General features: G+C 72.4%; 42 protein-coding genes. 25 read left to right on the plus strand and 17 right to left on the minus strand.

The features are described from left to right. Together ACPYN7_RS16240 and ACPYN7_RS16245 are read right to left on the minus strand one after the other, a co-directional pair. Positions 1-2,880, minus strand: a 2,880-nt coding sequence (locus tag ACPYN7_RS16240) for a cation-translocating P-type ATPase (protein ID WP_424348334.1), incomplete at its 3' end; no start/stop codon positions are given. A 106-nt stretch (positions 2,881-2,986) separates the two neighbouring features. Further along, positions 2,987-3,274 carry a hypothetical protein gene (locus ACPYN7_RS16245; protein ID WP_424348335.1) on the minus strand — a complete coding sequence of 96 codons (288 nt, stop codon included), beginning with the start codon at positions 3,272-3,274 and terminating at the stop codon, positions 2,987-2,989. 214 nt (positions 3,275-3,488) lie between these two features. On the opposite strand from ACPYN7_RS16245, the gene holA reads away from it, so the two are divergent. After that, positions 3,489-4,490, plus strand: a complete 1,002-nt coding sequence (holA, locus tag ACPYN7_RS16250; RefSeq protein WP_424348336.1) for a DNA polymerase III subunit delta — start codon at positions 3,489-3,491, stop codon at positions 4,488-4,490. Between the two features lie 97 nt (positions 4,491-4,587). Here the strand turns inward: holA and rpsT are convergent, their stop codons facing one another. Together rpsT and ACPYN7_RS16260 are read right to left on the minus strand one after the other, a co-directional pair. Continuing rightward, positions 4,588-4,848, minus strand: coding sequence for a 30S ribosomal protein S20 (gene rpsT, locus ACPYN7_RS16255; protein WP_058873591.1), 261 nt, complete (start codon positions 4,846-4,848; stop codon positions 4,588-4,590). A 203-nt stretch (positions 4,849-5,051) separates the two neighbouring features. After that, positions 5,052-5,621 carry a type II toxin-antitoxin system PemK/MazF family toxin gene (locus ACPYN7_RS16260; protein WP_424348337.1) on the minus strand — a complete coding sequence of 190 codons (570 nt, stop codon included), beginning with the start codon at positions 5,619-5,621 and terminating at the stop codon, positions 5,052-5,054. Between the two features lie 168 nt (positions 5,622-5,789). Between ACPYN7_RS16260 and lepA the strand changes: the two genes are divergently transcribed. Both lepA and hemW read left to right on the plus strand, forming a co-directional pair. After that, positions 5,790-7,646, plus strand: coding sequence for a translation elongation factor 4 (gene lepA / locus ACPYN7_RS16265; protein ID WP_058873593.1), 1,857 nt, complete (start codon positions 5,790-5,792; stop codon positions 7,644-7,646). After that, positions 7,646-8,890: a radical SAM family heme chaperone HemW gene (gene hemW / locus ACPYN7_RS16270; RefSeq protein ID WP_058873594.1), complete on the plus strand. Its 1,245-nt coding sequence runs from the start codon at positions 7,646-7,648 to the stop codon at positions 8,888-8,890. The genes lepA and hemW overlap by 1 nt, the downstream gene beginning before the upstream one ends. A 72-nt stretch (positions 8,891-8,962) precedes the next feature. On the opposite strand, the gene ACPYN7_RS16275 is transcribed toward hemW, so the two are convergent. Together ACPYN7_RS16275 and ACPYN7_RS16280 are read right to left on the minus strand one after the other, a co-directional pair. Further along, positions 8,963-9,427, minus strand: coding sequence for a DUF4870 domain-containing protein (locus tag ACPYN7_RS16275; RefSeq protein WP_058873595.1), 465 nt, complete (start codon positions 9,425-9,427; stop codon positions 8,963-8,965). 178 nt (positions 9,428-9,605) lie between these two features. Then, on the minus strand, positions 9,606-10,469 hold the full coding sequence (locus ACPYN7_RS16280; RefSeq protein ID WP_424348338.1) for a DUF3097 domain-containing protein: 864 nt from the start codon (positions 10,467-10,469) through the stop codon (positions 9,606-9,608). A 175-nt stretch (positions 10,470-10,644) separates the two neighbouring features. On the opposite strand from ACPYN7_RS16280, the gene hrcA reads away from it, so the two are divergent. The 3 genes from hrcA (at position 10,645) to ACPYN7_RS16295 (ending at position 13,651) form a co-directional block, all read left to right on the plus strand. Further along, entirely contained in the window at positions 10,645-11,652 is a 1,008-nt protein-coding gene (hrcA, locus tag ACPYN7_RS16285; protein ID WP_424348339.1) for a heat-inducible transcriptional repressor HrcA, read from the plus strand. A gap of 71 nt (positions 11,653-11,723) precedes the next feature. After that, positions 11,724-12,875 carry a molecular chaperone DnaJ gene (gene dnaJ / locus ACPYN7_RS16290; protein WP_424348340.1) on the plus strand — a complete coding sequence of 384 codons (1,152 nt, stop codon included), beginning with the start codon at positions 11,724-11,726 and terminating at the stop codon, positions 12,873-12,875. Continuing rightward, positions 12,872-13,651, plus strand: coding sequence for a 16S rRNA (uracil(1498)-N(3))-methyltransferase (locus ACPYN7_RS16295; protein WP_424348341.1), 780 nt, complete (start codon positions 12,872-12,874; stop codon positions 13,649-13,651). Before dnaJ ends, ACPYN7_RS16295 begins: the two co-directional genes overlap by 4 nt. Before the next feature lie 16 nt (positions 13,652-13,667). On the opposite strand, the gene ACPYN7_RS16300 is transcribed toward ACPYN7_RS16295, so the two are convergent. Beyond that, positions 13,668-14,594, minus strand: a complete 927-nt coding sequence (locus tag ACPYN7_RS16300) for a GerMN domain-containing protein (RefSeq protein ID WP_058873600.1) — start codon at positions 14,592-14,594, stop codon at positions 13,668-13,670. Between the two features lie 306 nt (positions 14,595-14,900). Here ACPYN7_RS16300 and ACPYN7_RS16305 point away from each other — a divergent pair, with 306 nt between their 5' ends. The 8 genes from ACPYN7_RS16305 to ACPYN7_RS16340 all read left to right on the plus strand — a co-directional run bounded on the left by ACPYN7_RS16305 (position 14,901) and on the right by ACPYN7_RS16340 (position 24,079). Then, positions 14,901-15,977, plus strand: coding sequence for a PhoH family protein (locus ACPYN7_RS16305; RefSeq protein ID WP_058873601.1), 1,077 nt, complete (start codon positions 14,901-14,903; stop codon positions 15,975-15,977). Further along, positions 15,977-16,483: an rRNA maturation RNase YbeY gene (ybeY, locus tag ACPYN7_RS16310; RefSeq protein WP_058873602.1), complete on the plus strand. Its 507-nt coding sequence runs from the start codon at positions 15,977-15,979 to the stop codon at positions 16,481-16,483. Before ACPYN7_RS16305 ends, ybeY begins: the two co-directional genes overlap by 1 nt. 9 nt (positions 16,484-16,492) lie before the next feature. Beyond that, positions 16,493-17,821 carry a hemolysin family protein gene (locus ACPYN7_RS16315; RefSeq protein ID WP_424348356.1) on the plus strand — a complete coding sequence of 443 codons (1,329 nt, stop codon included), beginning with the start codon at positions 16,493-16,495 and terminating at the stop codon, positions 17,819-17,821. After that, complete coding sequence (locus ACPYN7_RS16320; RefSeq protein WP_058873604.1) at positions 17,814-18,884, plus strand: GTPase Era; 1,071 nt, start codon at positions 17,814-17,816, stop codon at positions 18,882-18,884. The genes ACPYN7_RS16315 and ACPYN7_RS16320 overlap by 8 nt, the downstream gene beginning before the upstream one ends. A 139-nt stretch (positions 18,885-19,023) precedes the next feature. Continuing rightward, complete coding sequence (locus tag ACPYN7_RS16325; protein WP_424348342.1) at positions 19,024-20,493, plus strand: LCP family protein; 1,470 nt, start codon at positions 19,024-19,026, stop codon at positions 20,491-20,493. A gap of 175 nt (positions 20,494-20,668) precedes the next feature. Beyond that, positions 20,669-22,414 (plus strand): 2-isopropylmalate synthase, encoded by a 1,746-nt coding sequence (gene leuA, locus ACPYN7_RS16330; protein WP_058873606.1) that lies wholly within the window; start codon positions 20,669-20,671, stop codon positions 22,412-22,414. A gap of 115 nt (positions 22,415-22,529) precedes the next feature. After that, positions 22,530-23,282, plus strand: a complete 753-nt coding sequence (gene recO / locus ACPYN7_RS16335; protein ID WP_424348343.1) for a DNA repair protein RecO — start codon at positions 22,530-22,532, stop codon at positions 23,280-23,282. Between the two features lie 2 nt (positions 23,283-23,284). Further along, on the plus strand, positions 23,285-24,079 hold the full coding sequence (locus tag ACPYN7_RS16340; RefSeq protein ID WP_058873608.1) for an isoprenyl transferase: 795 nt from the start codon (positions 23,285-23,287) through the stop codon (positions 24,077-24,079). Here ACPYN7_RS16340 and ACPYN7_RS16345 read toward each other — a convergent pair. Then, positions 24,031-25,089 (minus strand): alpha/beta hydrolase, encoded by a 1,059-nt coding sequence (locus tag ACPYN7_RS16345; protein ID WP_424348344.1) that lies wholly within the window; start codon positions 25,087-25,089, stop codon positions 24,031-24,033. The two genes, ACPYN7_RS16340 and ACPYN7_RS16345, sit on opposite strands and share 49 nt — an antisense overlap. Positions 25,090-25,183: 94 nt before the next feature. On the opposite strand from ACPYN7_RS16345, the gene ACPYN7_RS16350 reads away from it, so the two are divergent. Further along, positions 25,184-26,269, plus strand: a complete 1,086-nt coding sequence (locus ACPYN7_RS16350) for a quinone-dependent dihydroorotate dehydrogenase (protein WP_424348345.1) — start codon at positions 25,184-25,186, stop codon at positions 26,267-26,269. 105 nt (positions 26,270-26,374) lie between these two features. On the opposite strand, the gene ACPYN7_RS16355 is transcribed toward ACPYN7_RS16350, so the two are convergent. Then, positions 26,375-26,935, minus strand: a complete 561-nt coding sequence (locus ACPYN7_RS16355; RefSeq protein WP_157571322.1) for a DUF3043 domain-containing protein — start codon at positions 26,933-26,935, stop codon at positions 26,375-26,377. A gap of 107 nt (positions 26,936-27,042) precedes the next feature. Here ACPYN7_RS16355 and ACPYN7_RS16360 point away from each other — a divergent pair, with 107 nt between their 5' ends. The 5 genes from ACPYN7_RS16360 to ACPYN7_RS16380 all read left to right on the plus strand — a co-directional run bounded on the left by ACPYN7_RS16360 (position 27,043) and on the right by ACPYN7_RS16380 (position 32,177). After that, positions 27,043-28,458: a dipeptidase gene (locus ACPYN7_RS16360; protein ID WP_424348346.1), complete on the plus strand. Its 1,416-nt coding sequence runs from the start codon at positions 27,043-27,045 to the stop codon at positions 28,456-28,458. Between the two features lie 84 nt (positions 28,459-28,542). After that, positions 28,543-28,914, plus strand: coding sequence for a HesB/IscA family protein (locus tag ACPYN7_RS16365; protein ID WP_368825321.1), 372 nt, complete (start codon positions 28,543-28,545; stop codon positions 28,912-28,914). 249 nt (positions 28,915-29,163) lie between these two features. Further along, positions 29,164-30,048, plus strand: a complete 885-nt coding sequence (gene coxB, locus ACPYN7_RS16370) for a cytochrome c oxidase subunit II (RefSeq protein ID WP_058873613.1) — start codon at positions 29,164-29,166, stop codon at positions 30,046-30,048. A gap of 9 nt (positions 30,049-30,057) precedes the next feature. Then, positions 30,058-31,770, plus strand: coding sequence for a cytochrome c oxidase subunit I (gene ctaD / locus ACPYN7_RS16375; RefSeq protein WP_424348347.1), 1,713 nt, complete (start codon positions 30,058-30,060; stop codon positions 31,768-31,770). Between the two features lie 2 nt (positions 31,771-31,772). Next, entirely contained in the window at positions 31,773-32,177 is a 405-nt protein-coding gene (locus ACPYN7_RS16380; RefSeq protein ID WP_424348348.1) for a cytochrome c oxidase subunit 4, read from the plus strand. A 286-nt stretch (positions 32,178-32,463) separates the two neighbouring features. Here ACPYN7_RS16380 and ACPYN7_RS16385 read toward each other — a convergent pair whose 3' ends face one another. The 5 genes from ACPYN7_RS16385 to ACPYN7_RS16405 all read right to left on the minus strand — a co-directional run bounded on the left by ACPYN7_RS16385 (position 32,464) and on the right by ACPYN7_RS16405 (position 38,062). Continuing rightward, complete coding sequence (locus ACPYN7_RS16385) at positions 32,464-32,808, minus strand: hypothetical protein (RefSeq protein WP_424348349.1); 345 nt, start codon at positions 32,806-32,808, stop codon at positions 32,464-32,466. A 935-nt stretch (positions 32,809-33,743) separates the two neighbouring features. Beyond that, the gene (locus ACPYN7_RS16390; protein WP_058874906.1) at positions 33,744-35,405 is read right to left on the minus strand and encodes a cytochrome b; all 1,662 of its coding nucleotides are present in this window, start codon (positions 35,403-35,405) and stop codon (positions 33,744-33,746) included. Continuing rightward, positions 35,405-36,499, minus strand: a complete 1,095-nt coding sequence (locus ACPYN7_RS16395; RefSeq protein ID WP_058874907.1) for a ubiquinol-cytochrome c reductase iron-sulfur subunit — start codon at positions 36,497-36,499, stop codon at positions 35,405-35,407. The genes ACPYN7_RS16390 and ACPYN7_RS16395 overlap by 1 nt, the downstream gene beginning before the upstream one ends. Positions 36,500-36,572: 73 nt before the next feature. Then, positions 36,573-37,364 carry a c-type cytochrome gene (locus ACPYN7_RS16400; RefSeq protein ID WP_058874908.1) on the minus strand — a complete coding sequence of 264 codons (792 nt, stop codon included), beginning with the start codon at positions 37,362-37,364 and terminating at the stop codon, positions 36,573-36,575. Between the two features lie 59 nt (positions 37,365-37,423). Beyond that, positions 37,424-38,062, minus strand: a complete 639-nt coding sequence (locus ACPYN7_RS16405; RefSeq protein ID WP_082697175.1) for a cytochrome c oxidase subunit 3 — start codon at positions 38,060-38,062, stop codon at positions 37,424-37,426. 250 nt (positions 38,063-38,312) lie between these two features. On the opposite strand from ACPYN7_RS16405, the gene trpD reads away from it, so the two are divergent. Beyond that, positions 38,313-39,371, plus strand: a complete 1,059-nt coding sequence (gene trpD, locus ACPYN7_RS16410) for an anthranilate phosphoribosyltransferase (RefSeq protein WP_424348350.1) — start codon at positions 38,313-38,315, stop codon at positions 39,369-39,371. Positions 39,372-39,473: 102 nt separating this feature from the next. Here trpD and ACPYN7_RS16415 read toward each other — a convergent pair whose 3' ends face one another. Together ACPYN7_RS16415 and ACPYN7_RS16420 are read right to left on the minus strand one after the other, a co-directional pair. Further along, positions 39,474-39,752: an Lrp/AsnC family transcriptional regulator gene (locus ACPYN7_RS16415; RefSeq protein WP_017833527.1), complete on the minus strand. Its 279-nt coding sequence runs from the start codon at positions 39,750-39,752 to the stop codon at positions 39,474-39,476. A gap of 51 nt (positions 39,753-39,803) precedes the next feature. Beyond that, positions 39,804-40,220 carry a DUF3054 domain-containing protein gene (locus ACPYN7_RS16420; RefSeq protein ID WP_424348351.1) on the minus strand — a complete coding sequence of 139 codons (417 nt, stop codon included), beginning with the start codon at positions 40,218-40,220 and terminating at the stop codon, positions 39,804-39,806. Positions 40,221-41,036: 816 nt separating this feature from the next. On the opposite strand from ACPYN7_RS16420, the gene ACPYN7_RS16425 reads away from it, so the two are divergent. After that, a complete protein-coding gene (locus ACPYN7_RS16425) occupies positions 41,037-42,482 on the plus strand; it encodes an alanine racemase (protein ID WP_424348352.1) in 1,446 nt (481 codons plus the stop codon). 10 nt (positions 42,483-42,492) lie between these two features. Here ACPYN7_RS16425 and ACPYN7_RS16430 read toward each other — a convergent pair whose 3' ends face one another. Next, positions 42,493-42,867 (minus strand): hypothetical protein, encoded by a 375-nt coding sequence (locus ACPYN7_RS16430; protein WP_424348353.1) that lies wholly within the window; start codon positions 42,865-42,867, stop codon positions 42,493-42,495. A gap of 258 nt (positions 42,868-43,125) precedes the next feature. Between ACPYN7_RS16430 and ACPYN7_RS16435 the strand changes: the two genes are divergently transcribed. From ACPYN7_RS16435 to ACPYN7_RS16445, 3 genes are all read left to right on the plus strand, one after another. Next, positions 43,126-43,617 carry an NfeD family protein gene (locus ACPYN7_RS16435; protein WP_424348354.1) on the plus strand — a complete coding sequence of 164 codons (492 nt, stop codon included), beginning with the start codon at positions 43,126-43,128 and terminating at the stop codon, positions 43,615-43,617. 65 nt (positions 43,618-43,682) lie between these two features. Further along, positions 43,683-44,807: an SPFH domain-containing protein gene (locus tag ACPYN7_RS16440; RefSeq protein ID WP_424348355.1), complete on the plus strand. Its 1,125-nt coding sequence runs from the start codon at positions 43,683-43,685 to the stop codon at positions 44,805-44,807. Positions 44,808-45,068: 261 nt separating this feature from the next. Beyond that, a complete protein-coding gene (locus ACPYN7_RS16445; RefSeq protein WP_058874915.1) occupies positions 45,069-45,404 on the plus strand; it encodes an RNA polymerase-binding protein RbpA in 336 nt (111 codons plus the stop codon). Positions 45,405-45,563 lie beyond the last annotated feature (159 nt).

The following is a 45,563-nucleotide window of genomic DNA, read 5'->3' on the forward strand; positions in this document are numbered from 1 at the left end:
CGCGCCCGCGGTGGGGGCCGCCGCGGGCGCGCCCCCCCCGGGCGGCCCGGCCCTGCTGGTGCGCGGCGGCCCCCCGGGGGGAGACGACGGGCGCCCCCCCCCCCCCGCCCGCCGCCGGGGGGGCGGCGGGCCGGGGGGGGGGGGCGCCCGGGGGGGCCCGGGCGTCCCGCGCGGGGGCCCCCCGGCGAGCTTGCGCAGCTCCTCGGCCCACAGGACCGTGGAACCGATCGTCACGGCCACGAGCCACTGGGCGCCGGTCAGCGCGGCGGTGTCGAACACGCCCTGCAGCACCGGGACCTGCACCACCGCGGCCTGCAGGACCACGACCGCGACGAGGGCCACCCAGACGGCCCGGTTGGTGAACGTGCGCCGGCTGAACACGGTGCGGGTCTCCGAGCGGACGTTGAGCAGGTTGAAGACCTGGAAGAAGACGAAGGTCGTGAACGCCAGGGCCGTGGCCGCGGCCGCGGAGATGCCGGGGAACCACGTGTCGACCAGCAGCAGCACGGACAGGGTGCCCGCGGTCATCACGGTCGCGGCCAGGAGGATGCGCGCCACCCGTCCCCGGTTCAGCAGGGCCTCCCCGGGCGGGCGCGGGGGCCGGCGCATCACCTCGGGATCAGCGGGGTCCACCCCCAGGGCCAGGGCGGGGGGACCGTCCATGATGATGTTCACCCACAGGATCTGCAGGGCCGTGAACGGCGCCCCGCCGGCGAGCCCGGTCACCCCGCAGATCAGGAAGATCATGACGAACCCCCAGGTCGTGGAGAGCTGGAAGCGCACGAACTTGAGGATGTTGTCGTAGATGCCGCGTCCGCCCTCGACAGCGGCCACGATGGTGGCGAAGTTGTCGTCGGTGAGGATCATCCGGGCGGCGCCCTTGGCCACGTCGGTGCCGGTGACGCCCATGGCGATGCCGATGTCGGCCTGCTTCAGGGCCGGGGCGTCGTTGACCCCGTCGCCGGTCATCGCCACCACCTGACCGCTCCGCTGCAGGGCCTTCACGAAGCGGATCTTGTGCTCGGGGGCGACCCGGGCCAGCACCCCGTAGCCGGACGCGCGGTCGGCCAGCTCGGAGTCGTCCATCGCGTCGAGGTCCGCTCCGGAGACGGCCCGTGCCGGGATCCCGAGGGACCGGGCGATGGCCGAGGCGGTGCGGAGGTGGTCGCCGGTGATCATGTGCACGGCGATGCCCGCACCGTGGGCCGCGGCGATGGCGTCGGCGGCCTCCGGCCGCGGCGGGTCCATGATGCCCACGAGACCGTACAGGGTCAGGCCCGCCACGAGGCCCCGCAGCTGCGCCCCGTCGTCGGGCAGCGGACCCGCGCCCGGTCCGACGGTGTCCAGGCGGCCGCCGGCGATCAGCAGGGTGCGCAGCCCCTGCCCGGCCAGCTCGTCGACGCCGGCCAGAATGCGGGCGGGGTCCTCGGCTGTGAGGGGCCGGGGGCCGTCGGCGGTGAGCACGGAGTCGGCCAGCTCCAGCAGCACGCCCGGAGCGCCCTTGACGAACATCTGGTACCCGGCGGCCGCGGTGGTCCCGGGGACGGCGGTCCGCTCGTGGAAGGTGGCGTGGAACTTGTAGGCGGAGTCGAAGGGCACCTCCGCCACGCGCGGGTGCTCCTGGCGTGCCCCCTCCACGTCCACGCCGCCCTTGCGGGCCAGCACGGCCAGCGCGCCCTCCGTGGGATCGCCCATCGCCTGCCCGTCGCGCACGGTGGCGTTGTTGCACAGCGCCATGGCGAGGTAGATCTCGGACGAGGGCCGGGCCCGGACGTCGTCGGGACCGACGATGCGCCCCTCCGTGGAGTAGCCCTCACCGGTGACGCGGTACGCGGAGCCGTCCAGGACCAGCCTCCGCACCGTCATCTCGTTGAGGGTGAGGGTCCCGGTCTTGTCCGTGGCGATGTGCGTGGTGGAGCCGAGGGTCTCCACCGCCGACAGCTGCTTGACGATCACCCCGCGCCGGGCCAGCCGGTGGGCGCCCATCGCGAGGGTGAAGGCGACGACCGCGGGAAGCCCCTCGGGCATGGTGGCCACGGCCAGGGACACGGCCGTCAGCATGAGCTCCGTCCAGGGCTGCCCGCGGACCAGGCCGAGGACGACGACGACGCCGACGACCACGAAGGCGACAAGCGTCAGCAGCCGGGCCAGCCGGTCGATCCGGCGCTGCAGCGGGGTCCGGGCCTCGCCGGCGGTCTCGAGCATCCCGGCGATCGATCCCATCTGCGTGGTCGTGCCGGTGCCGGTGACCACGGCGACGCCGCGCCCGCGGGTGACCTCGGTGCCCATGAAGACCAGGTTGGACCGGTCTCCGAGCGGCACGTCCGGATCAGGGACCACGGCGGGGTTCTTGTCCACCGGCTGGGACTCTCCGGTCAGAGCCGCCTCGGCGACCTGCAGCTGGGCCGCCTCGAGCACCCGGGCGTCGGCGGGGACCAGGTCCCCGGCCTCCAGCAGCACGATGTCCCCGGGCACCAGCTCGGCCTGGTCCACCTCCACCTCGTGCCCGTCCCGGCGCACCCGCGCGGTGACCACGGACATCGTGCGCAGAGCCGCCAGGGAGGACTCGGCCCGCGCCTGCTGGACGTAGTTGAGCACCGTGTTGAAGGCGACCACGAGCAGGATCACCACCGGCGTCTTCCACTCCTGGGACACCAGCGCGGAGACGAGCGCCGCGACCAGCAGCACGATGGTCATCCGGTCCGAGAGGAGGCCCAGGACCTTGCGCCAGACCGGCACCCCGGCGGCCTCGGCCAGCACGTTGGGGCCGTGCCGCCGGGCTCGCTCGGCGACGTGCTCGTTCGACAGTCCCTGCGCCGGGTCGACGTCGAGATGTGCCGTGACGGCCGCTGCGGGACGGGTGTGCCAGGAAGAACTCACGGAGGCCTCGATCGCTCGACAGTGCCCCCAGACTAGCGCCGGCGACCGGGCGCCCGAGCCGTCCTCCTCCGGGGCCCGGGCCGCGAGGACCCGCCGGTGCGGGGTGTCAGGGGAGGCCGCCGACGCGGCGCCGGGCGACGATGCCGGAGCCGATCACGGCCAGCACGCCCGCTCCGGCCACGGCGTAGCCCGGAGCGCCGGACGCGGCGGCGGGCGCGCCCTCGGCGACGGACCCGCCGACGGACACCATGTCGGACTCGGCGACGGACACGGCGTCGGACCCAGTGACGGACACCGCACCGGGGCCGGTCCCGTCGGCCGCCGCGGGGGAGGCGGTCATGCCCAGGACGCCCAGGACGAGGGCCGGGACGGCGAAGCGGGGGAGCACGGTCATGGGTCGTCCTTCGAGGGGTGACGGGGATCACGCATGCCGTTGCCGACGGTACAGGAGGCCGGCGGCCGGTTCCACCGTCCTCCGACGCCGGCGAGTCCCCGAACCGCCCCGCCGGGACCACCGCGCCACCGGATGTCGCCCGGACGTGGGAAGCTGGGACCCACCCCACCCCAGCACGCGGCCCGGACCGGCCGCCACACAGGAGGACGCGGCCATGACCCCACCGAGGCGCCCCGCACCCACCGCCGGACCCACCTGGCGCGACGTCGAGCCCACCCCGCTCATCCTGCTCACCGGCCCCGAGGACTACCTCGCCGCCCGCGCCCGCGACCGGGTCCGCACCGTCCTCAAGGAACAGCGCGGACCCGTCGAGCTCTCCACCGTCGACGCCGCCGCCTACGCCCCCGGGCAGCTCGCCGCGCTCGCCAGCCCCTCCCTGTTCGACGACGCCAAGCTCATCCACGTCAGCAACCTCGCGGCCATGAACGACGACTGCCTCGCCGACGGCCTCGCCTACGTCCAGGCACCCGACCCGGACGTCGTCGTGCTGTGGGAGCACAGCGGCGGCAACCGCGGCAAGAAGCTCCTCGACGCCCTCAAGGCCGCCGGCGCCGCCGTCGTGGAGTGCAAGCCCCTCAAGAACGACCGCGACAAGACCGACTTCATCGTCACCGAGTTCCGCACCCACCGGCGCCGCATCGACCCGGACGCCGCCCGTGCCCTGGCCGCGGCCGTGGGCAGCAGCACGGCGGAGCTGGCCGCCGCGTGCGCCCAGCTGCTCTCCGACGGGCCCGAGAGCATCAGCTTCGACGACGTCGAGAAGTACTACGGCGGGCGCGTGGAGGCCACCGCGTTCAAGGTCGCGGACGCCGCCCTCGCCGGACGCGCCGAGAGCGCCCTCAAGCTGTGGCGCCAGGCTCTCGACACCGGGGTGGACCCCGTTCCGATGGTCGGGGCGCTGGCGGCCAAGCTGCGCACGATCGCCCAGGTGCACGGGACCCGCGGCGGCGCGGGACAGCTCGCCCAGCGCATCGGGGCGGCCCCGTGGCAGGTGGAGCGGGCGCAGGAGGAGTCCCGGCGCTTCTCCGAGGAGGACCTCGTGCGGGCGCTGCGGGCGCTGGCCGAGGCCGACGCGCAGGTCAAGGGCGAGGGCCGGGACCCGGCCTACGCGGTGGAGCGGGCCATCACGACGATCGCCCTGTCCGGGCGGCGCTGAGCCGCGGAGCGCGCACGACGGAGGCCCCGTCCCTGAGCGGGACGGGGCCTCCGTGCGGACCGCCGGCGCGGCGGTCGCGGCTCGCGGGGAACCGGGATCAGATCTTGGCGACCAGCTTGGCCAGACCGGACTTCTTGTTGGCCGCGTTGTTCTTGTGCAGGACGCCCTTGCTGACGGCCTTGTCGAGCTTGCGGGAGACGACGCGCAGGGCGTCCTGGGCGGTCTCCTTGTCGGAGGCGCCGACGGCCTCGTCGACGCGGCGGACCAGCGTCTTCAGCTCGGACTTGTACGCGTTGTTGCGCAGACGCGCCTTCTCGTTGGTGAGGTTGCGCTTCTTCTGGGACTTGATGTTGGCCACGTATAACTCCTTGGCGATGGGTGCGGAATTCGGTCAGTGAGGGCAAACAGGACCGTCATGTGACTGAGTGGGAGTGGGGACGCCCGTGTGGCGACCGCCCTGCAGTGCCCGACGACCAGCGCGGACACACAGCAGAAAAGTCTAGCAGACGGCGCCCCGCCGCCGGGCGGCGGCGACACGCGGCACTCCGCGGAACGGCGCGCTCAGCCGCGCAGGCGGTGCAGCCGTCCGGCCACCCGGTCGAAGAGGTGCTCGGGCAGGACCGCGCCCTCCCGCCGGACGTCCGCGGGCAGCACCTGGACCACGCGGTCGAGCTTGACCTCGGACGGCCGGCCCCGGGGGTCCCACGGGCCCGTCCCCACGTCCACGTAGGCGGGGTCCTGCTCCAGCCCGTTGTTGCGGTCCCGGGAGGTGAGCATCAGGCACAGCAGGTGGTCCCCGGCCCGGTCCACGACGAGCACCGGGCGGTCCTTGCCGCGGCGGTGGTCCTCCTCGAAGGGCACCCAGGTCCACACGATCTCCCCGGGATCGGCCTCGCCGTCGGACAGCGGGCGGTAGACGGGCCGGACGGGGCCGGTCCAGTCCCCGGGGTAGGGGCGGGAGAGCCCCTCGGTGCGGGCCTCGCCAGCCCGGGACGGCACGGTGGGCCGCGGCGAGGTGGAGGCGGCGCGCCCGCCGGGCCGGCGGCGCTCCGGACCGCGACCGCCGGAGCGCCGGTAGGCGTCCACAGCGCGGGCGGCGAGCCGGGCCAGGGTGCCGAGGTTCAGCTTCATGCGCCCACTCTAGCCAGCGGGCGCCCGGCGTCGTCGGGCTCCCACGGGGCGAAATGGCTCTCCATGACCGAACGTGGGAAACTGGACAGTTGAATCCCCGGCGCGATCCACCCGCCGGTAGCCCCAGGACCTGCCGGAAGCGACGATCTCCCGGAGAAAGGACCGCCCGTGTCACCGCTGGCCGTCAATGCCCCGGTTCCCGCCTCGACCGACCCGTCGATCCTCCGCAACTTCTGCATCATCGCCCACATCGACCACGGGAAGTCCACGCTCGCGGACCGGATGCTGCAGGCCACCGGCGTGGTGACGCCCCGGGAGATGAAGGCCCAGTACCTGGACCGGATGGACATCGAGCGCGAGCGCGGGATCACCATCAAGTCCCAGGCCGTGCGGATGCCGTGGAACGTGGCGGGCACGGACTACGCCCTGAACATGATCGACACCCCGGGCCACGTGGACTTCACCTATGAGGTCTCCCGGTCCCTGGCCGCGTGCGAGGGGGCCCTGCTGCTGGTGGACGCCGCCCAGGGCATCGAGGCGCAGACCCTGGCCAACCTCTACCTGGCCATGGAGAACGACCTCACGATCATCCCGGTGCTGAACAAGATCGACCTGCCCGCGGCCCAGCCGGAGAAGTACGCCCAGGAGCTGGGCAACCTCATCGGCGTGGACCCGGACGACGTGCTGCGGGTCTCGGGGAAGACCGGCGAGGGCGTGGAGGCGCTGCTGGACCGGATCGTCCGGGAGGTCCCGCCCCCGGAGGGCCGGGCCGACGCGCCGTCGCGGGCCATGATCTTCGACTCCGTCTACGACACCTACCGCGGCGTGGTCACCTACATCCGCGTGGTCGACGGCAAGCTGACCCCGCGCGAGCGGATCCGGATGATGTCCACCGGCGCCCAGCACGAGCTGCTGGAGATCGGCGTCATCTCGCCCGAGCCGAAGCCCACCGAGGGGCTCGGCGTGGGCGAGGTGGGCTATCTCATCACCGGGGTCAAGGACGTCCGCCAGTCCCGGGTGGGCGACACCGTGACCAACCACCAGCGGCCGGCGGCCGAGAACCTGGGCGGCTACGAGGACCCCAAGCCGATGGTCTTCTCCGGGCTCTTCCCCATCGACGGCTCCGACTACCCGGTGCTGCGCGACGCCCTCGACAAGCTCCAGCTCAACGACGCCGCCCTGGTCTACGAGCCCGAGAACTCCGCGGCGCTGGGCTTCGGGTTCCGCTGCGGGTTCCTGGGCCTGCTCCACCTGGAGATCACCCGGGACCGACTGGAGCGGGAGTTCGACCTCGACCTGATCTCCACGGCGCCCTCCGTGAGCTACAACGTCACCCTCGAGGACCGCTCCGAGCGCGTGGTCACGAACCCGTCCGAGTTCCCCGAGGGGAAGATCGCCGAGATCCGCGAGCCCATGGTCGCCGCGACGGTGCTGGCGCCCTCCGAGTTCATCGGCGCGATCATGGAGCTGTGCCAGTCCAAGCGCGGCCAGCTCAAGGGCATGGACTACCTCTCCGAGGACCGGGTGGAGCTGCGCTACCGGCTGCCCCTCGCCGAGATCGTCTTCGACTTCTTCGACCAGCTGAAGTCGCGCACCAAGGGCTACGCGTCCCTGGACTGGAAGGCCGAGGGCGAGGAGGCCGCCGACCTCGTCAAGGTGGACATCCTCCTGCAGGGCGAGCCGGTGGACGCCTTCAGCGCCATCACCCACCGGGACAAGGCGTACGCCTACGGGGTGATGATGACCGGCAAGCTGCGCGAGCTCATCCCGCGCCAGCAGTTCGAGGTCCCCATCCAGGCGGCCATCGGCTCCCGGGTGATCGCCCGCGAGAACATCCGCGCGATCCGCAAGGACGTGCTCTCCAAGTGCTACGGCGGCGACATCTCGCGCAAGCGCAAGCTGCTCGAGAAGCAGAAGGAGGGCAAGAAGCGGATGAAGATGGTGGGCCGTGTGGAGGTCCCCCAGGAGGCGTTCGTCGCGGCGCTGTCCTCCGACGAGGCCGGGGCGAAGGACAAGAAGAAGTAGTGGCCCCCGCACAGCCGGAGGGCCTGCCCGGCCCGCTCGACGGTCTGCTGCCGGCCTCCGCCGCGGAGGGCTCCGCCGAGCGCACGCTCAGCCTCTACGTGCACGTGCCGTTCTGCGCGGTCCGGTGCGGGTACTGCGACTTCAACACCTACACGGCCGTGGAGCTCGGCGCCGGGGTGTCCCAGGACGCCTACGCCGGCGACGCCGCGGCGGAGGTCCGCTGGGCGCGCCGGGTGCTGGCGGACTCCGGGGCCGCCCCCCGCCCGCTGCACAGCGTGTTCTTCGGCGGCGGGACCCCCACGCTGCTGCCCGCCGAGGACCTCGCGGCGGTCCTGGCGCAGGCCCGGGAGAGCTTCGGGCTCGCCGAGGGCGCGGAGGTGACCACCGAGGCCAACCCGGACTCCGTGACGCCGGAGTCCCTCGCGGTGCTCGCGGCGGCCGGGGTGACCCGGGTGTCCTTCGGGATGCAGTCGGCCGTTCCCCACGTGCTCGCCGTCCTGGACCGCACGCACGACCCGGAGAACGTGCCCCGCGCCGTCCGCTGGGCACGCGAGGCGGGCCTGGGCGTCAGCGTGGACCTCATCTACGGCACCCCCGGGGAGTCCCTGGCCGACTGGGAGCACTCGGTGCGCACGGCGGTGGGCTATGAGCCGGACCACGTCTCCGCGTACTCGCTGATCATCGAGGACGGCACGAAGCTCGCGGCGCGGATGCGGCGCGGGGAGGTCCCGCCCATCGACGAGGACGACCAGGCCGACAAGTACGAGCTCGCGGACCGGATCCTCGGGGACGCCGGCTTCGAGTGGTACGAGGTGAGCAACTGGGCCCGCCCCGCCGGCGGCGCGGACCCCGGGGCCCACCGCAGCCGGCACAACCTCGCGTACTGGCGCAACCAGGACTGGTGGGGCATCGGCCCCGGTGCGCACTCGCACGTGGGCGGGACGCGCTGGTGGAACCTCAAGCACCCCGTGCCCTACACCAACCGGGTGCGCGCGCGGCAGTCGCCCGCGGCCGGGCGCGAGATCCTCGACGCCGGGACCCGGCACCTCGAGCGCGTGATGCTGGAGGCCCGGATCCGCGACGGTCTGCCCACGGCCGCCCTGACCGGGAGCGGGCGCGGCGCGGTCGCCGGGCTGATCGCCGACGGTCTCGTGGAGCCCGCGGCGGCGCTGCGCGGCTCGGTGGTGCTGACCCTGCGGGGCCGGCTCCTGGGCGACGCCGTGGTGCGGCGGCTGCTCGCCTGAGCGGCGCGGCTCCCTTTCGCCGCCGGAGAGGGCGGACCCGGCGCGGGACGTCCCCGCGTGCGAGAAGCGGCGTCAGCCGCGCTCGGCGCGCTCCCGGGACCGTTCGCGCAGCTTCTCGACGAGCCGGTCGTAGAGCCGGGTGTTGAAGCGGTACTGGTGCGGCTCGCCCTGGTTGACGCGGACCCCACCGATCAAGGACCCGACGGCCAGCAGCAGCCACGCGGCGGCGGCGGCGAGCGCGAAGAACCAGCCGATGAACGGCACCGGGGCCAGCAGGATGCCCGCCACCACCACGAGGGTCGGCAGCAGGGTGAAGTTCATGGCCTCCATGGACTCCTGCTCGGTGAACGGCCCCCGGCCGCGGAAGACGCGGTGGAGCAGGAACGAGGGGAGGAAGCCGATGACGCCGCCGAAGTGCGCCAGGGTCGCCCACTGGTGGTCCTCGGTGACGGTCAGTGGCTGGGCCACGGGGGAGAGGCCCTCGAACGGGGCCCCGGCGTTCTCGCGGCTCGATCGGGGGTCGGTCTGCACGGGCACGGAAGTCCTTCGGCGGTGGGACCGCGGCGGAACCGCGGCCGGTGGGTGGGACTCCACCATCCTACCGACCGGTCCGGACGGCGGCGGATCGCGGCCTCGCACGTGTGCCTTTGTGACGTCACGACCGGCTCGTCCCGGCCGCCGGAGGGTGCGGGGGCGCGCCGGATCACGCCTCGGATCAGGCCGCGGGCGCGGTGAGGAAGTCGATCAGCTCCTCGACGCGGCCCAGCAGGGACGGCTCCAGGTCGGCGTAGCTGTCCACGCGGGCGAGGATGTGCTGCCAGGCCCGTCCCAGGTCCCCGGGGGTCCGGTGCGGCCAGCCGAGGGCGGCGGCGGCGCCGGTCTTCCAGTCGGTGCCGCGGGGCACCACGGGCCAGGCGTCGACGCCGAGCGCGCGCGGCTTGACCGCCTGCCAGATGTCGACGTACGGGTGGCCCAGCACCAGGACGTTGCCCGGGGCGCCGGGCAGGCGCATGGTCTCGGCCGCGATCCGGGACTCCTTGGAGCCCGTCACGAGGTGGTCCACGAGGATCCCGAGCCGCCGCCCGGGGCCGGGCCCGAACTCCCGCACGGCGGCGGGCAGGTCGTCGATGCCGTGCAGCGGCTCCACCACGATGCCCTCGACGGCCAGGTCGTGGCCCCACACCTTCGCCACCAGCTCGGCGTCGTGGTAGCCCTCGACCCACACCCGGGAGGCCTTCGCGGTGCTCGCGCGCAGCCCCTCGACGGCCACGGACCCCGACCGCGTGCGGGCGGGCGTCCTCGCCGCCGGGGTCCGGCGGGGCTCGACGACGACCACGGGCTCGCCCTCGAGCAGGAACCCCGGTCCCAGCGGGAACGCCTTGACCCGGCCCCGGCGGTCCTCCAGCCCCATCACGCGCATGCCGCCGATGGTCTCCAGGGACACGACGGCGCCGACCCAGCCGGTCGTCACGTCCTCCAGGAGCAGCCCCGGCGCCACCGGAACCTCCGCGGACGCGGGCCGGCGGCGGGCGAGGGCGTCGTCGTCGAGGCTGCGCGGCCCCCAGCCGTGGTCGCTCATGGTCGTCCTCCCGGGTCGCGGTGCCGCGCGTCCGGCGCGGATCAGCCGGAAGCGTACCAAACCGGGGGCGGCGGCCCGGTGGTCGGACACGGGGGCTACACTGGACGGCGTTAGCACTGTGGCCACCCGAGTGCCAGGGCGGCCGGAGCACGAGCACGGACCGGGGAGGAGCGGCGTGAACCATCCGAGACGACTGCAGATCCTGCAGGCCATCGTGGAGGACTACGTGCACTTCCGCGAGCCCGTGGGCTCCAAGGCGCTCGTGGACCGGCACCGGCTCGGCGTCTCCTCGGCCACCGTGCGCAACGACATGGCCGCGCTCGAGGAGGAGGGTCTGATCACGGCCCCCCACACGAGCTCCGGCCGGATCCCCACCGACAAGGGCTACCGCACGTTCGTGGACCAGATCGCGGCCGTCAAGCCGCTGTCCGGGCCGGAGCGGCGGGCCATCCAGCGCCTGCTCGACGACGCCGCGGACATCGACGACGTCATGGAGCGCACCGTGCGGCTGCTCGCCCAGCTGACCCAGCAGGTCGCGGTCGTGCAGTACCCGCACGCCTCCGGCGTGACCGTGCGCCACGTCGAGGTCGTGGACCTCGGGGCCGGGCGGGTGCTCGTGGTGCTCATCCCGACCAACGGCCGGGTGGCCCAGCGCGTGGCCGTGCTGCGGGCGCCCCTCGAGGAGTCCCAGCTGCTCGAGCTGCGCGCCCGGGTGCTGGCCGCCGTGGTGGGGCGCTCCCTGACCGCGGTGCCGGACGCCCTCGCGGTGATGGCCGCGGGCACCGCCCCGCCGCTCCAGCCGGCCGCCGCGGCGGTGGGGGAGGCCGTGGCCGCCCTCGCGGCGGGCGGTGCCGAGCACCGCATGGTCATGGCCGGCACCGCCAACCTCGCCCGTGCCACGGGGGACTTCCACCTGAGCATCGGCCCGGTCCTCGAGGCCCTCGAGGAGCAGGTGGTGATGCTCCGGCTGCTCTCGGAGATGGAGCAGGACGCCCGCGGGGTCGCCGTGCGGATCGGCACGGAGAACGCCGAGGGCCCCCTGTCCGAGGCCGCCGTCGTCGCCACCGGCTACGGGCCGCAGTCGAAGGTGGGGGTCGTCGGTCCCATGCGCATGGACTACCCGTCCACGATGGCCGCCGTGCGCGCCGTCGCCCGCTACCTCTCCCGTATCCTCGGGGGCTGAGCCCCCGCGGGCCCCGCTCCCGGGGCCCTCCAGCGAAACCCACCACAGACCTCTCGACAGAACGGACCACGGTGAGCGATCACTACGAGACCCTGGGCGTGTCCCGGGACGCCAGCCAGGAAGAGATCAAGAAGGCCTACCGCAAGAAGGCCCGCCGGCTGCACCCCGACGTCAACCCCGGCCCCGAGGCCGCCGAGGACTTCAAGCGCCTCTCCCACGCCAACGACGTCCTCTCCGACCCCGAGAAGCGGAGGGTCTACGACGCGACCGGCAACGAGAACGGCACCGACACCGGTTTCGGCGGGGGCTTCCCCGGCTCGGGCTTCGGCTTCGCCGACATCTTCGACACCTTCTTCCAGGGCGCCGGGGGCGCCGGCTCCGGCCGGCGCGGCCCCGCGTCCCGCACCCGCCAGGGCCAGGACGCGCTGATCAACGTCCGCGTCTCCCTCCGGGACGCGGTCTTCGGCACGGAGAAGAAGATCACCGTGGACACCGCCGTGGTCTGCCCCACGTGCAACGGCAGCTGCTGCCAGGCGGGCACCCAGCCCGAGACCTGTGAGGTCTGCCACGGCTCCGGCCAGGTCCAGCGCCAGGTCCAGTCCATCCTGGGCACCGTGGTCACCGCCGCCCCGTGCGCCACCTGCCAGGGCTTCGGCACCGTCATCAAGCACCCCTGCCACGAGTGCTACGGCGAGGGCCGCGTGCGCGACCGCCGCCCGCTGACCGTCAAGATCCCCGCCGGCGTCTCGACCGGCAACCGGATCCGCCTCTCGGGACAGGGCGAGGCCGGCACCGCCGGCGGCCCCAACGGGGACCTCTACGTCGAGCTCAAGGTCGACCCGGACCCCACGTTCGAGCGCCAGGGCGACGACCTGCACGCCCGCGTCCGGGTGCCCATGACCTCCGCGGCCCTCGGCACCACGGTGACCCTCGAGACCTTCGACGGCGAGCGCGAGGTCCCCGTGTCCCCCGGCACGCAGACCGGCCACACCGTGACCCTGCACGAGCTCGGGGCCACCCGGCTGCGCGGCGGCGGGCGCGGCGAGCTGTTCGTCCACCTCGAGGTCGAGACGCCCACGGCGCTCGACGACGAGCAGCGCGAGCTGCTCGAGCAGCTGTCCCGGCTGCGCGGCGAGGACCAGTCGACCGGCACGACCCTGAACTCCCCGGCCGGCTCCGGCGGCTTCTTCTCCCGGCTCAAGGACAGGTTCTCCGACCTGTGAGCCTGCCGGTCTTCAAGGTCGAGCCGGGCCGGCTCACGGGCCTCGGCCCCGGAGCGGTGCTCGCGGTCACCGGCCCGGAGGCCCGGCACGCCGTCACCGTGCGCCGCCTCGCGCCCGGCGAGCCCCTCGAGCTCGTCGACGGCGCGGGGACCCGGGCCACCGGGGAGCTGCGCTCGGCCGACCGCGACAGCATGGAGGTCGTCGTCGTCTCGGTGACGACCGAGCCCGTCCGCACGCCCCGGCTCGTCCTCGCCCAGGCCCTCGCGAAGGGCGACCGGGACCTGCTGGCCGCGGAGACGGCCACCGAGCTGGGCGTGGACGCCGTGGTGCCGTGGCAGGCCGACCGCTCGATCGTGCGGTGGAAGAAGGAGCGCGCCGCCAAGAGCCACGAGAAGTGGGTCCACACCGTCGCGGCCGCCGCCAAGCAGTCCCGCCGGGCGGCCTGGCCGGAGGTGCTGCCGCTGTGCACCACCCGGGAGCTCGCCCGTCTGCTCGGCGAGCCGGGGACGCGGGGCCTCGTCCTGCACGAGGAGGCCGGCGAGTCCCTCGCCGAACTGACCGGCGCCCCGGGGGTGCCGTGGGCGGGCTCGGAGCGGATCGTCCTGGTGGTGGGGCCCGAAGGGGGCATCGCCCCGGCGGAGCTCGAGGCCCTGGCCGGCGCGGGAGCCCACGCGGTGCGGCTCGGCCACGAGGTGCTGCGCAGCTCGACCGCCGGACCCGCCGCGCTGGCGGTGCTCAGCGCCGCGCTCGGACGCTGGGCGTCCGGGCCCCGCTGAGCCCAGCCGGACCGGATCAGCCCGGGAGCACCGCCACGTCCTTGTCGTCGCGCACGGTGTCGCCCTCCGCGTTCCGGCCGACGACCGTCACGACGTAGTCGCCGGGCTCCAGCTCGACCTCCGTCCGGAACCCGGCGGTCCCGTCGGCGCGCGGGACGGCGGCGGCCGCGCCGCTCGAGACGCGCCGCCCGTCCTGCTCGGCCACGCTCCAGCGGCCGCTCCGGACACCGTCCAGCGCCCGGCCGGACACGGTCAGGGAGCCCTCGGCGCGGGCGTCCTGCCGTGGTTCGTCGAGCCAGATCGGCGCCTCGGCGCTCTCGTCGGGCCGGAGGGGGGCGTCGAGTCGCACGGCGCCGAAGACCTCCTCGTCGGGACGGCCGTCCACGAGCACCTTCACCTCGGCCTCGGAGCCCTCGGGCAGCAGGCCCGCCGTTCCCGCGGCGGCCGTGACCGTGTGCGCGAGCTGCTGGAGGGCGAGCCGGGCCTCGTTCCCGTCCAGGTCCGCGCGGAAGGCCTCCGACGGCATGTCCACCGTGATGGTCCCCTCGGGGGACGTCGAGGCGCCCACCCGGTCCACCGGGGACCACAGCGTCCGGTAGTCCGGGTCCCGCGGGGTCGCCCCGGTCATCAGCGCGGCCGCCGCGGCGATGGGGTCCACGGCCGCGGCGGCCTCGGAGGCGTCCCGGAACTCCCGGAACAGCCGCTCCTCGCCGGCCGCGCGGCCCACCCAGTAGACGGGCAGCTTCGTGGTGGCCACCCTGACCTCGGCGGTGCCCGACGCGGCGGGCGCCGCCGGAACGGTGCCCGACGCGGGGACCGCGCCGTCGAGGGAGCTGCCCGGACCGGTGGCGCACGCGCCGAGGACGAGGACGCCCGCCGCGGACAGCGCCAGCACGGGGAAGCGGGCGCGGGCGGACGGGCGCCGGGAACGGGCGGTGGTCATGGGGGGACGCGCACCTCGGCTTTCCGGGATCTTCTGCGGGATCTGCTGGGGGGCGGTGCCGGCACCGGGGGGGGGAGGTCGCACCCGTCCCCCTGCCGGAGGACCGCACCATTCCAGCACAGCGGCCGAGGGCGCCCCCAGCCGAGGAGCCCCTGCGGCCGTGACCGATACCAAATCGGAATGTGCGCCCCCGCGGCCTCCGGCGCCGGAGCCGCGCGGTACCCTGGAAGGAGGACGAGCGCCGTCCGCCGACCCATCCACGGCAACCCGATCGAGAGCGAGAGCACGGCCCGCGCGGCCGAACCCATGACTGAGACGCTGCCCGGCACCACGCACCCACTGACGGCCCGCACCGTCATCACCTTCCCCGACCGCGAGACGATGGTCCGCTGTCTCGGCTCCGGGGACGACACCCTGCGCCAGGTGGAGACCGCGTTCCCGGGCCTCGAGACCAGCCCCCGCGGACTCGAGCTCGGCATCGAGGGCCCGGGCGGGGCCGTGCAGATCGTCGCCACCCTGTTCGACGAGCTGAAGGTGCTGGCCGGGCGCGAGACCTCGATCACCCCCCAGGTCATCACCCAGCTGCTCGCGCTGATCGGCCGGGACCTCACCGCCCGGCCCAGCGGCGCCCTCACCCAGAACATCCTCTCGAGCCGCGGGCGCAAGATCCGCCCCAAGACGCTGCACCAGAAGGCCTACGTCGACGCCATCGACGAGCACACCGTGGTCTTCGGCATCGGCCCGGCCGGTACGGGCAAGACCTACCTGGCCATGGCCAAGGCGGTCCAGGCCCTGCAGGCCAAGGAGGTGTCCCGGATCATCCTCACCCGCCCGGCGGTGGAGGCGGGGGAGCGGCTCGGCTTCCTGCCCGGCACGCTCAGCGAGAAGATCGACCCGTACCTGCGCCCGCTCTACGACGCGCTGCACGACATGATGGACCCGGACTCGATCCCGCGGCTCATGGAGGCGGGCACCATCGAGGTGGCCCCGCTGGCGTACATGCGCGGCCGCACCCTCAACGACGCCTTCATCATCCTCGACGAGGCGCAGAACACCACGCCGGAGCAGATGAAGATGTTCCTCACCCGGCTCGGCTTCGGCTCCAAGATGGTCGTCACCGGGGACGTCACCCAGGTGGACCTGCCGGGGAGCACGTCCTCCGGGCTGCGCCAGGTCCAGCACGTGCTGGGCGGCGTCGAGGACGTCGCGTTCACGGAGATGACCGCGGAGGACGTGGTGCGCCACGAGCTGGTGAGCCGGATCGTCAGCGCCTACGACGCCTTCGACACGACCAACCGGCACCGCAACGAGCGGCGCCGCCGCAAGGACGAGACCCGTGCCGCTCGCGACGCCGCCCCGGCCGGGGACGGGGAGGAGGCCTGATGGCCGTCGAGTTCGACCTCCGGGCCGACCCGCAGGACGTCCCGGCGGCGGACCGCCCGGCCTGGTCCGCGGTCGACGTCGAGCTGCTGGGCCGGCTCGCGGACCACGTCCTGGAGCGGCTGCACGTGCACCCCGACGCGGAGCTGTCCATCGCGGTCGTCGACGAGGACGAGATGGCGCGCCTGCACGTCGAGTGGATGGACCTGCCCGGCCCCACCGACGTCCTGTCCTTCCCCATGGACGAGCTACGACCGGGCACCCCGGAGGAGCCCGCCGTGGGAACGCTGGGCGACATCGTGCTGTGCCCCCCGGTGGCCCTCCGGCAGGCCGAGGCCGCCGGGCACTCCGTCGCGGACGAGCTGTGCCTGCTCACCACCCACGGCATCCTGCACCTGCTGGGGCACGACCACGCCGAGCCGGAGGAGCGGCGGGTCATGTTCGCCCTCCAGCGGGACCTGCTCACGGACTTCCTCGGCCGGCCCGCGCCCGTCGAGACCATGGAGTAGCGCCCCATGATGACCACTGCCGTCCTGGTCGTCGCGGCGATCGTGTTCCTGGGCACGGCCTTCGTCCTCACGGCCGCCGAGACCGGCCTCACCTACCTGCCCCGCGCGGACGCCGAGGCCATCACCCGGGACGCCCCCGAGTCCTCGGCCGCCAGGATCCTGGCCACGCCGACCGCGCACCTGCAGGCCCTGCGCTTCTGGAGCGTGTGGTTCGAGACGGCCTCCGCCGTGGCGGTCGCCCTCGCGATGTTCGACGGTCTCGACGACGTCTGGCTGGCCGGGCTGCTGGCCACCGTGGTCATGGCGGCCGTCGGCTTCGTGCTCACCGGCGTCTCGCCCCGCCAGGTCGGCCGGAGCAACGCCGCGGGCACCGTGCGGGCCACCGCGGGTCTCGTGCGCGTGCTGCGCACGGTGCTCGGCCCGGTCCCCGGGATGCTCGTGCGCCTGGGCTCGTCGGTCGCCCGGGACCCGGAGCGCACCGCCCCCGGCTACCTGACCGAGGAGGAGCTGCTCGAGTTCGTCGACCGCTCCACGGGCCAGGCCCTCATCGAGGACAACGAGGCGGAGCTGCTGCACTCGGTCTTCGACCTCGACGACACCAACGTCCGGGCGGTCATGGTGCCCCGCACCGACATGGTCTCCGTCGACGACGACGACACCGTGGACAACGCCCTGAACCTGTTCTTCCGCTCCGGCTACTCCCGCATCCCGGTGATCGGCGAGAGCGCCGACGACGTCCTCGGCATCCTGTACCAGAAGGACCTCGCGGAGCGGGTCCACCGTTTCGGCACCGGCCTGCGTCTCGGGGGGCTCTCCGAGCTCGCCCGGGAGGTGCGCTACGTGCCCGAGTCGAAGAAGGTCAACGAGCTGCTGCGCGAGATGCAGCTCGAGTCCATCCACGTGGCCGTCGTGGTCGACGAGTACGGCGGCACGGCCGGGCTCGTGACCCTGGAGGACCTCATCGAGGAGCTGCTCGGGGAGATCGTCGACGAGTACGACCGGGAGAAGCCCGAGGTCGCCGAGCTCGGCGGCGGACGCTACCGCGTCTCCGCCCGGCTCGGCGTCGAGGACTTGGGCGACCTGTTCGGCGTCGACCTCGAGGACGACGAGGTCGACACGGCCGGCGGCCTGCTCGCCAAGTCCATCGGCCGGGTGCCCATCGTGGGCTCCCGCGCCACCGTCGAGGGCATCGTCCTCGAGGCCGTCACCCTGGAGGGCCGGCGCAACCGGGTGGGCCAGCTCGAGGTCCGCCGGGACCCCGACTGGGTCCCTCCGGGGTCCACGGCCGTGGAGCCCACCGCCCAGGAGTCCGAGGAGGAGTCCCACCACCATGTCTGAGCCCACACCCGCCGTTCCCGCCGGTGAGCCCGCAGCCGGGGAGCACACCCCGTTCCGCGCCGGGTTCGCCGTGCTGGTCGGCCGCCCCAACGCCGGGAAGTCCACGCTCACCAACGCCCTGGTCGGGCAGAAGGTCGCGATCACCTCGAGCCGGCCGCAGACCACGCGGCACACCATCCGGGGCATCGTGCACCGGCCCGAGGGCCAGCTCGTGCTCGTGGACACCCCGGGCCTGCACCGGCCGCGGACGCTGCTCGGCGAGCGGCTCAACGACCTCGTGGCCGACACCCTCGCCGAGGTCGACGTCATCGGCTTCTGCGTGCCCGCCGACGAGAAGATCGGCCCCGGGGACCGGTTCATCGCCCAGCAGCTCGCGGCCTCCGGGAACAAGCCGGTGGTGGCGATCGTGACCAAGACGGACACCGTCTCCCGCGCCGAGCTCACGGAGCAGCTGCTGGCGGTCACCGAGTTGGGCCGCACCGTCATGGAGGCCGAGCACCGGGTCCGCGCGGAGCGGGCCGAACGGGCCGCCCGCAAGCCCCGCCACCGCGCCGGAGCCGCGCACGCGCCCCGCCCGGACGCCGACGACCCGGGCTGGGCCGACGTCATCCCCGTCTCCGCCGTGGACGGGTTCCAGGTCGAGGCCCTCGCGGAGCTGCTCATCGGCAGGATGCCGGAGTCCCCGGCCCTGTACCCCGACGGCGAGCTGACCGACGAGCCCGAGATGACGATGGTCGCCGAGCTCGTCCGGGAGGCCGCGCTGGAGGGGGTGCGGGACGAGCTGCCGCACTCGCTCGCGGTCGTGGTCGAGGAGATGGTGCCCCGCGAGGACCGCCCCGCGGACCGCCCGCTGCTCGACGTGCGCGTCAACGTCTACGTCGAGCGGTCCTCGCAGAAGGCCATCATCATCGGCAAGGGCGGCGCGCGGCTGCGCGAGATCGGCACCCGCTCCCGCACCGCCATCGAGGCCCTGCTGGGCACGAAGGTCTACCTCGACCTGCACGTGAAGGTCGCCAAGGAGTGGCAGCGCGACCCCAAGCAGCTCTCCCGACTGGGCTTCTGAACCACGGCCGCGTCCCGGCCCCGCCGCGTCGCCCGCCCCCGGCCACGGGACGGGCGACTACCATGACACCCGGCGCCCCGGCCGGGCGCCGTCCCCCGACCCCGGGTCTCGTGCCCGGGGCCCCCAGGAGAAGAACACCGTGTCCTCATCGCCCCCCGACGTCCCCGCGCGTCCGCGCGCCCGCCGATGGTCCCGGAAGCGCTGGGCCGCCGTCGCGCTGGTCGCCGTGCTGCTCGCGGTCCTCGGAGCCGGCGTGGCCGCCACCTGGCGGCTGCAGTCCAACCTGGACACCTCCCCGCTCGACCTCGGCGACGGGACCGGGCCCGAGGCCGGCCCGCTGGACATCCTCGTGATGGGCACGGACACCCGTGACGGCGAGGGCAACGAGCGCTACGGCGACGAGGACGACAGCTCCGGGTCCGGCCTGACCGACGTCATGATGCTGGTGCACGTGAACGAGGACCGCAGCGGTGTCACCGTGGTCTCCCTGCCCCGCGACCTGGTGGCCGACATCCCGCGCTGCACGGATCCCGAGACCGGCGAGGTCCACCCGGCCGAGGAGGACGCGATGCTGAACTCCGCGATCGCCAACGGCGGGCCCGGGTGCACGGTTGCCACCGTCAACGAGATGACCGGGCTCAAGATCGACCACTTCATGCTCGCCGACTTCAACGCCGTGAAGGAGCTCTCCTCGACCGTGGGCGGGGTCGAGGTGTGCGTCAACGAAGCCGTCGACGACCCGAAATCGGGTCTGGAGCTGCCCGCCGGGGTGTCCTCCGTGGAGGGCGAGCAGGCCCTGGCGTTCCTGCGCAGCCGTGCCGCCTTCGGCGACGGCGGGGACACGAGCCGGATCCGGTCCCAGCAGTCCTTCCTCGCCTCCCTGGCCCGCAAGATCAAGGACGAGGGCACGCTGCGGGACCTCCCCAGGCTCTACGAGATCGCCGACGTCGCCACCCGCAACCTGCACGTCGACGAGGGGCTGGGCTCCGTCCCGACCGTGGTGGGCCTCGCCACGGCCGTCCGGGGGATCGACCTCGGCGCCATGGTCTTCGTCACCGTGCCCACGGAGCCCTACGAGGCGGACCCCAACCGGCTGCAGCTCGACGAGGAGCCGGCCGAGCACCTCTTCGAGGCCCTGCGTGAGGACCGCTCGCTCACGTCGCCGTCCGCAGGACCCACCGACGCCCCCACCTCCTCCGCGACCCCGTCGCCCGACGCCGCCACCCCGGCCCCCACGGTCGACCCCGCCACGGTCCCGCTCACGGTCGCCAACGTCTCGGGCGTCGACGGCCGGGACGCCGAGATCGCCGACGTGCTCGAGGACGAGGGGTACACCGCCGTCGAGTCCGGCCCGCAGGCCACCGAGCTGCCGGGCACGCAGGTGTTCTTCGGCGCGGGCTGGTACGAGGCGGCCGTCGAGGTCGCCGAGGTGCTGGGCGTGCCCTCCTCGCAGATCGTGCCCACGACCGACGTCACGGGGGTGTTCGTCTCGGTGGGCCAGGACTTCCGCGAGGGGGACCGGCTCGCCCTGGGGCCCGGGCTGCCCGGGGAGTTCAACGGACAGACCGCCGAGCAGCACACCTGCCAGGAGGCGGCCGGGGACTGGTGAGCGCGCGACCCGGCACGCCGGGCGCACCGTGATAGGTTGAACACATGCGGACTGGGACGCTCCTCCTTACGTGCCGCAACGGGGCCTGACCCGTCGACAGCATGGCCGGCCTCCCGTTGCGGAGTTCCTGATGCCCGGCCACCCGCAGACGTCTCGAGCAGAACAGGCCCACCCCATGCGCAACCACCAGCAGCCCTCCGGCATGCCGATCCACAAGTACGTGCCGTACCAGCAGCAGTTCCCGTTCGACCTCGCCGACCGCACCTGGCCGGACCGGGTCATCACCGAGGCGCCCCGCTGGTGCGCCGTGGACCTGCGCGACGGCAACCAGGCGCTCATCGACCCCATGAACTCCGACCGCAAGCTCAAGATGTTCGAGCTGCTCGTGCGGATGGGCTACAAGGAGATCGAGGTGGGGTTCCCCTCCGCCTCCCAGACCGACTTCGACTTCGTGCGCCGGCTCGTCGAGGAGGACCGGATCCCCGACGACGTCACGATCCAGGTCCTGACGCAGTCCCGCGAGCACCTCATCGAACGCACCTACGAGGCCATCGACGGCGCCGACAAGGCGATCGTCCACCTCTACAACGCGACCTCCACGCTGCAGCGGCGCGTGGTCTTCGAGCAGGACATGGACGGGATCGTGGACATCGCCCTCACCGGGGCGCGGCTGTGCATGAAGCACGAGGAGCAGCTGAAGAACACGTCCGTGACCTACGAGTACTCCCCGGAGTCCTACACCGGCACGGAGCTCGAGTTCGCCGCGCGGATCTCCAACGCCGTGGCCGAGACCTTCGAGATCGGCGGGGACCGGGAGATGATCCTGAACCTGCCCGCGACCGTCGAGATGGCCACCCCCAACGTCTACGCGGACTCCATCGAGTGGATGTGCCGCAACCTCTACAACCGTGACGCCACCGTGGTCTCCCTGCACCCGCACAACGACCGCGGCACCGGGGTGGCCGCCGCCGAGCTGGGCTACCTCGCCGGCGCGGACCGGATCGAGGGCTGCCTGTTCGGCAACGGCGAGCGGACCGGCAACGTGGACCTCGTGACCCTGGGCCTGAACCTGCTGACCCAGGGCGTGGACCCGCAGATCGACTTCTCCGACATCGACGAGATCCGCCGGACCGTGGAGTACTGCAACCAGCTGCCCGTCCCCGAGCGGGCCCCCTACGGCGGGGACCTCGTGTTCACGGCCTTCTCCGGCTCCCACCAGGACGCCATCAAGAAGGGCTTCGACCGGATGACCCGGGACGCGCAGGAGCAGGGGCGGGGCGTCGACGAGCTGGTGTGGGCCGTGCCGTACCTGCCCATCGACCCCAAGGACCTGGGCCGCACCTACGAGGCGGTCATCCGCGTGAACTCGCAGTCCGGCAAGGGCGGGGTGGCCTACCTGCTCGCCAACGAGCACGGCCTGGACCTGCCGCGCCGGGCGCAGATCGAGTTCTCCCGCGTGGTGCAGGAGCACACCGACACCTCCGGCGGGGAGGTCTCCGGCGCGGAGCTGTGGAAGGTGTTCTCGGACGAGTACCTGCCCACCGCCCAGGACGGGGACGCCGCTCGCTGGGGCCGGTACCGGATCACCAACATCACCACGACCTCCGAGGAGGACGGGGAGAGCACCCTCGAGATCGGCCTGGACGTCGACGGCGTGCAGCACCACCGGACGGCGCAGGGCAACGGGCCCATCGAGGCGCTGCTGGCGATCTTCGCGTCCGAGGGCGTGGACGTGCGCGTGCTCGACTACAGCGAGCACGCCCTGTCGGCCGGCGGCGACGCCCAGGCCGCCAGCTACGTCGAGGCGGCCGTCGGGGACCGGGTGCTGTGGGGCGTCGGCATCGACGCGAACACCACCCGGGCCTCCCTCAAGGCCGTCGTCTCGGCGGTGAACCGGGCCGTGCGGGACGCCCAGGCCTGAGCGTCCCGTCCGGCACGGCGCGGCGGGCCGTCCCGGACCGGGGCGCGCCCGCCGTCGTCGTGCCGGCCCCGGCACGCCCGCCTGCGCCGTCCGCCCGCCGTGGGACAATGATCGGGTGGCCAGGACGACGTTCGCATCACGCAGCTACCGGGACGACGCCGTCGTGCTGCGCACCTACAAGCTCGGCGAGGCCGACCGGATCGTGGTGCTCCTGACCCGGGACCACGGGCAGGTCCGGGCCGTCGCCAAGGGCGTGCGGCGCACCACGTCCCGCTTCGGCTCCCGGCTCGAGCCGTTCAACGTCGCCGAGCTGCAGCTCGTCACCGGCCGCAACCTCGACATCGTCTCCCAGGCCCTGGGCAAGCGCGGCTACGGGTCGACCATCGCCGCGGACTACGCCAAGTACACCGCGGCCGCGGCCATGACCGAGGCCGCCGAGAAGTTCACGGAGAACGACGACGAGTCCGCGGCCCAGCAGTACCGGCTGCTCGTCGGCGCCCTGTCCGCCCTGGCCCGCGGGCTGCACGACCCGGGGTCCATCCTGGACTCCTACCTGCTGCGGGCCGTGTCCACGGCCGGGTGGGCCCCGAGCTTCACCGACTGCGCCCGGTGCGGCGCCCCCGGACCGCACGAGGCGTTCTCCGCCCAGCTCGGCGGCGCGGTGTGCCCCGCCTGCCGCCCGCCGGGGGCCGCCGCGCCCGACCCCGACACCGTCGAGCACCTCTCCGCCCTGCTCACCGGTGAGTGGGAGCGGATCGACGCCGTGGAGCCCCGCACGGCCCGGGCCGCGGCCGGCATCGTCGCCGGCTACGTACAGTGGCACCTGGAGAGGGCCGTCCGGTCCCTGAACCTCGTGGAACGGAGCTGACCATGCCCGGCTTTGCCGCCCCGCCCGCCCATCCCAGCGGCGCCAGCGCCCCGCCGATCCCGCGGCAGTTCGTGCCCCGGCACGTGGCCGTGGTCATGGACGGGAACGGGCGCTGGGCGAACCAGCGCGGCCTGCCGCGCAACGAGGGCCACAAGGCGGGGGAGGCCGCCCTCATCGAGGTCATGGCCGGGGCCATCGAGATGGGCATCCCGTACGTGAGCGCCTACGCCTTCTCCACCGAGAACTGGAAGCGCTCCCTGGACGAGGTCACGTTCCTGATGAACTACACGGCCGACGTCATGGAGCGCCAGCTGCCCACCTTCCAGGAGTGGGGCATCCGGATCCGGTGGGCCGGGCGCAAGCCGCGTCTGTGGCGCTCGGTCATCAACCGCCTGGAGGAGGCGGAGCGGGCGACCCGCGACAACGACGTCGTGACCCTCACCATGTGCGTGAACTACGGCGGCCGCGCCGAGATCGCCGACGCCGCGGCGGCCATGGCCGCCGACGCCCGGGCGGGCACCCTGAACCCGCGCAGCATCGACGAGAAGACGGTCCAGCGCTATCTGGACGAGCCCGACCTGCCGGACGTCGACCTCTTCCTGCGCTCCTCCGGGGAGCAGCGCATTTCGAACTTCCTCCTGTGGCAGTCCGCCTACGCCGAGCTCGTCTTCCAGGACGTCCTCTGGCCCGACGTGGACCGCCGCACCCTGTGGGAGGCGGTCGAGGTCTACGCGCGGCGCGACCGGCGCTACGGCGGAGCGGTCGACCGCGTGGCCGGACCGGGCGCCTCCGCCTGAGGCCGGCGGCGCCGCAGGCCGCGCAGCCAGGACGAGAGGTCGCGCTGCGCGGCCCTCCGCACCGCCTCGCGGGAGAGGTGGACGTCGTGGACGGCGCCCTCGTAGGAGCGCACCGTCACGTCGGTGCCCAGGTCGGGCGCATGCCGGCGGATCTGCCGGACGTCCAGCACGGTGTCGGCCGAGCGCATCCGCTCGCTCCACCAGGGCCGGATGCACGAGCGGGCAGAGGTCTGCACCAGCACTGGAAGATGAAGGTTCAACCCCTTCGCAACCTCCCCCTGAGCCTGAAGGACAGCGTTGAGCCAGCCCGGGGTGATGTCGAAGCTCGTCTCGGGGCGCCAGCGCGGATCGATGGGCCACTCGCCCTCGGCCTGCTCGCTGATCACCCGGTAGTAGTGGCTGCGCAGCCGGGCCCGCACCGGGCGGTCCGGGCGCTGCTCGGCGAGCCTGGCCACCAGGGGGCGCAGGGCGGCGCCGACGGCGTCGGCGCCGTGGCTGCCGATCCAGGGGGCGTTGAGGGCCAGGCCGTCCAGGCGGTCGGGGTGCCGGGAGGCCCACATCGCCGCGGTGAGGCCACCGGTGGAGTGGCCCATGAGCACCAGACGGCCGTCCGGGCCGGGAACCCCGTCTCCGGCCATCACCTCGAGGGCGGCGGCGATGTCGTCGTCGTAGTCCGCGAGGTCCGTGGTGTGCCCCGGGCAGCCGTCCTCCTCGGCGAGCACCTCGTCGGTGAGGTTGCGCCCGTAGCCGTGCAGGTCCAGGGCGTAGAACGCGTACCCCGCGGCCGCGCACGTGCGGGCCAGCTCGGCGTTGAAGAAGTAGTCGGACCAGCCGTGCAGGTACAGCACCGCCCCGCGCAGGCGGTCCGGCGCGAGCGGGACGTCACCGGGCCGGTAGCGGACCACCGTGGCGGTGGCGTGCGGGGCGGAGCCGGGGTCCAGGTCCACGGTCCGGGCGCGGAAGCCCGGCCCCAGCACGTCGGGGACCCACGGGTCCGGGGGAGCAGCCATGCCCTCTCCTCGCGTGGGCGGTCGTCGGGACGGCGGCCCGGGAGCCCCTCCGCGACCGCCCGGCCGGAGGGGAGCCCTGTGGAAGACTGGGCCCATGCGCTTCTACCCTACGTTCTTCACGGCCGTCTTCTCCCGGATGGACCCCGAACGGGCCCACCGGGCCGGGTTCCTCGGGATCCGGGTGGCCCGGACCGCGCGGGTCAGCACGGCCCTGCGGGTGTACACCCGTGCCGACCCCGCGCTCGAGGTGGAGGCGATGGGCCTGCGGTTCCCGTCCCCGTTCGGGCTCGCGGCGGGCTTCGACAAGGGGGCCGAGGGGGTCAGCGCCCTCACCGACCTCGGCTTCGGGCACATCGAGATCGGCACCGTGACCGCCCAGGCGCAGCCGGGCAATCCCCGGCCACGGCTCTTCCGGCTCGTGCGGGACCGCGCGGTGGTCAACCGGATGGGCTTCAACAACGAGGGCGCGGAGGCCGTGGCACCGCGCCTCGCGCGGGCGCGCCGCGAGCTCGAGGCGGACCACCGGGGCCGGGCCCGTCCCGTGCTCGGCGTGAACATCGGCAAGACCAAGACGGTGCCGCTCGAGGACGCGGTGGACGACTACCTGCAGAGCGCCCGGACCCTGGCCCCCCTGGCGGACTACCTGGTGGTCAACGTGTCCTCCCCCAACACCCCGGGCCTGCGGCAGCTGCAGGAGATCGAGAGCCTGCGCCCGCTCCTGAGCGCGGTGGGCCGCACCGCCGACGAGTCCGCGGACCGGCACGTGCCCCTGCTCGTGAAGATCGCCCCGGACCTGTCCGACGAGGACGTGCTGGCCGTCGCGGACCTGGCGCTCGACCTGGGGCTGGACGGCATCGTGGCCACCAACACGACGATCGCCCGCGACGGGCTGGGCCTGCGCTCCGACCCGTCCGAGGTCGAGGCGCACGGGGCCGGCGGGCTCTCCGGCGCCCCGCTGCAGCGGCGCTCCCTCGAGGTGCTGCGCCTGCTGCGCGAGCGCGTGGGGGACCGGCTGACCCTGGTCTCCGTGGGCGGGGTGACCACGGCCGAGGACGTCCAGGAGCGCCTCGACGCCGGTGCCGCGCTCGTGCAGGGCTACACCGGGTTCCTCTACGAGGGCCCCTTCTGGGCCCGCCGCATCAACCAGGGCCTCGCCCGGGCGCGGCGCGCCCGGCACTGACGGTCCGGAGGCGGGAACAGCGCTGCCCCCGGACCGCGCGGTCCGGGGGCAGCGCTGCCGGGTCCGCCCCGCCGCCCGTGGGGGGCTCGGCGCGGGCCGGCGGGGTCAGGCGGGCCGCTCGCCGCGCGCGACCTGAGGCTTGGGCAGGCGCAGCCGGCGCATCGTGAAGGAGCGCATGGCCGCGTACCAGCGCACGCCCCCCTCCACGGTCCCGAACTTCGCCTGCATCGCCTTCTTCATCCGCGCCGTCGACAGCACGGCGTCCACGATGCCCAGGACCATCAGCGCCCAGATGAGGTAGACGCCGTAGGTGGCCACCTCCTGGACGGGGAAGAACAGGATGACGAGCGCGAGCAGCGCCACGACCATGAGGTACTCGCCGACGTTGATCCGCGAGTCGACCCAGTCCCGCGCGAACCGGCGCTGCGGGCCACGGTCCCGCGGACCGAGGAACCGCTCGTCCCCGGCGGCCATCCCCGCCTGCGCCCGCATCCGCTGCTCGCGGGCCGCGTCACGGGACTGCGCCTTCGCGGCCTTGCGATCCTCCGGCACCAGGGGGCGGCGCCGGGCGGCCTCCTGCTGCCGGCGGCTGGGCGTGGGCCGGCCCTTGCCCTCCGTCCGCCGCGGGGCGGCTGCCGGGTCCGTGGGGGCGGGGGCAGCGGTCACCGACGTGGACCCTGCGCGCTCTGCTTCCTTCTTGCGTCCAAACACCCGTCAAGGATAGCCGACGGACCTGCCGGTCCCCGCCGGACCCCGGACATAGGGTGGGCACCATGACCGAGCCCTGTGCCCCGACCGTTCCCGTCGACGCCGTGCGCGAGGCCGTGCGCGCGGACCTGCCACGGACCCTCGAGCAGCTCGTCGAGCTGGTCGCGATCCCCGGCATCGCCTGGGAGTCCTTCGACCCCGCGCAGCTCGAGCGCAGCGCGGAGGCCGTGGCCGGCGTCCTCTCGGACGCCGGGCTGGACGAGGTGGAGATCCTGCGGGTGCCCCTCGGGGACGGCCCGGGCCACCCCGCCGTCGTCGCCCACCGCCGCCCCGCGCCCGGTCGCCCGACCGTCCTGCTCTACGCCCACCACGACGTCCAGCCGCCCGGCCGGCGCGAGCTGTGGGACTCGGAGCCGTTCGCCGCCGAGGAGCGCGACGGCCGCCTCTACGGACGAGGCGCGGCCGACGACAAGGCCGGGATCATGGTCCACGTCGGCGCGCTGCGCGCCGCCGCCGCCCACCGCGGGGACGGCCTCGGCCTCGGCGTGACCGTCTTCGTGGAGGGGGAGGAGGAAGCCGGCTCCCCGTCCTTCCGGGACTTCCTGGAGGCCCACCGGGACCGGCTGGCCGCCGACGTCATCGTGATCGCGGACTCCTCCAACTGGGAGATCGGCGTGCCCGCCCTCACCACGAGCCTGCGGGGCATGGTCGGCGCGGTCGTGGAGCTGTCGGTGCTCGAGCACGCCGTCCACTCCGGTCTGTACGGCGGACCGGTCCTGGACGCCCCCACGCTGCTGGCCCGCCTCATCGCCACCCTGCACGACGACGACGGCGCCGTGGCCGTCGAGGGGCTGCTCGCCGAGGACCGCACCGACCTGGATTACGACGAGGAGCGGTTCCGGGCCGACGCCGCCGTCAAGGACGGCGTCCGGCTGGCCGGCCGCGGCTCGATCGCCTCGCGCCTGTGGACCCGGCCCGCCCTGTCCGTCACCGGCATGGACGTCACGCCCGTGGACGTCGCCGCCAACACCATCGCCCCCTCCGCCCGGGCGAAGCTGAGCCTGCGCACGGCCCCGGGGCAGGACCCCGCCGAGGCGGCGGAGGCGCTCCGGCGCCACGTCGAGGCCCACGCGCCGTTCGGGGCGCACGTGCGCTTCGAGCTCGAGGAGACGGGACAGTCCTTCCGCACCGACATGAGCTCCGAGGCCGCCCGGATCGCCCGGTGGGCGCTGGGGGAGTCGTGGGGCCGGCCCGCCGTGGAGACGGGCATCGGGGGCTCCATCCCCTTCACCGCGGACCTCACGGAGGTGTACCCGGAGGCCGCCATCCTGATCACCGGCGTCGAGGACCCCGACACCCGCGCGCACAGCGCCAACGAGTCGCTGCACCTGGGGGAGTTCGAGCGCGCCGTGGTCGCCGAGACCCTCATGCTCCTCGCCCTCGACGACGCGGCCCGTCATCCCGAGCGGGCCCGGGAATGAACCGGAACGCCCATCCGTTGTTCCCCTGGTAGACCCGCCGCCGGCCCGACGCCGTGCGGCACCCCTCCACAGAAAGTGAGCATCATGAGCGTCACGACCGACAACGACGCCGCAGTGGACGGCCTCCCCACCCACGGCGTCGACCTGACCGATGTCGCGTCCCAGAAGGTCCGCGCCCTGCTCGAGCAGGAGGGCCGCACGGACCTGCGGCTGCGCGTGGCGGTGCAGCCCGGCGGCTGCTCCGGCCTCATCTACCAGCTGTACTTCGACGAGCGCATCCTGGACGGGGACTCCGTGCGCGACTTCGGCGGTGTCGAGGTCGTCGTGGACAAGATGAGCGTGCCCTACCTCGAGGGCTCGACCATCGACTTCGAGGACACCATCTCCAAGCAGGGGTTCTCGATCGACAACCCCAACGCGGGAGGATCCTGCGCCTGCGGAGACTCCTTCCACTGAGTCCGTCCGCTCGTCCCGAGAGGCCCGCCGTCCGCCCGGACGGCGGGCCTCTCCGCGTTCCGCAGGGCCCCGGAGGGCGTCCGCCGCAGGGCTCCCGAGCGCCGCGCGGAAGCTGACACTGTGTCACCAGATGTCAGCGACACGGGGTAAGCTCGGAGGGAAACATTCCACCTGACTGTGTCCGGGCTCTCGGAATCGGGGCCTCCGGCGCGCAGGCGACGAGCACGAGAAGAAGAGGAAGGGCCGTCTGTGAGTTCGCACACACGAACCGACAGCCTCCGGCGCCGCACGGCGAAGGTGTCTGCGGTAGCAGTCCTGGCAGCAACCGCGCTGACGGGTTGCTCGGAAGAGGCGAAGCTCGGCTGGATGCCCACCGAGCGGGGCACCACCGACAACGCCGACATGATCCTCGACCTGTGGATCGGGTCCTGGATCGCGGCCCTCGCCGTGGGACTGGTGACCTGGGGACTCATGCTCTGGTGCATGATCGCCTACCGCCGGCGCAAGTACGAGACGGGCTACCCGCGGCAGGTGGCGTACCACGCCCCCCTCGAGGTCTTCTACACGATCGTCCCGATCGCCCTGATCATGTCCCTCTTCTTCTTCACCGAGCGGACGCAGGCCGAGATCACCGCCCAGCACGACAACCCGGACGTCACCGTCCAGGTCTACGGCAAGCAGTGGGCCTGGGACTTCAACTACCTGAGCGAGGACGTCTGGGACACCGGCATCCAGGGCCACCTGGACGGTGAGGAGGGCGTCCCCGAGCGGGTGCCCACCCTGTACCTGCCCGTCGACAGCGAGGTCGAGCTGCAGGTCACCTCCCGTGACGTCATCCACTCCTTCTGGGTCCCCGCGTTCCTCGAGAAGGCGGACATGTTCCCGGGACGCACCAACAACATCAGCATCACCACCGGCCAGGAGGGCTCGTACTTCGGCAAGTGCGCCGAGTTCTGCGGGGAGTACCACTCCGAGATGCTGTTCAACGTGAACGTGGTCAGCCAGGCCGAGTACGACGACCACATCCAGTCCTTGCGCGACGCCGGCCAGACCGGGGCCCTGGGCGAGGAGTACAGCCGCGACTCCTACCCCGGCACGGACGACGTCCTGCCCGTCAATCCTCTCGAAAACTAAGGAGTACCGGTGTCCACACTCGAGTATTCACGGGACGAGGCAGCCACTGTCGCTCCGCGCGTGGTGCCCCGGTCCAAAGGCCGGATGGTCGTCAACTGGATCACGTCCACCGACCACAAGACGATCGGGTACATGTACCTGATCTCCTCCTTCGCCTTCTTCTGCATCGCCGGGGTGATGGCGCTGCTGATCCGCGCCGAGCTCTTCGAGCCGGGCATGCAGATCCTGGAGACCAAGGAGCAGTACAACCAGCTGTTCACCATGCACGGCACCCTGATGCTGCTGATGTTCGGCACCCCGCTGTTCGTCGGCTTCGCCAACGTCATCGTCCCGCTGCAGATCGGCGCCCCCGACGTCGCCTTCCCGCGGCTCAACGCCCTGGCCTTCTGGTTCTTCCTCTTCGGATCCCTGATCGCCACCGCCGGGTTCCTCACCCCGCAGGGCGCGGCCTCCTTCGGCTGGTTCGCCTACACACCGCTGTCCAACTCCTCGTTCTCACCCGGCGCCGGCGGTGACCTCTGGGTCTTCGGCCTGGCCCTGTCCGGCTTCGGCACGATCATGGGCGGCGTCAACTTCATCACCACGATCATCGCGATGCGCGCCCCCGGCATGACCGTGTGGCGGATGGGCCTGTTCACCTGGAACACGCTGATCACCTCGCTGCTCGTGATCATGGTCTTCCCGCCGCTGGCGGCGGCGCTGTTCGCGCTCGGCATGGACCGCACCCTGGGCGGGCACATCTTCGACCCGGCCAACGGGGGAGCGGTGCTGTGGCAGCACCTGTTCTGGTTCTTCGGCCACCCCGAGGTCTACGTGCTGGCCCTGCCGTTCTTCGGCATCGTCTCCGAGATCATCCCGGTGTTCTCCCGCAAGCCGCTGTTCGGCTACAAGGGCCTGGTCTTCGCAACCATCACCATCGCCGCGCTCTCGGTGACGGTGTGGGCCCACCACATGTACGTCACCGGTGCGGTGATGCTGTCGTTCTTCGCGTTCATGACCATGATGATCGCGGTGCCCACCGGGGTGAAGTTCTTCAACTGGATCGGCACCATGTGGCAGGGCTCGATCACCTTCGAGACCCCCATGCTCTGGGTCCTGGGCTTCCTGTTCACGTTCCTGTTCGGCGGGCTCACCGGTGTCATCCTGGCCACCCCGCCGCTGGACTTCCACGTCTCGGACTCGTACTTCGTGGTCGCCCACTTCCACTACGTCATCTTCGGCACCGTGGTGTTCGGCATGTTCGCCGGGTTCTACTTCTGGTGGCCGAAGTTCACCGGGAAGATGCTCAACGAGCGGATCGGCAAGATCCACTTCTGGCTGCTGTTCCTGGGCTTCCACATGACGTTCCTGATCCAGCACTGGCTGGGCGTCGAGGGCATGCCGCGCCGCTACGCGGACTACCTGCCGGAGGACGACTTCACCTGGATGAACCAGATCTCCACCGTCGGGGCGATGCTCCTGGGCGTGTCCATGATCCCGTGGTTCTGGAACGTGTACACGACCTGGCGCAACGGCACGAAGGTCGAGGTCGACGACCCGTGGGGCTTCGGCGGCTCGCTGGAGTGGGCGACGTCCTGCCCGCCGCCGCGGCACAACTTCACCTCGCTGCCGCGGATCCGCTCCGAGCGCCCGGCCCTGGACCTGCACCACCCGGAGCTGGCCGCGGAGTCCCCGCAGCAGTCCCCGGTCGACGACGGCGCCATCGCCACGCGGAAGGGCTGAGCATGAAACTCTCCATCAAACTGTTCGTCATCCTCGGGCTCTTCAGCGTCCTGGTCGCCGTGGTCTACGGGTTTATGACCCGGTTCGACGAGCTCGTCGGGTTCCCGGCGCTGCTGGCCGTCGGCGCCATGTCCTTCATGCTGGCGGTCTACCTGTGGCTCGTGAACCGGAACACCGGTGGCGTGCTGCCGGAGGACAAGCTCGACGGCGAGATCGTCGAGTCCGCCGGTGAGTACGGGCACTTCTCCCCGTGGAGCTGGTGGCCCCTGCTGCTCGGCACCGGCTGCGCCCTGGCGTTCACGGCGCTGGCCATGGGCTGGTGGATCCTCGGCCTGGCGGCCCCGCTGGCGATCCTGGGTCTCGTGGGTCTGATCTTCGAGTACTCCCGCGGCGACCACGCCCACTGACACGGACGGCTCGAGCCGCCCCTCAGGAGGCCCCGGACACCCTGGTGTCCGGGGCCTCCCGCATACCCGGGCCGACTCGGCCCTGCTCGTCGTCCGGCCGGATCGTCCCTGAGCATGACCGGCGGCGCTCTCCGTGACGATGGTGCGGCCACCGCGTCCGCCGCCTCACGGCCGCTCGATCGCTCTCCATCGGGCACCGGGGGACAGTGGGCGCGTTCCTTCACACCCGCATGTCGCAGGGCGCTGTCAGCGCGCCCGTGGCCCGGGGCAGCAGTCCGGGATGCGGTCAGCCGGCGGTGATCTCCAGTGCGACCAGCCCGGCCACGGTGACCGCGGCCAGGACGATCCCGGTCACAGCCCACGCCCGTGCCGAACCGCGCAGGCCGACAGCCCCGAGCAGGGGGGCGCCGATCACCCCGACGGGCAACCAGATCATGCCGGCGACCCGGGCCCAGTGCGGCGGGTCGATCCCGGGTTGGCTCACGGCCCAGACCCAGGCGAGGGCAGCGAGTCCGAGGGCGCCCAGGACGGCGCTCCAGATCCCCGCCGCGGCCCGGCGCCGACCGCGCCTCGGCGGAGGATCGGCGGAAGCGTTCTGCTGGGGGGTTCTCGACGGGTTTCCGATGGTCATGACGCACCTCCAGCGCCAGGACAGTCCTCCGGCTCCGTATTCCTCCGTCGTCGTCAAGCGGTGCGACTCCGGCGTCGTTGTCAACGACGTCGCATCTGCTCAGTATTCGTCCGGCGTCGACAGTCGTCCTTGTGATGGCCGACGATCTACACTGCCAACCACTGCCCGTCCCGGCTGGTCCATCGGATGCCGGAAGGCCGGGTGTCCGTGAGCGGGATCGCGGTGAGGAGCGGATGTGCCGGTACGTGCGTCGTGGGCGCGGTGGCTGGTCGTCGCCGGCCTTGCCGCCATGGTGCTGGGAGCTCTCGATCCCCTGGAGGGATCACTGGTCATCGTGCCGGGCACGGGCATGGTAGTCCTCGGGGCGTTTCTCGGGCGGAGCCGGCGCCGGGTGTTCTCCTACTGGACGCTGCTCCTGGTGGCCATCGGGGTGGCGGCGCTGGTCGGCGTGAGTGCTGTCGGCGGGCTGGGAGACGGGACCGGACGCTCCATCTGGTGGGCAGTCCTCGTCGTGGTGCCGTATGCCGCCGGCTGGCTGCTGGGGGATCATCGGCGCCGTCTCCGCAGCGCTCGAGTTCTTCCCGCGCCTACGGCCCCGGGATCACGGCCGACGAGACCGGTGACGTCTGACGTCCCTTCTTCTCCACCGGGATCGATGGGGCTACGTTCTCGCGGCCGGGCCACCGGCCGTACTGGAGGTGCTCACACCGTGGTGTCGGTGGTCTGGTGCGGTCTGCGAGCTCGGCGCGCGTCCCCGCGGTCTCCCGGGACGAGGACAGGCCGCGGCTCCCGGTGCCGAGCGGCAGGACACGAGCTGCTGCGGAGGGCGGCGGTACACCCGACAGCAGGAGCGGTTCTTCGTGGGAGACCGCCCTGACGTGACAGGGCCCCGAGAGAAACGATCCTCTCGGGGCCCTGTCAGTGGCGTCCGCCGCTCAGCGCACCAGCTCCCGCTCCTGGGAGCCCGTGGTCAGGGCGTCGGCCTCGTGGTGATGGTGCGCCGCTTCGAGCTCGGCGGGGGTGACGGGCGCCACCCGGTCCTCGAAGAAGAACCGGCTGACCCGCTCGCGCATCTTCTCGGTGCGCGTGATCTTGCCCTTCGCGTTCGGCTGCGCCGGCTCCACCTGGTAGTCCGGCATGTTGACCAGACGGTAGCGCTTGAACTCGTCGAGGGGCTCGTGCACCTCGATGAACTCGCCGTGCGGGAGCTGCTGCACCCGCCCGGTCTCGCGGCCGTGGAGGACGATCTCCCGGTCCTTGCGCTGCAGCGCCAGGCAGATCCGGCGGGTGATCATGAAGGCCAGGATCGGACCGAGGAAGTACAGCGCGCGCAGCCAGTACAGGACGTCGTTGACCGCGAGACGGAAGTGCGTGGCGATGAGGTCACCGCTGGCCGCGACGAGCATGATGGTGTAGAACGTCACGCCGGCCGCGCCCATCGCGGTCCGGAACGGCGCGTTGCGGGGACGGTCCAGGATGTGGTGCTCCCGGTCGTCCTTCGTGACCCAGCGCTCGATCCAGGGCCAGGCCGCCATGAGTCCGAAGAGCACGGCGAGCGGCGCCATGGGCAGGAGCACGTTCATGGGGATCGACATGCCCCAGAACGTCCACTCCCAGTTGAACGGCCAGGTGCCGGGCATCAGACGCACGGCGCCGTCGGTGAAGCCCATGTACCAGTCGGGCTGGGAGCCGGCCTGGACCGGGGAGGGGTCGTACGGGCCGTAGTTCCAGATGGCGTTGATGGTGGTGGTGCCCGCCATCAGGGCCATGATCCCGAACACGATGAAGAAGAACCCGCCGGCCTTCGCCGCGTAGATCGGGCCCACGGGGAAGCCGACGACGTTGTTCTCGGTGCGGCCCGGGCCGGGGAACTGGGTGTGCTTGTGCACCACGACCATGAAGAGGTGCACGACGATCAGCAGCAGGATGATCGCCGGGATCACGAGCACGTGCAGGATGTAGAGGCGCGCGATGATGTCGTGCCCGGGGAACTCGCCGCCGAAGAGGAACATCGACAGGTACGCGCCCACGATCGGGAGGGCCTTCAGGATCGCGTCGGCGATGCGCAGGCCGTTGCCGGAGAGCACGTCGTCGGGAAGCGAGTAGCCGGTGAAGCCGGCGACGATCGCGAGCAGGAACAGGGCGACGCCCACGAGCCAGTTGAGCTCGCGCGGCCGGCGGAAGGCACCGGTGAAGAACACGCGGAGCATGTGCACGGACACGGCGGCCGCGAAGACCAGCGCGGACCAGTGGTGGATCTGGCGCAGGAAGAGCCCGCCGCGGATGTCGAAGGAGATGTCGAGGGAGGACGCATAGGCCGCGGACATCTCGACACCCTGCATCGGGACGTAGGAGCCCTCGTACTCCAGGGCCGCCATCGACGGCTCGAACCACAGGGCGAGGAACGTGCCGGAGAGCAGCAGGATGACGAAGGTGTACAGCGCCACCTCCCCGAACATGAAGGACCAGTGGTCGGGGAAGATCTTCCGCCCGAACTCCTTGACCATCGGCGACATGCCCATGCGGGTGTCGACGAAGTTCGCGATCCGGCCGGTGCCCGTCTGGGGCTTGTACTCGTAATCAGTGGACGTGGACATCAGTTCGCCTCACCCTGCATCTCTTCGACATGGGTACCGCGCTGCGAGTAGGTCGGACCGACCGGCTCCTGGAAATCGCTGCGGGCCACGAGGTAGCCCTCGTCGTCCACAGTGATCGGCAGCTGGGGAAGGGGCCGGGCGGCCGGCCCGAAGATGACCTCGCACTCGTTGGCGAGGTCGAACGTGGACTGGTGGCACGGGCACAGCAGGTGGTGCGTCTGCTGCTCGTAGAGCGCGACCGGGCAGCCGACGTGCGTGCAGACCTTCGAGTACGCGAAGATGCCGTCGACGTTCCAGTCGGCCTTCTCCGGGGACACGTTGACCGTCTCCGGGTCGAGGCGCATGAGCAGGACCACGGCCTTGGCCTTCTCGTCGAGGTAGCCCTCGTTGTGCCCGATGGTGTTCAGGTTCTCGGGGACCACGTGGAACGTGGAGCCCAGCGTGACGTCCGAGGCCTTGATGGGAGTGCCGGAGGGATCGCGCACCAGACGGATCCCTTCGTCCCACAGGGTCTCCTTGAGGACGTCCAGGTTCGTCGGGCCGAGGTCCCGGAGGAGCCCGACGAACGGCAGGGGAGCGAGCACCGCCGCACCGATGAGGGTGTTGCGCAGCAGGGGCCGGCGCTTGATCCCGGACTCGTCGTAGATCGTGGTGAGGATGCTCTGCGCCTCGGCGCGCTGCTCCTCCGTGCGCACCGCGTGCCGGCTCTCGACCAGCTCGTGGTCCGGCATGAGGGTGCGGGCCCAGTGCACGACGCCGAGACCGATGCCGAACATGCCCAGCGCGATGCCCAGGCCGAGCAGCAGGTTCTGCAGCTGCAGCGCACGCGTGGGCTCGGTGTTCGTGACGTCGTAGATGGGACCCTCCACGCGGATGCCGAAGTATCCGACGAAGAACAGGATCGATCCGACGATCGAGAGCAGGAACAGCAGGACGACCTGCCGTTCGGCGCGCTTGGCGGCCGACGAGTCGATGTCCGTCAGGCGCGGGCTGTGCGGGGGCAGTCCGGGGTCGGGGAAACGCTCCATTGCCGTGGTGCCCGTGGTGGCAACGGTTCCCGACTGGTGGGGAGTGCCGTCACTGTGGCTTCCCATGTGGTCCCTCATTCTTCTCTTGGTGCAGTTGATCGTAGCTTCGGGGTCCGACATTCGCTGCCGGCACGGGGCGTCAGGCGGAACGCGAGGTGAGCCAGACGGTGAACCCGATGATGACGGCGAGCCCGATGGTCCAGACGAACAGGCCCTCCGACACCGGGCCGAGGGCGCCGAGGCCGAAACCGCCCGGGTTCGGGCTGTCCTCGAGGGTCTTCAGGTAGGTGATGACGTCGCGCTTCTCCTCGGGGGTGATGTTCGCGTCGTTGAACACCGGCATGTTCTGCGGACCGGTCTGCATGGCCTCGTAGATGTGCTTCTCCTCGACGTCCATCACGGAGGGGGCGTACTTGCCGCGGGTCAGCGCGCCACCGGCACCGGCGGCGTTGTGGCACATGGCGCAGTTGGCGAGGAAGACCTTCGCACCGTTGGCGGCGTTGCCCTGGGTGACGTCCAGGTACTGCTCCTCGGGAACACCCGGGCCGGGGCCGAAGGTCGCGACGTAGGCGGCGAACTGGCGGACCTGCTCGTCGTTGAACTGGACCGCCTTGTCCGCGGCCTGCGGCCCGTTGGCCTGCATGGGCATGCGGCCGGTGCCGACCTGGAAGTCGACGGCGGCGGCACCGACGCCCACGAGCGACGGACCGGACGGCGTCCCGGCGCCGTCGAGGCCGTGGCAGGTCGAGCAGTTCGCGACGAACAGCTTCTCGCCCTCCTCGATGTCCTGCGCCGTGTAGGACTCGGTCTGGGCCTTGGCCTCGTTGGTGGTGGTGGCGACTGCGTAGAGCCCACCGCTGAGGAGCAGGGCCAGGACCATCAGTACGAGGACTGCGAGCGGGTGGCGCCGCTGCTGCGAAAGTGCCTTCACGTCAAATGTTCCTTCAATTCGGTGTTGGTTTGCTTGGTGCGTCCCCGGGACGGCGCGGCCTATTTGAGGAAGTAGACCACGAGGAACAGCACGATCCAGACGACGTCCACGAAGTGCCAGTAGTAGGACACGACGATCGCGGAGGTCGCCTCGAAGTGGCCGAAGCGCTTGGCGATGAAGGCGCGGCCCATGATGAACAGGAAGGCGATAAGGCCGCCGGTCACGTGCAGCGCGTGGAAGCCCGTGGTGATGTAGAAGGCGGAGCCGTAGGAGTTGGCCGGGATGCTGATGCCGTGGGCGACCAGCTCGGCGTACTCGAAGGACTGCACCGCCACGAAGATCGCGCCCATGATGAAGGTCAGGGCGAACCACTCGATCATTCCCCACCGGCGGACGTCGAAGACGCCGCCGGCGCGGCGGGGCTGGAGCCGTTCGGCCGCGAAGACGCCGAACTGGCAGGTCACCGAGCTCAGCACCAGGACGATGGTGTTGGCCAGGGCCAGCGGGATGTTCAGCTTGGCGGACTCCTCGGCCCAGAGCTCCGGGGCGGTGGAGCGCAGGGTGAAGTACATGGCAAAGAGGCCGGCGAAGAACATCACCTCGGAGGAGAGCCACACGATGGTGCCCACTGAGGTCAGGTTGGGCCGATTGATCGACCCGCCTACCGGCTTGGCTGGGGTATGGGTTGCAGTCGTCACAGAGACATTATGTCGCCAAAACTGCCGGTGGACCAACCAGGAGGGGGTCGGGCGGTTCGCGTGTCCGGTGCCCGCCGCCGTCCGTGACCAGGTCGTGCGGCGTCCGTGCGCCTCCGGGGCCCGCGCGGCCGCGGTTGTGCGCGCCGCCGCGGCGGTGCTGTGATCCCTGTCACATGGCCTCGGTGCGGGTCGTCGAGGCGGCCGAGGGGCCGTTCCGACCGGTCCGCCGGCGGGCGATACGATCAGGAGCGTGAACACGACGACACCGACGACCGCACCGAACCCCGAGTGGCCGGACCTGATCACGGCGCTGATCTCCGGGACCGACCTGACCCGCGACCAGGCCTACTGGGCCATGGACACGATCATGTCGGGCGAGGTGTCCGACGTCGTGATCGCCGGTTTCCTCGTGGCCCTGCGGGCGAAGGGGGAGACGGTCGAGGAGCTGACCGGACTGGCCGACGCCATGGTGGGCAACGCGCGGCCGGTCGACATCCCCGGTCCGGCCCTGGACATCGTCGGGACCGGCGGCGACCGGCTCTCCAGCGTGAACATCTCGACCATGTCGGCCCTCGTGTCCGCCGGCGCCGGCGCGAAGATCGTCAAGCACGGCAACCGCGCGTCGTCCTCGAAGTCCGGCTCCGCCGACGTCCTGGAGGCCCTCGGGGTCCGGCTCGACCTGCCGGTCGAGATGGTGGAGTCCGCGGCCCGGCACGTGGGCATCACGTTCCTCTTCGCGCAGACCTTCCACCCGTCGATGCGCTTCGCCGCCGCGGCCCGGGCGCAGCTGCGCGTGGCCACCGCCTTCAACTTCCTCGGACCCATGACGAACCCGGCGCGGGTCGAGGCGTCGGCCGTCGGCGTGGCCGATCCCGCGCTGGCGCCCCTGATCGCGGGGGTCTTCGCGGCCCGCGGCGACCGCGCCCTCGTCTTCCGGGGTGCCGACGGTCTCGACGAGCTCACCGTGACCGCCCCCTCCCAGGTGTGGGAGGTGCGCGGCGGGCAGGTCGACCGGCACGACCTCGAACCGCTCGACCTCGGCATGCCCCGGGCCACCATCGAGGACCTGCGGGGCCAGGACGCCCGGTACAACGCGGGCGTCGTCGAGGAGGTCCTGGCGGGGGAGAAGGGGCACGTGCGCAACGCCGTGCTGCTCAACTCGGCCGCCGGGCTCGTCGCCTTCGACCCCGTCGCGGAAGGGTCCTTCCAGGACCGAATGGCCGCGGCGGTCCGGCGTGCCGAGGAGTCCGTGGACAGCGGCGCGGCCCGCGCCGTCCTGGACCGCTGGATCGCCCACACCGCGCGCTGACGCACTCCGCAGGCGGCGGGCCGACGACGAAGGCCGGTGGGGTGCTCCCTCACCGGCCTTCTGCCGTCCGTGCCCTCGTGGCCGGCACGGGTGCCGGCACGGTCAGTCGATGCCGAGGGAGAAGGCCGCCTCCAGGTCGTGCTTGCTGTAGGTCCGGAACGCGATGTTGGTGTTCGTCCCCACGACGCCCTCGACCTTGGAGAGGCGGTCCGCGATGACGTCGGCGAGGTCCTCGTGCCGGTGCACGCGCACCATCGCGATCAGGTCCCAGTCGCCCGTCACGGAGTACACCTCGCTGATGCCGGGGATGTCGGAGATCTGCTCGGCGACCTCGGGGATCCGGTCGGCGGAGGTCTTGATGAGGACGATGGCGGTGAGCATGGAGCACCTTTCTCGGGGACGGGGCCGGCGGGGCCGGCGGAACGGGGAAGGTCAGCCGGGGCGGCGGGCACGGGCCCGGCGCAGCACGAGGACCAGGGCGCGGTGACCCAGCAGGAAGATGCCGAGCACCACGAGCGTGACGACGACGAAGCTCGGCGCCGTGCCCTCGCCGGCGGCCAGGCGCAGGCCCATGCCCACGGCCACGGTCGTCAGCCACAGGGCGACGCCCCGGGGCCAGACGCCGAAGGGAGTGCGGTGCACCCGCCACACGAGCCAGCCGAGCAGCAGTCCGGCCAGGAACGGCCACGCCGTGCTCAGCAGGCCGGCGGCGTCCAGGGCGTGCGTCCTGCGGCCCAGCCCCGCGAAGACCAGCACGAGCAGCACGTCCGCCGTCAGCGCCCCGATCCACGGGCCGGGGACCGCGGCGCGCTGCTCGGGGAGGGCGGTGTGGGGAGCCGACGTGTGCATGCTCGCAGTCTAGTGCGGGCCCGGCAGGCCGCCATCCACGCCCGGCCGAGGGTCAGGTAGACCTTGAGAGTTGAAGGATGCGCGCGGACAAAGTCTCAACCTTCGACCAGTGGTCGATTGTCCCTGCCGGCCCGGGTCGCGGCGCGGCCCGTCCGGTCCGGAGCCCCCGGGGAGCCCGTGTCCTTGCTGAGCGGTTCGCCGAGGGGGGCGCGCCGGAACCGCGCTGGAGACGGATTGCCTCAGCGGCGGATCGGGCGCTCGGCCGGGCGACCGTGAGACCTGCACCGGGTAGTGCGCAGCGTGGTACAGAAGGCCTCCGAAGGCGCTGGAGGGGAGCCCTCGCTCACCGCGACTTTACATAATGTCGATTATCGGCGTTCTGGAGTGGGGCCGTCGGGAGGCGGCACACCGCCGTCGTCGTGGTGCCGATCCGTGCCGCCGTCGTTCCTGCACCGTACTCGGACGCCGTCGTGGACGGCTCCGCTCACCGGCGGGGCCCGACCGCGACGCCGGGCGTCGCGCCGCCGGCGTCAGCCGCGGCAACGGGAACCGGTCGCGGCGAAGCCGTCCGCACCGAGGTGCTGTGCGGACGAACCGCACCGGATGCGCCACCGACTGTGCCGCTTCCAAGTCCGTCGTGCCGCCGGACCGGTCCGGCTGCGGATCTCCCAAATGTTGCGCCGTCGGACGCCGGGCTTGTGGCCACTTGTGGGGAAAAGCCGCCCGTGACCGGCCCCGGGCCGCCACCGGCCGATACGCTCGCCGTGGCCGAGCTGGATTCGCGTCGGCAAACACATGCTCGAAGGAAGGACCTCTGTGGGACGACAGAACTGTGTGATCGCGCCGGACGGCCGGGGGCACCGGCTGGTGACGTCCGTGCTGGCCCTGTCGGTGCTGGCCCTCGCGGGCTGCGCGCAGGACGCCGGTGCGGACGCGCCTCCCGCGGTGGCCTCCGGCTCGGTCACCCTCTCCCCCTCGCACGGCGGGCTGCAGGGCGGGAACCTGGTCCTGGCGGACACCGGTGGGGACACCGACGGGCCGGTCACCGTCCGCTTCGGCGAGGAGGAGGTCGAGTGCGAGTTCGACGACCGTTCGTCCCGCCACGCCTGTGTGGCTCCGGCTCGCGGCACCCCGGGCACGGTCGAGGTCTCGTTCGCCGCCGGCGGGAGCGACGTCGGCGAGAAGACCGCCTACACCTACACCACGCAGGGCACGCAGGACATCCCCCTCCTGACGGTGGACACGGAGACCGTGCGGCGCAACGCCGAGGCGATCCGGGCCGACTTCCCGTCGGACGTCCAGCTGGGCGCGGTGCTCAAGAACGGCGAGCCCGTGGACGTTTTCGGCAAGGTCATCGAGGATGCCGCCAAGGTCGACTACGTCTTCGTGCCCAAGCTCGACGACGCCATCGCCCTGCGCGAGGCCGGTGTCGAGGCGAAGATCGCCGTGCTCTACGTGGCGCAGGTCGAGGACATCCCGCTGCTGATGCACTACGACGTCGAGGTCGCCGCGACCGACCCCGCGTGGGTCGAGGCGGCGGAGCAGGTGCTCTCGACCACGGGCGGAGCGCTGAAGGTCCACCTGTGGGTCGACACCGGGATGGGGCGCGAGGGCGTGGTGCCCGAGGAGGCCCTCCCCCTGGCCCAGGCCATCGAGGACGCCCCGCACCTGGAGCTCGCCGGCATCGCCACGCACTTCTCCACCGTCACCGCGGAGGACGGGGCCGCCATCGAGCGCAACGACACGGCCAACACCACGGTGGCCCAGAAGAACCGCTTCGACGGCGCGGTCGCCTCCATCCGGGACGCCGGTCTCGGGAAGGACGCCCTGATCCACGCCGGGGCCAGCGACGTGCTCGACCACGAGATCGACCCGCTGTACTACGACCTGCTGCGGATCGGCGGCATGTTCTTCGCGAGCAGCCCCCCGGAGGAGCGGCTCTACTCCTGGACCACGGAGCTCGCCCAGGTCAAGACGCTCCCGGCGGGCTGGTGCATCGACTACGGGTGCACCGAGCCCACCACGGCGCCCAAGAAGGTCGGCCTGATCAACCACATCCCGTCCCGCGAGAACGAGCTGACGTACACGGTCGGCGGCAAGCAGGTCCCGGTGCTGCTCGACCACGGCACGGTGCTGACCCTGGACCTGTCCGAGGTCCCGGACGCGGCCGCCGGAGACGAGGTCGCCATCGACTTCAGCGCGGAGGCCTTCCACATGCTCGACGCCACGGCACCGCTGCCGGTGACGACCTCCGGCGGGTGATCCGCGCCGGTCAGGGGCGGCCGGGCACGGGCCCGGCCTCGTGGTCCAGCACGAGGTCGGCGTGGAAGCTGCTCGCCAGCTCGCGGGTGCGGGCCGCCCGGCGTGCGGAGGCGCCCGCCGGGACGGTGAGATCCACGTAGACGACGGGCCGGCCGTGGTCGGCCTCCAGCCGGGCGCGCAGCGCCTCCGCCCGGTCGTCGCCGGGGGCGCAGCGACCCGTGCCGAGCAGGACGAAGGCGCGCTCGAAGTCGGGCTCGGCGGGCAGACCGCGCGTCAGCACGGCGGGCAGCCGCGACTGCAGCGCGGAGAGGCCGACCACGGCGGTCGCCGTGCCCGCGAGCCAGGCGCCGGCGGCGGAGACCGCCACCGAGGTGATGAGCTTCATGGTTCTCCTCCTCCCGCGGGCCCGGCGGGTGTCGGCCTGGCGCCGGGACGGCTGGACGGGCGGCGGCTGCCTGCGGCCACCGAGGACTCCGGTGGCACCACCGTAGAGATCCCAACGCCGCCGGAACAGCGCCTATTCCGGGGACGTCCGCCGGCGCCCGGACGCCACGCCGGTCCGGCGGCGTGTCGGAGGCGTGGGGCACAATAGGAGCAACGGCGAGGACGCCCTCGCCGAGGCGGACGAGAGGTCGGGACGATCATGTGGGAGTGGCTCGTCGAGAACGCGTGGGTCATGTGGCTGATCGCCGTGATCGCCCTGGCCGCCATCGAGATGCTCACCCTGGACTTCCTGTTCCTGATGATGTCCGCCGCCGCGCTGCTGGCCTTCGCGGTGAGCTGGGTGACGGACGACTTCGTGATTCAGGTGGTCACGTTCGCCCTGGCCTCGGTGCTGCTCATCTTCGTGGTGCGGCCGGTCGCCCTGCGCCGCGTCAACCGCTCCACGCCCGAGACCGTGTCCAACGCCGCCCGGCTGATCGGCCTGCCCTGCCAGGTGCTGGACCCGGTCACGGCTCGCAGCGGGCTGGTGCGGCTGGAGGGCGACACCTGGAGCGCCCGCTCGGTCACCGGTGAGCAGCTCCCGCCCGGCACCGACGTCTACGTCCACGACATCGAGGGCGCCACCGTCCTCGTGGCCCCGTACCCCGCTCCGGCCGCCGACGGCGGGCCGGCACCACGCCCGTCCTTCTGAGCCCACCGACCGTCCCGGCGACGCCGCCGGGACGGTCCCATCGAGACCCCCTGAGAGAGGCACCCGTGGACCTAGCCGTCATCGTCCTGCTCGCCGTCCTGGTCGTCCTGGTCGTCATCATCCTGGTGCGGTCGGTGCGGATCATCCCGCAGGCGCGGGCCGGCATCGTCGAGCGCCTCGGCAAGTACCAGAGCACCCTGACGCCGGGGCTGCACTTCCTCATCCCGTTCGTGGACCGTCTGCTGCCCCTGATCGACCTGCGCGAGCAGGTGCAGTCCTTCCCGGCGCAGTCCGTGATCACCGAGGACAACCTCGTGGTCGGCATCGACACCGTCGTCTACTTCCAGGTCATGGACCCGCGGGCCGCGACCTACGAGATCGTCGACTACATCCAGGCCGCCGACCAGCTGACCTCGGCGACCCTGCGCAACGTCGTGGGCGGGCTGAACCTCGAGGAGGCACTGACCTCCCGCGACAAGATCAACGCCGAGCTGCGCGGGGTCCTGGACTCCACCACGGGGCGCTGGGGCATCCGCGTGTCGCGGGTGGACATCAAGGAGATCACTCCCCCGCCGTCGATCCAGGACTCGATGGAGAAGCAGATGCGCGCCGAGCGTGAGCGGCGCGCGGTGATCCTCACGGCCGAGGGCGACAAGCAGTCGCGGATCCTCATGGCGGAGGGCCAGCGGCAGGCGGCCATCCTCTCCGCGGAGGGCGAGGCGAAGGCCGCGATCCTGCGCGCCGACGGCGAGGCGCAGGCCATCCGGAAGGTCTTCGACTCGATCCACCGGGCCCGCCCGACGCAGAAGCTACTGGCCTACCAGTACATCCAGACCCTGCCGAAGGTCGCCGAGGGCAGCGCCAACAAGGTGTGGATGATCCCCGCCGAGCTCGGCGACGCCCTGCGCGGCGTGGGCGAGTTCCTCTCCCGGCCGGACGAGGACGGCCGGGGCCCCCGCGGGAGCTGGTCGGACGACGACGAGCCGGAGCCCGGACCGGAGCCCGCGGACGAGCCCCTCGTGACCCCCGACGCGGTCCGGGTGACGGAGGAGGACCTCCAGCCCAACCTCGAGCGCACCACGGTGGACCCGGACGAGTTCACCATCCCCCGTCCCTCGAGCATCGACCCGGAGGCCCCCGTGCGCCTCGACGACCCGACGCCCCCGGAGGACGGCCCGGCGTCCCGCTGACCCGGCGGACCCCCTCGAAGCCAGGCAGTCACTCCGGGAGCGGTACGGTGCACCCGGCCGAGGACATCGCAGCGCCTGTCGCAGCGAACATCCCGCTGGACATCCCGCTGGACATCCCGGTGGACATCCCCGGTGGACATCCCGGGGAACATCCCCGGAGGCCCGTGCGTTGCACCCAACGGATCCCGGGTCCCGGACCCGCCGTCAGCCCGAGCGTGCGCCACTGCCGTGGCCACCGTCAGTTATGGAGGAACCACCACTATGAGCGACCGCAGCCTCAGGGGAATGCGTCTGGGCTCCCAGTCCATGGAGACGGAGGCCGGTGTCGAGCCGGCCCCGCGCCAGCGCGTCGAGTACCGCACCGCGGACGGCGAGAAGGTCACGGTGACGTTCGCGGCGGAGGCCGAGATCCCGCCGGTGTGGGTGTCGAAGACCGGCAAGGAAGCGATCATCGTCAACGGCGAGAAGCCGGAGAACCCCAACGAGAAGCACCAGCGCACGCACTGGGACATGCTCCTGGAGCGGCGCAGCGTGGACGAGCTGGAGGAGATCCTCGCCCAGCGCGTCGAGTTCTACCGGGAGAAGCACGCGCTCTGAGTCCCGTGCGCCGGACGTGGGGGGGGGGGCCCCCCCCCCCCGGGGGCCCCCCCCCCCCCCCCCCCCCCCCCCCCCCCCCCCCCCCCGGGGGCCCGGCCGGATCCGGCGGACCGGGGGCGACGGCGCTCAGACGGTCGCGGCGAGCTGCCCGCAGGCCCC

This window comes from Kocuria sp. CH-021 (genome assembly GCF_049716185.1).
Classification (GTDB): Bacteria; Actinomycetota; Actinomycetes; order Actinomycetales; family Micrococcaceae; genus Kocuria; species Kocuria cellulosilytica.

Coding starts and splice junctions, on each gene's coding strand:
- ACPYN7_RS16420 (WP_424348351.1), bottom strand. CDS start 40,220: ATGCACACGTCGGCTCCCCACACCGCCCTCCCCGAGCAGCGCGCCGCG.
- ACPYN7_RS16300 (WP_058873600.1), bottom strand. CDS start 14,594: ATGACCACCGCCCGTTCCCGGCGCCCGTCCGCCCGCGCCCGCTTCCCC.
- ACPYN7_RS16320 (WP_058873604.1), top strand. CDS start 17,814: ATGTCTGAGCCCACACCCGCCGTTCCCGCCGGTGAGCCCGCAGCCGGG.
- ACPYN7_RS16435 (WP_424348354.1), top strand. CDS start 43,126: ATGTGGGAGTGGCTCGTCGAGAACGCGTGGGTCATGTGGCTGATCGCC.
- ACPYN7_RS16260 (WP_424348337.1), bottom strand. CDS start 5,621: ATGAAGCTGAACCTCGGCACCCTGGCCCGGCTCGCCGCCCGCGCTGTG.
- ACPYN7_RS16395 (WP_058874907.1), bottom strand. CDS start 36,499: ATGGGAAGCCACAGTGACGGCACTCCCCACCAGTCGGGAACCGTTGCC.
- ACPYN7_RS16340 (WP_058873608.1), top strand. CDS start 23,285: ATGCCCGGCTTTGCCGCCCCGCCCGCCCATCCCAGCGGCGCCAGCGCC.
- ACPYN7_RS16305 (WP_058873601.1), top strand. CDS start 14,901: ATGACTGAGACGCTGCCCGGCACCACGCACCCACTGACGGCCCGCACC.
- ACPYN7_RS16445 (WP_058874915.1), top strand. CDS start 45,069: ATGAGCGACCGCAGCCTCAGGGGAATGCGTCTGGGCTCCCAGTCCATG.
- ACPYN7_RS16415 (WP_017833527.1), bottom strand. CDS start 39,752: ATGCTCACCGCCATCGTCCTCATCAAGACCTCCGCCGACCGGATCCCC.
- ACPYN7_RS16385 (WP_424348349.1), bottom strand. CDS start 32,808: ATGACCATCGGAAACCCGTCGAGAACCCCCCAGCAGAACGCTTCCGCC.
- ACPYN7_RS16280 (WP_424348338.1), bottom strand. CDS start 10,469: ATGAGCGACCACGGCTGGGGGCCGCGCAGCCTCGACGACGACGCCCTC.
- ACPYN7_RS16345 (WP_424348344.1), bottom strand. CDS start 25,089: ATGGCTGCTCCCCCGGACCCGTGGGTCCCCGACGTGCTGGGGCCGGGC.
- ACPYN7_RS16350 (WP_424348345.1), top strand. CDS start 25,184: ATGCGCTTCTACCCTACGTTCTTCACGGCCGTCTTCTCCCGGATGGAC.
- leuA (WP_058873606.1), top strand. CDS start 20,669: ATGCGCAACCACCAGCAGCCCTCCGGCATGCCGATCCACAAGTACGTG.
- ACPYN7_RS16380 (WP_424348348.1), top strand. CDS start 31,773: ATGAAACTCTCCATCAAACTGTTCGTCATCCTCGGGCTCTTCAGCGTC.
- holA (WP_424348336.1), top strand. CDS start 3,489: ATGACCCCACCGAGGCGCCCCGCACCCACCGCCGGACCCACCTGGCGC.
- ACPYN7_RS16360 (WP_424348346.1), top strand. CDS start 27,043: ATGACCGAGCCCTGTGCCCCGACCGTTCCCGTCGACGCCGTGCGCGAG.
- ACPYN7_RS16245 (WP_424348335.1), bottom strand. CDS start 3,274: ATGACCGTGCTCCCCCGCTTCGCCGTCCCGGCCCTCGTCCTGGGCGTC.
- ACPYN7_RS16365 (WP_368825321.1), top strand. CDS start 28,543: ATGAGCGTCACGACCGACAACGACGCCGCAGTGGACGGCCTCCCCACC.
- ACPYN7_RS16390 (WP_058874906.1), bottom strand. CDS start 35,405: ATGTCCACGTCCACTGATTACGAGTACAAGCCCCAGACGGGCACCGGC.
- ACPYN7_RS16315 (WP_424348356.1), top strand. CDS start 16,493: ATGACCACTGCCGTCCTGGTCGTCGCGGCGATCGTGTTCCTGGGCACG.
- ACPYN7_RS16430 (WP_424348353.1), bottom strand. CDS start 42,867: ATGAAGCTCATCACCTCGGTGGCGGTCTCCGCCGCCGGCGCCTGGCTC.
- ybeY (WP_058873602.1), top strand. CDS start 15,977: ATGGCCGTCGAGTTCGACCTCCGGGCCGACCCGCAGGACGTCCCGGCG.